At 70.5% G+C, this 50,034-nt stretch carries 52 protein-coding genes; 45 read left to right on the forward strand and 7 right to left on the reverse strand.

What is annotated here, in order from left to right:
- Positions 1-460: 460 nt before the first annotated feature.
- The 32 genes from AB0903_RS27290 (at position 461) to AB0903_RS27445 (ending at position 23,702) form a co-directional block, all read left to right on the forward strand.
- Positions 461-706, forward strand: coding sequence for a MerR family transcriptional regulator (locus tag AB0903_RS27290; protein ID WP_366707200.1), 246 nt, complete (start codon positions 461-463; stop codon positions 704-706).
- Positions 707-873: 167 nt separating this feature from the next.
- Complete coding sequence (locus AB0903_RS27295) at positions 874-1,224, forward strand: hypothetical protein (RefSeq protein WP_366707202.1); 351 nt, start codon at positions 874-876, stop codon at positions 1,222-1,224.
- Positions 1,225-1,316: 92 nt separating this feature from the next.
- Positions 1,317-1,733, forward strand: a complete 417-nt coding sequence (locus AB0903_RS27300) for a holin (RefSeq protein WP_366707204.1) — start codon at positions 1,317-1,319, stop codon at positions 1,731-1,733.
- Between the two features lie 157 nt (positions 1,734-1,890).
- A complete protein-coding gene (locus AB0903_RS27305; protein ID WP_366707206.1) occupies positions 1,891-2,373 on the forward strand; it encodes a phage terminase small subunit P27 family in 483 nt (160 codons plus the stop codon).
- Positions 2,374-2,388: 15 nt separating this feature from the next.
- Positions 2,389-4,200, forward strand: coding sequence for a terminase TerL endonuclease subunit (locus tag AB0903_RS27310; protein WP_366707208.1), 1,812 nt, complete (start codon positions 2,389-2,391; stop codon positions 4,198-4,200).
- Positions 4,201-4,219: 19 nt separating this feature from the next.
- A complete protein-coding gene (locus AB0903_RS27315) occupies positions 4,220-4,408 on the forward strand; it encodes a hypothetical protein (RefSeq protein ID WP_366707210.1) in 189 nt (62 codons plus the stop codon).
- A gap of 12 nt (positions 4,409-4,420) precedes the next feature.
- The gene (locus AB0903_RS27320; RefSeq protein WP_366707212.1) at positions 4,421-6,457 is read left to right on the forward strand and encodes a phage portal protein; all 2,037 of its coding nucleotides are present in this window, start codon (positions 4,421-4,423) and stop codon (positions 6,455-6,457) included.
- A gap of 258 nt (positions 6,458-6,715) precedes the next feature.
- The gene (locus AB0903_RS27325; RefSeq protein WP_366707214.1) at positions 6,716-7,468 is read left to right on the forward strand and encodes a hypothetical protein; all 753 of its coding nucleotides are present in this window, start codon (positions 6,716-6,718) and stop codon (positions 7,466-7,468) included.
- Between the two features lie 54 nt (positions 7,469-7,522).
- Positions 7,523-8,770: a phage major capsid protein gene (locus AB0903_RS27330; protein ID WP_366707215.1), complete on the forward strand. Its 1,248-nt coding sequence runs from the start codon at positions 7,523-7,525 to the stop codon at positions 8,768-8,770.
- 57 nt (positions 8,771-8,827) lie between these two features.
- Complete coding sequence (locus AB0903_RS27335; protein WP_366707217.1) at positions 8,828-9,220, forward strand: hypothetical protein; 393 nt, start codon at positions 8,828-8,830, stop codon at positions 9,218-9,220.
- Positions 9,220-9,573, forward strand: a complete 354-nt coding sequence (locus tag AB0903_RS27340; protein ID WP_366707219.1) for a hypothetical protein — start codon at positions 9,220-9,222, stop codon at positions 9,571-9,573. Before AB0903_RS27335 ends, AB0903_RS27340 begins: the two co-directional genes overlap by 1 nt.
- Before the next feature lie 15 nt (positions 9,574-9,588).
- The gene (locus AB0903_RS27345; protein ID WP_366707221.1) at positions 9,589-10,188 is read left to right on the forward strand and encodes a hypothetical protein; all 600 of its coding nucleotides are present in this window, start codon (positions 9,589-9,591) and stop codon (positions 10,186-10,188) included.
- Complete coding sequence (locus tag AB0903_RS27350) at positions 10,185-10,529, forward strand: head-tail adaptor protein (RefSeq protein WP_366707223.1); 345 nt, start codon at positions 10,185-10,187, stop codon at positions 10,527-10,529. Before AB0903_RS27345 ends, AB0903_RS27350 begins: the two co-directional genes overlap by 4 nt.
- The gene (locus tag AB0903_RS27355; protein WP_366707225.1) at positions 10,522-10,860 is read left to right on the forward strand and encodes a hypothetical protein; all 339 of its coding nucleotides are present in this window, start codon (positions 10,522-10,524) and stop codon (positions 10,858-10,860) included. Before AB0903_RS27350 ends, AB0903_RS27355 begins: the two co-directional genes overlap by 8 nt.
- Positions 10,857-11,030 (forward strand): hypothetical protein, encoded by a 174-nt coding sequence (locus tag AB0903_RS27360; protein ID WP_366707227.1) that lies wholly within the window; start codon positions 10,857-10,859, stop codon positions 11,028-11,030. Before AB0903_RS27355 ends, AB0903_RS27360 begins: the two co-directional genes overlap by 4 nt.
- A gap of 211 nt (positions 11,031-11,241) precedes the next feature.
- Positions 11,242-11,616, forward strand: coding sequence for an HK97-gp10 family putative phage morphogenesis protein (locus tag AB0903_RS27365; protein WP_366707229.1), 375 nt, complete (start codon positions 11,242-11,244; stop codon positions 11,614-11,616).
- Positions 11,613-12,041 (forward strand): DUF3168 domain-containing protein, encoded by a 429-nt coding sequence (locus tag AB0903_RS27370; RefSeq protein ID WP_366707231.1) that lies wholly within the window; start codon positions 11,613-11,615, stop codon positions 12,039-12,041. The genes AB0903_RS27365 and AB0903_RS27370 overlap by 4 nt, the downstream gene beginning before the upstream one ends.
- Positions 12,042-12,065: 24 nt before the next feature.
- Positions 12,066-12,497 (forward strand): phage tail tube protein, encoded by a 432-nt coding sequence (locus AB0903_RS27375; RefSeq protein WP_366707233.1) that lies wholly within the window; start codon positions 12,066-12,068, stop codon positions 12,495-12,497.
- Between the two features lie 19 nt (positions 12,498-12,516).
- A complete protein-coding gene (locus AB0903_RS27380) occupies positions 12,517-12,927 on the forward strand; it encodes a hypothetical protein (protein WP_366707235.1) in 411 nt (136 codons plus the stop codon).
- A 14-nt stretch (positions 12,928-12,941) separates the two neighbouring features.
- A complete protein-coding gene (locus AB0903_RS27385) occupies positions 12,942-13,235 on the forward strand; it encodes a DUF4035 domain-containing protein (protein WP_366707237.1) in 294 nt (97 codons plus the stop codon).
- A complete protein-coding gene (locus AB0903_RS27390) occupies positions 13,213-14,805 on the forward strand; it encodes a hypothetical protein (protein WP_366707239.1) in 1,593 nt (530 codons plus the stop codon). The genes AB0903_RS27385 and AB0903_RS27390 overlap by 23 nt, the downstream gene beginning before the upstream one ends.
- 8 nt (positions 14,806-14,813) lie before the next feature.
- Complete coding sequence (locus tag AB0903_RS27395; RefSeq protein WP_366707241.1) at positions 14,814-18,191, forward strand: hypothetical protein; 3,378 nt, start codon at positions 14,814-14,816, stop codon at positions 18,189-18,191.
- Positions 18,192-18,201: 10 nt separating this feature from the next.
- Positions 18,202-18,711 (forward strand): hypothetical protein, encoded by a 510-nt coding sequence (locus AB0903_RS27400; RefSeq protein WP_366707243.1) that lies wholly within the window; start codon positions 18,202-18,204, stop codon positions 18,709-18,711.
- A 64-nt stretch (positions 18,712-18,775) separates the two neighbouring features.
- Complete coding sequence (locus tag AB0903_RS27405) at positions 18,776-19,864, forward strand: peptidoglycan-binding protein (RefSeq protein ID WP_366707245.1); 1,089 nt, start codon at positions 18,776-18,778, stop codon at positions 19,862-19,864.
- A 2-nt stretch (positions 19,865-19,866) separates the two neighbouring features.
- Positions 19,867-20,238 (forward strand): hypothetical protein, encoded by a 372-nt coding sequence (locus tag AB0903_RS27410; protein ID WP_366707247.1) that lies wholly within the window; start codon positions 19,867-19,869, stop codon positions 20,236-20,238.
- Positions 20,235-20,447: a hypothetical protein gene (locus AB0903_RS27415; protein WP_366707249.1), complete on the forward strand. Its 213-nt coding sequence runs from the start codon at positions 20,235-20,237 to the stop codon at positions 20,445-20,447. Before AB0903_RS27410 ends, AB0903_RS27415 begins: the two co-directional genes overlap by 4 nt.
- A 40-nt stretch (positions 20,448-20,487) precedes the next feature.
- On the forward strand, positions 20,488-20,742 hold the full coding sequence (locus AB0903_RS27420; RefSeq protein ID WP_366707251.1) for a hypothetical protein: 255 nt from the start codon (positions 20,488-20,490) through the stop codon (positions 20,740-20,742).
- A 181-nt stretch (positions 20,743-20,923) separates the two neighbouring features.
- Positions 20,924-21,124 carry a hypothetical protein gene (locus AB0903_RS27425; protein WP_366707253.1) on the forward strand — a complete coding sequence of 67 codons (201 nt, stop codon included), beginning with the start codon at positions 20,924-20,926 and terminating at the stop codon, positions 21,122-21,124.
- A 1-nt stretch (position 21,125) separates the two neighbouring features.
- On the forward strand, positions 21,126-21,662 hold the full coding sequence (locus AB0903_RS27430) for a DUF6879 family protein (RefSeq protein ID WP_366707255.1): 537 nt from the start codon (positions 21,126-21,128) through the stop codon (positions 21,660-21,662).
- On the forward strand, positions 21,659-22,519 hold the full coding sequence (locus AB0903_RS27435) for a helix-turn-helix transcriptional regulator (protein WP_366707257.1): 861 nt from the start codon (positions 21,659-21,661) through the stop codon (positions 22,517-22,519). The genes AB0903_RS27430 and AB0903_RS27435 overlap by 4 nt, the downstream gene beginning before the upstream one ends.
- Positions 22,520-22,872: 353 nt before the next feature.
- The gene (locus tag AB0903_RS27440; RefSeq protein ID WP_366707259.1) at positions 22,873-23,259 is read left to right on the forward strand and encodes a DUF6415 family natural product biosynthesis protein; all 387 of its coding nucleotides are present in this window, start codon (positions 22,873-22,875) and stop codon (positions 23,257-23,259) included.
- A 101-nt stretch (positions 23,260-23,360) separates the two neighbouring features.
- Entirely contained in the window at positions 23,361-23,702 is a 342-nt protein-coding gene (locus tag AB0903_RS27445) for a DUF397 domain-containing protein (protein WP_366707261.1), read from the forward strand.
- 219 nt (positions 23,703-23,921) lie between these two features.
- Here AB0903_RS27445 and AB0903_RS27450 read toward each other — a convergent pair whose 3' ends face one another.
- On the reverse strand, positions 23,922-24,203 hold the full coding sequence (locus AB0903_RS27450; protein ID WP_366707263.1) for a helix-turn-helix transcriptional regulator: 282 nt from the start codon (positions 24,201-24,203) through the stop codon (positions 23,922-23,924).
- A gap of 327 nt (positions 24,204-24,530) precedes the next feature.
- Between AB0903_RS27450 and AB0903_RS27455 the strand changes: the two genes are divergently transcribed.
- Entirely contained in the window at positions 24,531-25,217 is a 687-nt protein-coding gene (locus AB0903_RS27455; RefSeq protein ID WP_366707265.1) for a hypothetical protein, read from the forward strand.
- Here the strand turns inward: AB0903_RS27455 and AB0903_RS27460 are convergent.
- A complete protein-coding gene (locus tag AB0903_RS27460) occupies positions 25,206-26,693 on the reverse strand; it encodes a recombinase family protein (RefSeq protein WP_366707266.1) in 1,488 nt (495 codons plus the stop codon). The genes AB0903_RS27455 and AB0903_RS27460 overlap by 12 nt on opposite strands.
- Positions 26,694-27,005: 312 nt before the next feature.
- Here AB0903_RS27460 and AB0903_RS27465 point away from each other — a divergent pair, with 312 nt between their 5' ends.
- From AB0903_RS27465 to AB0903_RS27480, 4 genes are all read left to right on the forward strand, one after another.
- Complete coding sequence (locus AB0903_RS27465) at positions 27,006-27,794, forward strand: DUF4142 domain-containing protein (RefSeq protein WP_366707268.1); 789 nt, start codon at positions 27,006-27,008, stop codon at positions 27,792-27,794.
- Positions 27,795-28,043: 249 nt separating this feature from the next.
- On the forward strand, positions 28,044-29,588 hold the full coding sequence (locus AB0903_RS27470) for a DUF692 domain-containing protein (protein ID WP_366707270.1): 1,545 nt from the start codon (positions 28,044-28,046) through the stop codon (positions 29,586-29,588).
- Positions 29,585-30,565 (forward strand): TIGR04222 domain-containing membrane protein, encoded by a 981-nt coding sequence (locus AB0903_RS27475; protein ID WP_366707272.1) that lies wholly within the window; start codon positions 29,585-29,587, stop codon positions 30,563-30,565. The genes AB0903_RS27470 and AB0903_RS27475 overlap by 4 nt, the downstream gene beginning before the upstream one ends.
- A gap of 125 nt (positions 30,566-30,690) precedes the next feature.
- Positions 30,691-32,292 (forward strand): alpha/beta hydrolase, encoded by a 1,602-nt coding sequence (locus AB0903_RS27480; protein WP_366707274.1) that lies wholly within the window; start codon positions 30,691-30,693, stop codon positions 32,290-32,292.
- Positions 32,293-32,463: 171 nt separating this feature from the next.
- On the opposite strand, the gene hemQ is transcribed toward AB0903_RS27480, so the two are convergent.
- Both hemQ and hemG read right to left on the reverse strand, forming a co-directional pair.
- Positions 32,464-33,177: a hydrogen peroxide-dependent heme synthase gene (gene hemQ, locus AB0903_RS27485; protein ID WP_366707276.1), complete on the reverse strand. Its 714-nt coding sequence runs from the start codon at positions 33,175-33,177 to the stop codon at positions 32,464-32,466.
- 4 nt (positions 33,178-33,181) lie between these two features.
- Positions 33,182-34,609, reverse strand: a complete 1,428-nt coding sequence (hemG, locus tag AB0903_RS27490; RefSeq protein ID WP_366707278.1) for a protoporphyrinogen oxidase — start codon at positions 34,607-34,609, stop codon at positions 33,182-33,184.
- Between the two features lie 130 nt (positions 34,610-34,739).
- Here hemG and AB0903_RS27495 point away from each other — a divergent pair, with 130 nt between their 5' ends.
- Positions 34,740-35,669 carry a DUF4349 domain-containing protein gene (locus AB0903_RS27495; protein WP_366707280.1) on the forward strand — a complete coding sequence of 310 codons (930 nt, stop codon included), beginning with the start codon at positions 34,740-34,742 and terminating at the stop codon, positions 35,667-35,669.
- A gap of 28 nt (positions 35,670-35,697) precedes the next feature.
- Positions 35,698-37,080, forward strand: a complete 1,383-nt coding sequence (locus tag AB0903_RS27500) for an FAD-dependent oxidoreductase (protein ID WP_366707282.1) — start codon at positions 35,698-35,700, stop codon at positions 37,078-37,080.
- A 280-nt stretch (positions 37,081-37,360) separates the two neighbouring features.
- Here the strand turns inward: AB0903_RS27500 and hemE are convergent, their stop codons facing one another.
- Entirely contained in the window at positions 37,361-38,425 is a 1,065-nt protein-coding gene (hemE, locus tag AB0903_RS27505; protein WP_366707284.1) for a uroporphyrinogen decarboxylase, read from the reverse strand.
- Positions 38,426-38,517: 92 nt separating this feature from the next.
- Between hemE and AB0903_RS27510 the strand changes: the two genes are divergently transcribed.
- The 6 genes from AB0903_RS27510 to AB0903_RS27535 all read left to right on the forward strand — a co-directional run bounded on the left by AB0903_RS27510 (position 38,518) and on the right by AB0903_RS27535 (position 46,741).
- Entirely contained in the window at positions 38,518-39,201 is a 684-nt protein-coding gene (locus AB0903_RS27510; RefSeq protein ID WP_366707286.1) for a DUF3000 domain-containing protein, read from the forward strand.
- 243 nt (positions 39,202-39,444) lie between these two features.
- Positions 39,445-40,107, forward strand: coding sequence for a response regulator transcription factor (locus AB0903_RS27515; RefSeq protein WP_005310513.1), 663 nt, complete (start codon positions 39,445-39,447; stop codon positions 40,105-40,107).
- Between the two features lie 752 nt (positions 40,108-40,859).
- Complete coding sequence (locus tag AB0903_RS27520) at positions 40,860-42,143, forward strand: HRDC domain-containing protein (RefSeq protein ID WP_366707288.1); 1,284 nt, start codon at positions 40,860-40,862, stop codon at positions 42,141-42,143.
- 149 nt (positions 42,144-42,292) lie between these two features.
- Positions 42,293-43,519 (forward strand): acetyl-CoA C-acyltransferase, encoded by a 1,227-nt coding sequence (locus AB0903_RS27525; RefSeq protein ID WP_366707290.1) that lies wholly within the window; start codon positions 42,293-42,295, stop codon positions 43,517-43,519.
- Positions 43,516-45,645: a 3-hydroxyacyl-CoA dehydrogenase NAD-binding domain-containing protein gene (locus AB0903_RS27530; RefSeq protein WP_366707292.1), complete on the forward strand. Its 2,130-nt coding sequence runs from the start codon at positions 43,516-43,518 to the stop codon at positions 45,643-45,645. The genes AB0903_RS27525 and AB0903_RS27530 overlap by 4 nt, the downstream gene beginning before the upstream one ends.
- Positions 45,646-45,817: 172 nt before the next feature.
- Entirely contained in the window at positions 45,818-46,741 is a 924-nt protein-coding gene (locus AB0903_RS27535) for an endonuclease/exonuclease/phosphatase family protein (protein WP_366707297.1), read from the forward strand.
- Positions 46,742-46,755: 14 nt separating this feature from the next.
- On the opposite strand, the gene AB0903_RS27540 is transcribed toward AB0903_RS27535, so the two are convergent.
- Both AB0903_RS27540 and AB0903_RS27545 read right to left on the reverse strand, forming a co-directional pair.
- Positions 46,756-48,180 carry a hypothetical protein gene (locus AB0903_RS27540; protein ID WP_366707294.1) on the reverse strand — a complete coding sequence of 475 codons (1,425 nt, stop codon included), beginning with the start codon at positions 48,178-48,180 and terminating at the stop codon, positions 46,756-46,758.
- A gap of 9 nt (positions 48,181-48,189) precedes the next feature.
- Positions 48,190-50,034: stealth family protein (locus AB0903_RS27545; RefSeq protein WP_366707296.1), on the reverse strand; the 1,845-nt coding region annotated here is incomplete at its 5' end.

Below are 50,034 nucleotides of genomic sequence, written 5' to 3' on the forward strand. Positions count from 1 at the left end.
GAACCATCGAGGGCAACCGCATGAAAGCCATGCCCGGAGTCTCTGGGTCTCTGGACCTTACGACGGCCCGTCCAACCCACGAACAAGGTAGGACCACATGACCCACGCCGAGTACGACCAGCACGCCGCCGACTTCCTGCGCACCGTCCAGGCGGAACGCGCCGACCACACGGGCACGACAACCGCCGCCTGAGCCACTGTCGTACCCCTGTGCCACACTGCTCCCCGGCACTCGACTGGTCCCGGTCGACGCTTCACAACCGGCCTGCCTCGCCACTGTCGAGGCAGGCCGGCCGCGTTCCTGCTGGACAAGATCGGCCGTTAGCGTGAACATGGAGCCAGTAGCACACCTGTGCCCATAGCTACCCTGCGCCGTAATCGCCGGGAGTCGCGCCCCGGCACCGCAGCCCCGGACCACCCAGGCCCGGGGCTGCGGTACGTCACGAACGGGGGGGTGCACGTGGCCGAGCAGCTCTACAACGGCACCCAGGCCGCCGAACTCGCCACCACCTGGCGCCGCATACGCAGCGCCGACGCCGCCGCCGTCACCCGCCCCGCCATCTGCAACTGGCGCACCCGCGGCCACCTCCCCGTCGCCGGCCTCGACGAACACGGCCGCCCCCTCTACCGCCTCGCCGACCTCGCCCACGCCGAAAAAGCCACCCGCCCCCGCGCACTGCGCCTCGTCGGCATCACCACCCCATAGCCCCCGCTGCCCGGCGATGGGATCGGAGAGATCTCCTCGTGCGGGGGTAACCGCCCTCCGTGAGTGCTAGCGGCGTCCGGGCAGCGGGACCGAACACTCCGTCACAGACCCATCACAAGAGCCCCATACGCGCCCGTAGGCACGCGGGCCACCACCAGCCTGGCCGGATGCGATTCCGACACACCACCGCGCTCACCGCGGCCGCACTCCTCACCCTCACCGCCTGCAGCAGCGGCGACGGCAAGCCCCTCGACACGAGCGCCGCAGTCATGTGCGAGGACTTCGTCAAGCAGCGCCTCAAGTCCCCCGGCACCGCCGAGTTTCCCGGCGTCATGGACAGCGAGTACGCCAAGACCACCGTCCTGAGCGACACCAAGCCCTGGAAGTACAAGGTCGTCGGTGTGGTCGACAGCCAGAACGGGTTCGGGGCCACCGTCCGCAGCAACTACAGCTGCACCGTGTCCACCAAGGACAACGACACCTGGACCCTCGACGACATGGACCTCACCCAACGCTGACCCATCAGACCACTCCCGGGGACGGAGTGGTGGGGAGAAAGCCGCCCGGGGAACCCACGCCCCGGGCGGTACCCCACCCACAGGAGGTGACCATGCCCTCCCGCGCGCCACGCCCCTGCACCACAGGAAGCTGCTCAGGCACGCCCGTGCAGGGCAGCGCCAAGTGCGCCGACTGCCTGGCCCGCTCACGCCGTGACCGCCCTTCAGCGACAGCCCAGGGCTACGACGCCGAGCACCGCGACCGCTTCCGCACGGGCGTCCTCGAGCGTGACCCCGCCTGCGTGTGCACCGAGCAGGGCCACAGCCACGGCTCGCCGTGCGGCGCGCGCAGCGAACAGGCCGACCACTACCCGCTGTCCAAGCGCGAGCTCCGCCGCCGCGGCCTGGACGAGCACCACCCCAACTACGGCCGCGGCCTCTGCGCCTCGTGCCACGCCAGGTCGACCGGGAAGCAGCAGCCGGCCGGCTGGGCAGCCGCACCCCGCGAGCCGGACGTCCCGCCGTTCTGACGGAGCGTGACGACGGTGACGGGGGGAGGGGGCCTCAAATTTCTGGCCCCGGGGACCCTCGGAACGCGGGGGGGAGCCCCCTCTCGCGCTGACGAAACTCCGGAACCGCCGTACCAGCGCGGCCGCCGTAACCGTGTGTGACCGACCGGGGGTGATCATGAGCAGGCCAGGGCGACCCAGCAAGCCGACGAACCTGAAGGTCCTGCACGGCGACCGCAAGGACCGGATCAACAACGACGAGCCGCAGCCCGACGCCGGCGAGATCCTCCCGCCCGGCTGGCTCAGCGACGACGCCCTCGAGGTGTGGGAGCAGTTCGCCGGCGACCTCGAGGCCAAGCGGGTGCTGACGCCGTGGGACACCGAGGCGTTCGCCAACTGGTGCGACGCCGTGGCCCGCCGCCGCGACGCCGCCGCGCACGTCGACGAGGAGGGCGCTGTCGTCGAGCTGCCGGTGTTCAACAAGAACGGCGAGGAGACCGGCCATCGCCGCGCGAAGAACCCGTGGCTCCTGGCGCTCGACGCCGCGGACGCCCAGGTCCAGCGCTACGGCGCCCGCTTCGGTCTCACGCCCAGCGACCGTGCGCAGCTGAAGATCCCCAACCAGGGCGAGGGGAAGGGCGCGGAGCGGCTGCTGTCCTGACGCGGGGAGGGCGCCATGGCTGCTCGGACCACCACCCGGCCCACCACCCGCAAGCCAGCCAAGGCCCGGCCCGCGCGGCGTACGCGCACCGTCCGCGTCGACCACCACAAGCGGTGGCGGCCCGCCAGCCGGCGCGGCGGCGTGTGCGGCTACACCCTCGACGGCAAGACGTGCACCCGGCGCGGCGCGCACTACTGCGAGCCCCGCGCGGACAAGGTCGTCGCGTTCTTCGCCGAGCTGCTCATCCACCCCGCCGGCGCGCTGGCCAACACCCGCTTCGAGCTCGCGCCGTGGCAGGAACACGAGATCATCCGCCCCCTGTTCGGGGAAGTGATCTGGTCGCAGCAGTGGGGGCGGTACGTCCGCCGCTACACCCGCGCCACGGTCGTCATGGGCCGCAAGAACGGCAAGTCCGCGCTGCTGTCCGGGATCGCTCTCTACATGCTGTGCGCGGACGGCGAGGAGTCCGCCGAGGTGTACGGCGCGGCCGCGAACACCCGCCAGGCGGGCAAGGTGTTCGAGCCCGCCACCAAGATGGTGAAGAAGTCGCCGGTGCTCGCCGAGCGGCTGACGCACATCAAGAACCAGCGGCGCCTGGTCGATGAGAAGACCGGCAGCCACTACGAGGTCATCCCGGCCGACGCCGATGTCGAGCTGGGCCACAACCCCCACGCGTTCATCCTCGACGAGGTCCTGTCACAGCCGGACGACTCGCTGTGGACGGCCATGCGCACGGCCGCGGGCGCCCGCGTGCAGCCGCTGATGCTGGCCATCACCACCGAGACCAAGGACGGCGCGTCGTTCGGCGCGGACTTCATCGACGAGGCCGACCGCGTCCTCGAGGACCCGGCCCGGGCGCCGCACCACTTCGTGTTCGTGCGCAAGACGCCGCGCACGGTCGACGAGCTCGAGCGGCTGTGGCGGCTGTTCCCCGCCCGCCCCGAGCTGCCCGTCTCGCTGGACCCGTGGGACGAGCGGAACTGGGCCTGGGCCAACCCCGCACTCGGGAACTTCCTGTCCATCGCGTCGCTGCGGGAAGAGGCCGAGGAAGCCAGCAAGAGCGCCGCGGCCGAGAACGGGTTCCGCCAGTTCCGGCTGAACCAGCGCGTCAGCCAGGTGACGCGCTGGATCTCGATGGACCTGTGGAACGCGTGCACGCGGGAGATCGCCCCTACACCGGACTGGGTCCGGGACCGGCTGAAGGGCGAGCGCTGCTGGGGCGGACTCGACCTGTCCAGCAAGTTGGACCTGACCGCGTTCACGCTGCTGTTCCCTGACGGCTCCGTGCTGTGGCGGTTCTGGGTACCGGAGTCCATCACCCCCGTCCTCAGCGACCACACCAACGGACGGTTCGAGGAGTGGGTGCGGGACGGCTGGGTCACCGAGACCGACGGCGACACGATCGACTACGACCGGATCTACGACGACATCGAGGCCGACCACAACGCCTTCAAGATCGTCAACATCGGCTACGACAAATGGTCGGGTGAGCCCGTACGGCAGGCGATCACCAAGCGCACGCGGCTGAAGATGATCGAGTCGGACACCACGTACCTGCGCATGACCGCGCCCATGAGCGAGCTCATGCGCCGCCTGAAGGCTTCCGAGCTCGCGCACTTCGGCAACCCCGTCGCGCGGTGGATGGCCGACTGCGTCGAGAAGAAGAGCCCCCGCGACGACCCGGACCGGCTGCGGCCGGTCAAGCCCGACCGCGACAAGACCGGCAAGCGCATCGACGGCATCCCCTCGCTGCTGTTCGCCGTCGACGGCGCGATGCGCGGCATGCCCAAGCCCAGTGTGTACGAGAGCCAGGGCATGGCCCTGTGACCCCAATCGGAGGTGACGGGTGGACCGGTGGGACGTCCTCGCGCTGCTCGGGATCGTGTTCCTCGGCTCAGGGCTGTGGCTGATCGCCCCGTGGCTCGGCCTGACCGTCGTGGGCGGCGCGCTCCTCGTCGTCGGCCTGGGCGGTTCCGTCTACGCGGAGAAGGCGGCCGCCCGCCAAGAACTCATCGACGCGAAGAGGGGCAGGTGACGCGCGATGGGCATGCTGCGCTCCGCAGTCCGCACGGTCGCCCGGGCCTCAGCCGGCCCGCTGTCCGGGATCGCCACCCCGGAGAAGTGGGTCGTCGACTGGTTCACCGGCAACATGGCCAACTCTGCCGGCGTCCGCGTCGACTACGACACGGCCATGATGTACGCGCCGTTCTTCGCCGGCGTCCGCGTCATCGCCGAGGACCTCGGCCTGCTCCCCCTGTTCCTCTACGAGCGGATGCGACGCGGCAAGCAGCGCGCCACCGGCCACCCGCTGTACCCGCTGCTGCACGACGCCCCCAACGACATGATGGGCGCAATGGCCTTCAAGGAGGCCCTGCAGGGCCACGCCATCACCTGGGGCCGCGGCGTCGCCTACGTCGTCACCCACGAACGCACCGGGGTCGTCGAGGAACTGTGGCCGCTGCGCCCGGACCGGGTGCGGATCAAGGTCCGGCAGATGGGCAAGGGCCGCGCCGAGCGGTGGGTGCAGTACCGCGACGACGAGAACGGCATCTACGCCAACCTCGCCCCGGGCGAATTCCTGTGCATCAACGGCCTCGGCGACGACGGCGTCACCGGCTACTCCGTCGTCGAGCTCGCCGCGAACTCCATCGGCCTGGGCCTGGCCACCGAGCACTACGGCGCCAAGACGTTCTCCAACGGCAGCGCGCCGGCCGGCGCGCTGACCCACCCGGAGAACCTGTCCCCCGAGGCGCGCAAGCGCATGGCGGACGACTGGGAGAACATCCACCGCGGCATCGACCGCGCACACCGCGTCGCGATCCTCGAGGAAGGCGTCACCTGGCAGGCCGTCGGCCTGCCCAACGACGCCAACCAGTTCCTCGAGACGCGCAAGCTCCAGGTCACCGACATGGCCCGCTGGCTCCGCCTGCCCCCGCACAAGATCGGCGACCTCGACCGGGCCACCTTCAGCAACATCGAAGAGCAGCAGATCGACTACATCAGCTCGGCGCTCAGCGCGTGGCTGACCCGCTGGGAACAGGCCATCCTCACCCAGCTGCTGCTGCCCGAGGAGCGGGCCCGCTACTTCCCCGAGCACCTGGTCGACGCGCTCCTGCGCGGCAACACCGCAGCCCGCTACGCCGCGTACGCGATCGGCCGCCAGTGGGGCTGGCTGTCCGCCAACGACGTCCGCGAGCGAGAGAACATGAACCCCGTCTCCGGCGGCGACGCCTACCTCGTCCCCCTCAACATGGTCCCCGCCGACGGGGGCCAGGCCGTCGAGGAGGACGACTCCCGCGCGGCGGTGCGCCGGTATGCCCGGATGCTGCGCGGCCGCGGCATCAACGCCCGCGAGCGGATCGCCGAGGCGTGGGCGCCGAAGATCGAGGAGGCGGATCAGGAGATCGCCGACCTCGAGCGGGAGAAGGTCGGCGCCCTGGTCGACGAGCACCTCGACACCGGCGACCGCGGCCGCCGGTCGACGTCCGCCTTCCTCGCCGCCCTGTCGGTGCTGTACGCGGAGGACGGGCCGATCGCCGCGGCGATGACCGCGCTGTGGCTGCCGATCATGACCGCGTTCGCCGCCGATGTCGCCGAGGACGCCGCCGAAGAGGTCGGCCACGAGGACGACGTCGACCTGTCGACATGGGCACACGCGTACACGCTGTCCCACATCGCCTACCGGCTCGCCTCGAGCTTCGGACAGCTCCGCAACAAGACCGAAGCCGCGGACACCCAGGAGGACGCCGCGGCCGCCGTCGTCCGGCGGCTCGTCAAGTGGCAGGAGGAACGGGCCGCGCAGACCGCCCGTTGGGAGTCCAGTCAGCTACCGAACGCCGCGGCGCGCGAGACGTGGAAAGAGGCCGGCGTACGGAAGCTGAAGTGGGTCGCGCAGGGTTCGAAGAACTGCCCGTACTGCACGAAGCTCGACGGCCGGACAGTCGGCATCGAGACCCCGTTCATCGCCAAGGGCGACGAGGTCGAAGGCGACGACGGCGAAGCCCTCAAGGCCAAGCGGAACACCTTCCACCCGCCCGTACACGCGGGCTGCGACTGCCAGGTGGTGCCCGTTGTCAGCGACTGAAGCGACTGGCCCTTCCGAGGAGTTCCTGCGCGGCTGGCGTGAGGGCTACGGCGCCGGCCGCGACGACGAGGCCGCCGGCGGCCCACTGCGCAACGGGGTGGATGGCTGCTGGTGCTGCGGGAGCCGCTTCGTCGACGCGAGCGGCTGGTGTGACACCTGCCTCGGCCGCAGCCATCACCTCGAGCCGTGGCCGCCGCAACGCCCACGGCAAGCGCAGTCGCCGCGTGACCGGCAGATACGAAACCCCGGGAGGGACCGATGAAGGGCCAGCGGCACTACCTGCGCGGCTACGTCCAGCGCGCCGACGACGACGGCCAGGGCGACGACGCGGCGGGCAAGCCGCTGACGATCGTCGCCGCCACCGAGGGCCGCAAGGGCGACGGCCTGAACCTCACCATGAAGGGCGCCGAGCTCGGCCGCTTCCATGCCAACCCCGTCGTCGGCTACGGGCACTCCTACTGGGGCCGTGACGGGCTACCGATCGGCCGCTCCGACAAGACCTGGATCGACGGCGACGCCCTGAAGATGGACGTCGTCTTCGACCAGGACGACGACTTCGCCCGCAAGGTCGAACGCAAGTACCGCAACAAGATCATGAACGCGTTCTCCATCGGCTTCGACGTCTGGAACATCGCCGACGACGGCACCCCCGAGGGCTGGGAGCTGTTCGAGGTGTCCGCAGTGCCGCTGCCGATGGACCCCAACGCGATCGTCGAGTCCGGCCGCGACGACCAGCTGGCCCTCGTCCGCCACCTCGCCGGCGACCGGCCGGACGCCGAGACCTTCGCCCAGGCCGTCATGGACCACCTCGCCACCCTGCAGACCGGCGGGCACGGGCGCGCGGGCGCGGTGCTGTCGAAGAAGAACAAGCAGCTCGTGCAGAACGCGGCCACCGCGCTGCAGGAGCTCCTCGACGCCGCCGGCGGAACCGACGACGACGGCACGGACGACGAGGCCCGCGCGCGCCACGAGGCGCGGCTGCTGCGCCTGGCCGGCCTGCACCGCAACTGACTTCCGCCCCCGCACCGCGGGCGGCACCACCCACACCCAGGAGGGGACGGAGAGATGACGGCTCTGAAGATCCGTGAGCTGAAGGCCCAGCGCAGCAAGCTGAGCCACGAGGCCACGGCGATCATGCAGACGGCCACCGACGCCAGCCGCGCGATGACGCCGGAAGAGGAGACCAAGTTCGACGCGGTGATGGCGGAGCGGGACCAGCTCGACTCCACGATCGAGCGCGCCGAGCGGCTCCTGGACGACGACCGCCAGGGCGTCGACGACATCCCGGACGACGGCCGCCCGGACACCCGCAACAGCGAGGCCCAGACGGCCGCGTGGAACGCCTACCTGCGCAACGGCCGCGCCGGGCTGAGCGCGGACCACGCGCGCGCCCTGAACGCGGGCAACGACCCCGAGGGCGGATTCCTCGTCGCCCCGGAGCAGTTCGTCAACCAGCTACTCGCCGACGTCGACGACATGATGCCGATCCGCGGGCTGGCCACCGTGCAGCGCCTCACCATGGCCGAGTCCCTCGGCGTGCCGACCCGGGACGCCGACCTCGACGACGCCGAGTGGACGTCCGAGGTCGGCACCGGAAGCCAGGACGACGCCCTCAGGTTCGGCAAGCGGGAGCTGCGCCCGCACCCCCTCGCCAAGCGGGTCAAGATCTCCCGCACCCTGCTGCGCAAGGGCACGATGTCGCCCGAGGCGATCGTGCGCGAGCGGATGGCGTACCGGCACGGCACCGCGCAGGAGAACGCGTTCATGACGGGCGACGGCAACCAGAAGCCGCTCGGTCTGTTCACCGTCGGCAACGCGGACCTCGGCGGCATCACCACCAGCCGGGACGTGGACGTGCCCACCGACGGCACGAACTTCGTGCACAACAGCACGGACGGGTTCGCGGCGGACGCCCTGATCGACGCCAAGTACACCCTGAAGAGCCAGTACCACCGGCGCGCGCGGTGGCTGTTCCACCGGCTGGTCCTCGCAGAGGTCCGCAAGATCAAGGACGCCAACGACCAGTACATCTGGAAGGCCGGCCTCGGCGACGCCCAGGACACCATCCTCGAGATCCCCTACGTCCTGTCGGAGTTCGCGCCGTCGACGATGGCGGACAACGACTACATCGGGATGCTCGGGGACTTCTCCTTCTACTGGGTCGTCGACGCCCTGCAGTTCGAGATCCAGCGCCTGATCGAGCTGTACGCAGAGACCAACCAGGTCGGGTTCATCGGCCGGATGGAGTCCGACGCGATGCCCGTGCTGGAGGAGCCGTTCGTCCGGCTGCAGTCCAACGACACCGTCGCCTGATCCTGGCCCGTTCTGACCGAACCGATCGGCCCCCGGGGCCGGGAAGGACCCCATCCCATGCGTAATGACATCAAGAACCATCTGACTGTGGAGCAGTCGCTCGCCCCGGCGAGCCGAACGGCCGCGGTCGACGGCACGGGGGTGGACCTGGCGGGCTTCGATGCCGCCATGGTCGTCATCGACGCCGGTGCCTCCGGCGGCACGACCCCGTCGTTCACCTTCGAGGTGGAGGACTCGGACGACGACTCGACGTACGCCGCGGTGGCAGCCGCCGACCTGGACGGCACCGAGCCGGTCATCACCGGCGCGAACGACGAGGCGGTCTACACGCTCGGCTACCACGGCATCAAGCGGTACCTGCGGGTCGCGATCACCGCGGTTTCGGGCACGAGCCCCACGCTGCTCTGCTCGGCCAGCGTGGTGCGCGGGAAGGGCCGGGTGAAGCCGTAATGCGTGTCGAGTTCACCCGCACCGTCGCCAACCCCTCGCTGAGCGCACGGGCCGGAGAGATCAAGGACGTGCCCGAGGCCGAGGCTGTGAAGCGGATCGAGGCCGGCCACGCCGTCGCCGTCGACCAGCCCAGGACGCGGCTGCGTGACCGGCTCCCGGGCCTGCGCAAGCAGCAGGCCAAGGCCGAGTCCAAGGCGCCGGAGGAGGACAAGCCGCTGGACAAGCTTACGGTCGAGCAGCTCCGGGCCTACGCCGAGGAGCAGGACATCTCGCTGCCGGAGAAGGCCAGGAAGGACGAGCTCCTCAAGGTCATCGGCGAGGCCCTCGAGGAGCGCGAGGGCACGGAGCAGTGAGGGGGGTGAGGTGCCGTGGCGTACGCCACCGCCGATGAGCTGCGGCTGTTCCTGCGGCACCTGGGCGCGTTCACCGACGACGAGACCGCGACGGCCGAGCTCCTCATCGACCTCGCCGCAGGCGAGATCGACGACGTCACCGGGCAGCCGCTGGAGCAGTCCACGAACACCGAGACCCTGGACTCGCCCACCCGGCAGGCCCCGTGGCCCCAGGCCCCGGGGACCGGCTCGCACACGCTGATCCTGCCGCGCTGGCCGGTCACCGACGTCACCTCCGTCACCCTGCTCAATGACGACGAGGATGACGAGGTCCTCGAGGTCGGCAAGGACCACGACTTCACGTGGTCCGCGGCCGGCACTCTCACCCGCGTCAACGGCTGGTGGCCCACCCACGACCAGTCCGTCCAGGTCGTCTACACGGCCGGCTACGCCACCATCCCCGCCGGGGTGAAACGCATCGTGCTGCGGATGGCGGCCGCAGCCTGGGGCAACCCGACGCTCCTCGCGTCGGAGTCCCTCGGCGACCACTCCCGCAGCTTCTCCGCGGAGGCGCTCGGCATGGTCCTGTCGGAGAAGGACAAGAAGACCCTCGGCCTGTACCGGGCCCGCACATGATCGGGCACTGGCTGAACCGGGAGCTTCAGGTGTGGCGGCCGCAGACCGAGCCGGACGGCGCCGGCGGCCAGACCACGACCCACGTGCAGCAGCCCGACGACGTGCGGGCCAAGGTCGACCAGCCCAGCACGGCGGAGCGGGTGCTCGCGGCGCAGGCCGAGAGCCGCCACACCCACAGCGTCTACCTCCTGCCGGACGCGGACGTGCGGCGCGGGGACGAGCTGCGCGACGCCGGCAGCGGCGAGGTGTGGCGGGTGCTGTCCGTGCTCAGCCCGTCCAGCACCCGCTACCGCAAGGCCGAGACCCAACTCATTCAGGCAGAAGGAGAGAACGATGGCTGATCTGACTGTCGTCGACGTCCCCGTCGACGACGGCGTGGCCGACGTGGCCGGCGCAGCAGTCGCCGCGGGCGCGGGAGGGGACACCGTCCCCGTCGGCCCGCACCATTTCCTGTACGTCAACAACGCGGACGCCAGCCCGCACACCGCCACGGTGGCGACGCCCGGCACGGTCAAGGGCCACGCCATCGGGGACGCCGCACTCGTGGTGGCCGCGGGGGACCACGGGATCCTGCCGCTCGCGGACGTCTACCGCGGGGCGAACGGCCGCGCCTCGATCACCTACGACGCCGTCACCTCCGTGACCGTCGCCGTGTTCGAGCTCGGCCGGTGATCGCCGAGGAGACGCCGCGGCCGCGGCGGCCGTTCGTGGCCAGCGAAGCGCACGAATGCAAGGAACACGCCGAGAACCCGGAACTGCCCGCCGATCAGCGGCTGGTGTGGGCACAGCTGGCGGTCGCCGCCGAGCTCCGCATCATCCGCAAGCATCTCCGGAAGGGATGACGGCTCGTGGCGATTCCCGGCCTGATCCAGATCATCCGCAGGGGCGGCTTCGCCCACGTGTTCGTCGACGGCGAGGAGTTCCCCTACGCCCTGCCGCGGGACACCGACGTGGTGGTGGCGGTCAACCCCGACGACAGGCCCACGGTGACGCTCACCCTCACGGCGCACCGGATCGAAGTGATCAACGACATCGAGATGGGAGGTGGGGACGATGGCGCGGTCGGGGGCAACGGTGCGGATCAGCGGGATCGAGCGGCTGAAAGGCCGGCTCGAGGACCTGCCGGAGGAAATCCGCGAGGCGCTGGCGAGAGCGGTGAAGGAATCCGCGGAGGCCGTCCAGAGTGACACCAAGCGCGATGTGCGCATCGACGAGCGGGGCCTGATCGACAACGTCGACATCCGCTACGACGAGGACGGCCTGATCGCCACCGTGGGCTGGTTCGAGGACGAGCACTACTACGCCCGCTACCACGAGTTCGGCACCCGCCGCTTTCCCGCGCAGCCCGCGCTCCACCCGGCGCTCGAGGCCGAGCGGTCCCGCTACCGGGCGAGGCTGACCGAAGAGGTCCGGCGGGTGCTGCGGTGAGCACCCCCACCCCTGGCACGGCGATACCGGCCGTGCAGGTCGCGGTGCACGGGGCGTTGACTGGCGACGCCGTGCTGATGGATCTGATCACCGGTGTGTTCGATCACCTGCCGGAGGACCAGGCGTACCCGTACGTCGTGATCGGCGAGGCGACCGAGAGCCCGGACAACGCGCACGACCGGCACGGCAACCAGACCACGGTCACGCTGCACGTGTGGTCGCAGTATCGCGGCTACACCCAGGCCCTGACGATCGCCGCCCGGATCATCCAGGTCCTGGACCACACGGCGCTGAGCATCGCGGGCCACCGCCACGTCGTCACCCGCTACGAATCCAGTCAGACCCTGACCGACCCCGAACCCCCCGGGGACATCCGGCACGTGCCGATGCGGTTCCGGATCGTCAGCGAAGTCGACCCCGCATAACCGACTGAAGAACGAGGAGGAACCATGGCTGGCACTGATGCCTTCGGCACGCAGCTGAAGCGGGACACCACCGGCGCGGGCGTGTTCGCGACGGTCGCGAACGTCTCCGACATCTCGGGGCCGGACCGCTCCCGGGAGGCGCTCGAGGTCACCGCCCACGACTCGCCGGACCAGTACCGGGAGTTCGTCAAGGGCCTCAAGGACGGCGGGGAGGTCGCGATCACGATCAACTACAACCCCGGTGAGACCACGCACGAGGACCTCGACTCCGACTTCGAGGAAGACGACCTGCGCGACTACCAGGTGGTGATCCTCCCCGGTGAGGCTGATGAGCACACCTGGGATTTCTCCGGCCTGATCACCGGTATCAGCGACGCCTTCCCGCACGACGACAAGATGGAACGCGAGGTCACCTTCAAGATCTCCGGCAAGCCGGTCCTGACCGCGACGGGCTGAGGACGAGGAAGAGCGCATCATGAAACTGATGACGAAGGCCCAGATCAACGCGGCGGTGGACCGCAAGTGGGAAGACCTTCACGTTCCCGAGTGGGGCGAGGACGCCTATGTGCGGATCATGGAGCTCACCGCTGCGGACCGCGGCTACATCGAGGCCGGCTCCGTCGTCGCGCAGGGGCAGAACCCCACGCTGAAGGTGGAGTCGCTCAAGACGTACCGCGAGAAGCTCGTGGCGTTCGGCCTGGTCGACGAGAACTTCGAGCGGCTGTACTCCAACAAGGAGATCGCGGACCTGGGCAAGAAGTCCGGCAAGGTCATCCAGCGTCTGGCCGCCAAGGTCCAGGAACTGTCGGGCATGGGCCAGGGCGCGGTGAAGGAAGCCGAGGGAAACTCCGACGCCGCCCCGGGCGACTCTTCCGATTCCGACTAGCGGAGCACCTCGGGATGACCGTGGCCGACCTGGATTCCCGGCTGTCCTCGTACGAGCTGACCGAGTGGATGGCGTTCGAGAAAATCACCGGTCCCCTCGGCAGACGGAGACACGACATTCAGGCGGCCACTATCGCGGCCACCATTGCGAATTCCAGTCGGGGCAAGAAGGGCAAGAAGTTCAAGATGGCGGACTTCCTGATCCCCTACGGCGAAGAGCGGAAGAGCCCGCAGCAGATGCTCGAAGCGATCAAGGGCATCAACCGGGCGATGGGGGGTGAAGAGCGTGGCGGCCGACCTGACCGTTGAAATCGATGCCGACATGGGCAACACCGCGTCCACGATCGGCGACGCCACCACCAGTCTCGACGACCTCGGGGACAGCGCCGCCGCTGCGAGCTCCGATCTCGGCAACGCGGAGGGCGAGGCCCAGGGGCTCGGCAGCCGGATGGACGCGATGGGCGCCGGCGCGCTCGGGGCGTCGGCAGCACTGGCCGATGTCGGCGCCATCGCGCAGACCGCGTCCGACCTGTGGAACATCGGCGAGCGCCGGGCGGACGACCTGTCCCGTGCACAGAACGCGATCACCCAGGCCTCGCTCGACATGGAGCAGGCGACGCTGGACGCAGCTCAGGCGCAGATCGACATCAACCAGGCTCAGCAGGACGGCGTCCAGTCCGGCATCGACCTGGAGCAGGCTCTGCTCGACCAGAAGGTCGCTCAGGAGGACTACAACGACGCGGTCGAGGAATTCGGTGCGGATTCCCTGGAGGCCCAGCAGGCGTCCATCGACCTGAAGCAGGCCGATGCCGACGCCAAGCAGGCCAAGCTGGACGCCACGCAGGCAACGGAGGATCTGAAGCAGGCGCAGACCGACGGCAAGCAGGCTGCCCTTGACGGCAAGGAGGCGCAGCTGGACCTCAACGAGGCCCAGCGCAACGTCGTCGGTCCGTCCGTGATGAGCTCATGGCTCGGCGTCGCCTCGTCGGTGGCGTCGGTCCTGTTCGGTCTGGTCGGCACGTTCGCGCTCCTCGGCGGCGGCATGCTCGCGACCGCTGGGACCGCTGTGGCGACGGCAGCAACGACTGCGTTCGCCTGGATCAGTTCGTGGATCACGATGGCCGCCGCAGCCACGATGAACGCTCTGAGGATGGCCGCTGCCTGGCTGATCGCCATGGGTCCGATCGGTCTGATCATCGCCGCCGTGGTCGGACTTGTCGCCCTGATCATCGCCAACTGGGACACGATCAAGGCGTGGACGATCAAAATCTTCCATGCCGTCTGGAGCTGGCTGAAGGGTCTCTGGGACGACATCGTCGGCATGATCGGCGCGGCCATCGGATTCGTCAAGCGCATCTTCTTCGACTTCTCGCCGCTCGGGATCATCATCAAGAACTGGGGAGCGATCACCGGCTGGATCAAGCGGCAGTGGGACAACATCTCGGGCCTGGTGTCCCGCGCGGTCGGCCGGATCGGCGGATTCTTCTCCGGCATGTGGGGCGGAATCACCCAAGGGCTGAAATCCGCCCTGAACGGCGCCATCGGACTGATCAACAGCGGCATCGGCGGAATCAACACGCTCATTTCCGGAGCCAACCGGGTCCCGGGAATCAGCATCCCGTTCATTCCGTATATTCCATTTCTCGCAGAGGGCGGCATCACCACCGGACCCACCCTCGCCATGATCGGTGAAGGCGCCGAGCAGGAAGCCGTGCTCCCGCTCAGCAAGCTCCAAAGCCTGCTGAACTCGACCGGCGGCAACGGATACCAGCACATCGTCCTGGACGTCACCGGCGGCGAAGACGCGTTCGTCGACTTCTTCAAGTCCGTGGTCCGCAACGTGGGCAACGGCAGCGTCATCGAACTCGCAGAGGGGTGAGGTGAATCGTGGTCAGTCTTCCGCCCGGCGTCACCGCCGAGATCAAAGTCGACGGCGCCTGGCAGGCGCTGCCCGTGCGCACGGGCACGCCGGTGACGCTCTCGCGTGGCGCGTCGTCCGAGGGCAGCAGGACCCAGCCGGGCAAGGCCGGCCTGTCCGTCGACAACCGGGACGGCGAGTACAGCCCGCACAACCCGAACAGTTCGCTCTTCGGGAAGATCGGCCGCAACACCCGCTTCCGGGTCGGCGTCCACGCGGGCACTCCGGACCTGGCCGTGACCGCCGCCGGGGACCGCGCCACCACCCCCGATGCCGCGTCGCTGGACATCACCGGCGACATCGACGTCCGGGTGGAGGTGTCGCTGGACGACTGGAATCCCACCGAGGCCGTGGAGCTCGCGGGCAAGTACGACTTCGGCGCCGACGAGCGGTCGTGGCTGCTGTTCGTCGGCGGCACCAACCGGGAACTGATCCTGCGCTGGTCCGCGGACGGCGTCGCTAACCATCAGTTCGGGTCCACCGAGCCGATCCCCGTGCCGCAGTCGGGGCGCATCGCTCTGCGCTCCACGCTGGACGTCGACAACGGGGCAGGCGGGCGATCGGTAACGCACTACACCGCGCCCAGCATCGACGGGCCGTGGACGCAGCTGGGCACCGCCAGCAGCGGGGGCAGTGTCTCCTCGATCCACTCCGGTACCGCGCCGCTGGACGTCGGCGACGTCGAAGGATCCGGCGCGGGCGTGCTCTTCCCTCCGGCCGGCCGCATCTACGCCTTCCAGCTGTACGACGGCATCGACGGCACCCCGGTCGCGGACGTCGACTTCACCGCACAGACGCTGGGTGACACGGAGTTCACGGATGATGCGGGCCTGACCTGGACCCTCGAAGGCGCCGCAGAGATCACCGACCGCAAGAACCGGATGACCGGCGAGATCCCCGCCTGGCCGCCGCGGCGTGACCTGTCCGGCCGGAATGTTCGCACGAACATCAGCCCCGCGGGGATCCTGCGCCGTCTCGGGCAAGGCAACACGCCACTCCAGTCCGTGTTGCGGCGGGAGATGACCGCCCCCGGGCGGACCGCGGCCATCGCGTACTGGCCCTGCGAGGACGGCGAGAGCGCCACCTCGATCGCCTCCGCGCTCGGCAGCACACCCATGGCCGTCACCGGTGAACCCGAGCTGGCCTCCTTCGACGGCTTCGCCTGCTCCGACCTCATCCCGGTACTGACCTCCGGCTCCTCCCTCTCCGGCGTCGTGCCCTCCCACACCGCGACCGGCGAAACACAGGTCCGCTGGCTCATGCACGTCGATGCCGGCGGAGGCCCCGACGGGGAGCGGCTGCTCAGCGTGTCGACCAGCGGGACCGCAGCCCGCTGGGACATCACCTACCACGCCGGCGGCGCCCTGCAGCTGACCGCGTACGACGGCGACGGCGCTCTCCTCGAGGACACCGGCAACGTGGCCTTCGCCGTGGACGGCGAGCTGCTGCGCGTGGGCCTGGAGCTCACCCAGGACGGCGCCGACATCGACTACACCCTGGTCACCCTGGAAGTCGACGCCCCGGCGGGCACTGCCTTCTCCGGCACGGTCACCGGTGAAACCTTCGGCCGCGTCGGCAGCGTCCTCTTCGCCCCGGACAAGACCGTGACCGACGTCGCCGTCGGCCACCTCGCGGTCTACGACACGATCACCACCATCTTCGACCTGAAAAACCAGCTCGACGCCCACAACGGAGAAGCGGCCGGCCGGCGGATCGAGCGGCTGTGCGAGGAGAACGAGATCCCGTTCAGCGTCGGCGACCCCGACGGCCTGGACGACACGCAGCCCATGGGCCGCCAGCGCATCGCGACACTCATGAAACTGCTGCAGGACTGCGCCGCCGCCGACCGCGGGTTCCTCCTCGAGCAGCGCGACACCCTGGGCCTGACCTACCGGGGCCGCACGACGCTGTACAACCAGGAGCCGGTCTTCACCCTCAATTTCGCCGACGGGGTGGTCGGCGCGCCGTTCGAGATGACGGACGACGACAAGCTCACCGAGAACGACGTCACCGTCAAGCGGGAAGGCGGCTCCGAAGCCAGGGCCGTCCTGGAGTCCGGGGCGCTGTCCGTCCAGGATCCGCCGGACGGGGTGGGCCGCGGCTACGACGTGCAGCACACCCTGAACCTCGAGAAGGACCAGCAGGCCGAGCCGATGGCGTTCTGGCTGCTGCACCTGGGAACGTTCGAGGGCCTGCGCTACACCAAGGTCACCGTCGACCTGGCCAACGAGCGGGTCTTCGCGATGATCGACGACATCCTCCGCGCCGACGTGGGCGACAAGATCCGGCTCACCAACCTGCCGGACGACCTGCCGCCCGACGACGTGGACCTGATCATCCGCGGCCAGTCGGAGCAGATCGGCGAGGACGTGTGGCGCATCACGTTCAACTGCGCCCCCGGCGAGCCCTACACCGTGGCCACGGTCGCCGCGGACGACCCGGCGGACGACGGCGCGGCGGTCCGCGCCGACACCGACGGCAGCGAGCTCGCCGAGGCCGCCGTCGCCGCCGGCACGGAGTTCATCGTCCACACACCCGAAAGCAGGTGGGTCACCAGCGGCGGATTGGACCCCACGGACGACGACGATCTGCCCTTCGATGTGCGCCTCGGCGGGGAGGCCGTCACCGCGACGGCGATCACTCCGCTGGCGTGGGACGCCTTCGGCCGCGTCGAGACGGACACGTGGGGGGACGCCGACTCCGGGCACACCTGGGCCGCGGCCGGCGGCGTCGCGTCCGACCGGAGCGTGGACGGCTCGAGCGGGGTCATCACCCTGCAGGCCGACCCGGGCACGATCCGCTTCCAGCAGATCATCGAGACCGTCGCCGACTGCCAGATCCTCGTCAGCATCACCCCGGACCAGCTGGCCACCGGCGCGGCCTTCCTGCCCGCGGTGCTGCTGCGGGCGTCCGGCGACTACTACCGCTGCCGCCTGGTCCTGGGCACCGACGGCTCCGTCAGCATGCAGGTGACGCGCGTCGTCACCCAGGTCGGTGATACCGCCACCACCCCCTACACCTACAGCGCCGGCACCAAGCTGTGGCTGCGGGTCCGCATCGACGGGCAGCGCGTCCGCGGCAGGGTCTGGCCGGACGGCGGGAGCGAGCCCGGGGCGTGGCTGATCGACGAAACGGTGGAGACCGATCCGATCGACTCCGGCGCCGTCGGCCTGACCGGATCGGCGTTCGCCACCAACTCGAACACCAACCCCGCCTTCGCCTACGACGACTTCGAGGTGATCACCCCGCAGCGGTGGACCGTCACCCGCTCCGTCAACGGCATCGAGAAGTCGCAGAGCGCGGGTGCGGACATCCGCCTCGCGCAGCCCGCCATCACCGCCCTGTAGGAGGGACCGCATGCCTGACACTATCCCCGCCGGGCAGCGCATCACCGCGGAAAGGTGGAACAGCCGCGCGCCCGTGCTCAAGAACTACACGGCGATCAACGCGAACACCAGCACGACGACCACCACCGAGGTCACGGCGATCACCACGCCGAGCCTCACGTTCGAGACTGGCCGGGCCTACCGGATCACGTACAAGGGGCTGGTCAACTCCAGTGTCTCGGGCGACACCGTGCGGCTGCGGGTGCACCTGACGGACAACGCCGGCATCACCTGCATCGACTCCATGAACTCCGGTGTGGCCCCCATCAACGGCAACGGCGGAAACGGTCTTTTCAACTTCGACAACATCGTCACGAACACGACGGGCGCGGACATCACCGAGCCGCTGATCGGCACCTACAACCGGCAGTCCGGATCAGGCAACGTGCTGATCGCTGCCAGCGCTACGCACGCCGCCTACCTCGAAGTGTGGGACGTCGGACCCGCCTCCGACTTCCCCGGCGCCACCGCCCTCAGCTGACCCGCCCGACCGCCGCCCCGCGCCTGCCGGCCGGGGCGTTCGCCATGCCCGAAGGAGGGCCGTCATGAAGCTCGTCCGCCGCTCCGCATGGGGCGCGCCCGCCTCCTCCCCGGCCGCCCCGCTGCCCCGCGCCCGCGGAGTGAAGGTCCATTGGCTCGGCGGCCCGTACGCCGTAGGAGTGCACTCCGGGTGCGCTGCGAAGGTCCGCGCCATCCGCGCCGCGCACCTGGCCCATGCGACCGAGAACTACATCGACATCGCCTACAACGCGATCGCCTGCCCCCACGGTCACGTCTTCGAGGGCCGCGGCGCCGGCCGCCGCTCCGGGGCGAACGGCAACCTGACGCTCAACACCGGGCATTATGCGGTGCTCGCCCTGCACGGCACGACGACCGGCCCACCGGGAGACATGCTGCTGCACGCCCTCGCCGACGCGATCGGATGGCTGCAGGCCGAAGGCGCCGGCGACGAGGTCCTCGGCCACCGCGACGGCCACAACACCCAGTGCCCCGGCGACGACCTGTATGCCTGGGTACGCGCGGGTGCACCGCGGCCCGGCGGCGAGCTGCCGCAGGGCGGCCACGGGGCACGCGTCCCGCTGCCGCCGCCGCGCTACCAGGTCACGATCGACGGCCTGGCGTACGGGCACGGCGCCCGGGGCGAGCACGTCACCGCCGTCGGCCGCGCGCTCGTCGCGGCCGGCCACGGCGACCACTACCGCGTGGGGCCCGGGCCGACCTGGTCGGACGCGGACACCCTCAACTACGCCTCCTGGCAACGGTCGCTCGGCTACAGCGGCGCGGACGCGGACGGAGTGCCCGGGAAGTCGTCCCTGCGCCTCCTCCTCGGCGACCTGCCCACCAGCCGGCCCGTAGTGGACCTGTCCCGGCTGGTCACGGCCGCCAGGAGCGACCCCGCCCACCTCGGCAGGCCGATCACCTACCCCGCCGTGCGGGTGGTCGAGAACGCCCTCGTCGCCGAAGGGCTCCTCAACACCCGCTACGCCGACGGGCACTACGGCACCGCCACCGTCGACGCCTACGCGGGCTGGCAGCGCCGCTGCGGCTACCGCGGCCAGGACGCGGACGGCATCCCCGGCAAGGACTCGCTGCGCCGCCTCGGCGCGCGGCACGGCTTCGACGTGAAGGACTGATCATGCAGAACCTGTTCGTCTCCTACATGCGCACCCTCGTCCCCTACGGCGTCGCCCTGGTCCTCACCGCCACAGGCTGGCTCGGGATCCCGGTGGACAGCACCGCGGCGGCCGGCGCCGTCTCCCTCGGCCTGGGCGCCCTGTACTACGCGGTGTTCCGCGCGCTCGAGGAGCTCGCCGAGCGGATGGCCTGGCAGCCCCTGCAACTGGCCGCCGGGTTCCTGCTGGGGTGGGCGCGGCCGCCGGCGTATGAGAAGCCGCCCGTGATGGCGATCCGGATGAAGCTCGACAGGTCCGTCATGCAGGAGGACATCGACGAGTTCGTGCGCCGCCTCGGCAGCAAGCTCGACAACGACGACCGGGGCCGACCGTGACCACGCCGCCGGGCCACGGAGTGGTCATCACCGCGACGCAGATGTACCAGGAGCTACGGCGCCACAACGACCTGCTGGTCAAGCTGTGCGAGAAGCTCGACCGCGGCCGCTACGAAGAACGGATCACCGCCCTGGAACACCGCGTCTGGTGGCTCTCCGGCGCCGCCACCGTCGCCGGAGCCGCCCTCGGCCGGCTACTACCGCTGTAGAACCGCACCGGCACCGGATGGCCGCCACTACTCTGCCCGGATGCAGACGTACGAGATCACGTACAGGGTCCTGCCCGCGGGTGTCGGGCCGGACGACTACGAGCCTGCCGACCTCGAGCAGCGCACCGGCCAGTTCCAGTTACCCGACCCAGGCCCCGAGGACCACTGCGAGGTCAACGGCCAGCAGCACACGTACGGACCGTCGGTACCGGCCCTGCAGGCCGAGGTGGCCAAGACGCTACAGCCCGGCGAAACACCGATCATCAACCTACCGAAGCTGCGGAAGATCAACTGATCCGGCGCTCAGCGCCCTCGAGCCGCACCAGATAGCGCGCACGGTCACAGCATGAACACCGCCCTCTGCTCTCCCCCTCGGGGAGAGCAGAGGGCGCGTTTCTCATGTCCGGAACGCGCCCTTGCCCTCCCTGCGACCTACTGCTGCAATTTCGAGAAATGTCAGTGAGAGGGGAAGCGTCATGAAGCTACGCTTTATCGGCACCACCTCGGGCGGAGGGAACTGCCCGACGCTGTACGAGACCGACCGCGGCACCATCGTCGTCCAGGGCTACCGCGTGACCGACGAGGAAGCCCTCACCCAGCTCCGGGACGTCCTCGAAGGTGAGACATTCGTCGAGGTCCCCCGGGAGCTGCTCACCCGTTTCGCGCCGAAGGAGTGACGTGCCCGACCTGATCACCGGCAAGGCGTTCGGCCGCCTCTTCGAGGACTTCGAGCACACGGCCTGGCGGTTGGAGACCCGCACGGCCTACACCGTCGATGAGGAGCAGGAGCCGTTCGCCCGCCATCGGCGGGGTGAGAATCCCGGCACCGACTGGTTCCAGCCGTGGCTGGACACGATGCGGTTCGGTATCGAGCGGGGTAAGCGCATCGAGCGGGTGCGTGTGGTGCCTGAAGTGCTCACTGACTACCTGGAGTTCGAGCTCTGGCTGTGCCAGTTCAACGTCCAGGTCGGCGAGGACATCCGGTATCTGGCGCAGGACCAGGCGGACAAACTTGGGCTCCCTCGGTACGACTACTGGCTCTTCGACTCCTGCCGTCTCGGCCGAATGCACTTCACCGAGGACGGCGTCCCCCTCGGCACTGAGATGATCAACGACCCGGCCGAGGTCGTCAGACACAGTTACCTGCGTGACGCTGCCTGGCATCACGCCATCCCGTATGCCGACTATGTCGCCAGGCGGACCGCTGCCCTGTGACAAAGATCCACGAAGCGCGTGAAGCGCTTGGCCAGCGCCTCCGTGAGCTCCGCCGTGAAGCAGCACTCAACGGCAAGGGGCTGGCGGAGGCGTTGGGCTGGCCGGCCAGCAAGGTCAGCAAGATTGAACTCGGGCGCCAGAACCCATCCGAGGCGGACGTCGCCGCGTGGGCCGCCGCTTGCGGTGCCACGGATGCCGCTCCGGGACTTGTCGCGGCTCTTCGGAACCTCGAGACCCAGTACGCGGACTGGCGCCGCCAGCTCCGCAATGGGACCAAGCTGCGGCAGCAGGCATTGGCTGAGGTCGACGCTGCTACTCGCGTGATCCGAGCCTTTGAGAACACGTGGGTGCCCGGTCTGCTGCAGACCCCGGAGTACGCGCGCTGCCGCCTCGCCGAGGTGGTGGATCTGTACGGCATCACCAATGACATCGACGCGGGCGTCCAGGCCCGCATGGAACGGCAGAACGCCCTCTACCAGCCGGGGCGTCGCTTCCACTTCGTCATCACCGAGGCGGTGCTGCGGTACGGCACGGCACCGCGTGACGTCATGGCCGGCCAGATCGACCGTCTGGTGAGCGCCTCGTCCCTGAGTTCGGTACGCCTGGGCATCGTGCCGTTCGGCATTCGCCTCCCGGTGAGCCCGCTCCACGGCTTCTGGCTGTTCGACGACCAGATCATCATGGTGGAGACGTTCGCCGCAGAGATGCGCCTGACCCAGCCTGAGGAACTCCGCCTGTACCGGGCTGTCTTCGATCGGCTGGCAACCATGGCCCGATACGGCGCGGACGCCCGGCAGCTCCTCACTCAAGCCCTCGACGCGCCGTCGCAGCAACCTCCGGGCGAGTTCGAGAAATAGCGAGCAATCCGCTCGGGCTTTCTTTGCAAGCTCCCTACGGTCAGTGACAGGAAAGTCACTGCGACCTGAGGGACGCCCGATGATCTGCATCTATTGCGACCAGGCAGGTGCTGACCGCCTGATAGCGCTCGTGCCTTCCAACAGCGGCCCAGGCTGGGCACGCCATGCACACGCCTCTTGCGCGGATGCCCGCGGAGTCAAGGCCCTCGACGAGCGCCTGCCCGCCACAGAGCGCGACTCGGCCGCATCCAAGAGGGCGGCGTGACGTCTGCCGCCTCCCTGCCGCCCATCGGCACCCCGGCGACCGCTGACACGGCCCCGGGGCACGGCCAACGCTGACAAGGAGCGTTCGCATGCAGCAACGTACCGCCGCACAAGGAGCCAGCGCAGCCCCGGGCCACGACCCGAGACCGGTCGACATCGCCACTATGCGCAACACCGCCCGCCGGGTGCTCAGCCTCGAGAAGCCGCCGACGCGCGATGACCTCGAGATGCTGACCGCTGCGCTTCGCGGGCACGTGCAGCTCCTGGTCCCCGAGATCGATGCCCTCATCCGCGCCCAGCCCGCCGGCGATCTGCACGCCGGGATCGCTCGGGTCGGCATCGAAGAGGCGTCGCGCAGGCTGACCACGCCGCTCGGCTTCGGCCCGGATGCCGCCTACCGGTGCGCCCGGAAGCTCGCCCTGTCCGTCTGCTCGCTGTGCGACCACTACGAGCACCTGCGCCCGCCGGCCAGTTGAGCTCGACACCCCATGATCGCCCGCCCCGGGTCGACTCCAGGCAGGACCGTGCCCGGGGCGGGCTGCAAGGACAGACACGTCCCACGAGAGAGGACACCACGATGGGCACCATCAGCAACGGCATCAGCAGCAAGGCGTACGAGAACGTCAACGCGCCCGGGCTGGACTGGCGCAAGTCGAGCCGGACCGACCTGGACCCGATCCTCAAGGACTGCGTGATCGTCGCCGAGGCGCCGGCCGCTCAGGGCCACCCGCACTTCAGCATCCCGGACGGCACCCGCATGCTCGCCTTCTCGGACGACAAGGACGACAACAGCCCCGTACTCCTCTACAGCCGCGCGGAGTTCACCAAGTTCGCCGAGGGCATCAAGGCCGGCGAGTTCGACGACCTCATGGCCACCGACGCGGAGATGGAGCAGGCTGCCGCAGTCGTGGCCGCCTGACCATGGACGCCGCCCAGGTCACGCAGGCATTCGCGCACGTGCAGAGCCAGTTCGGCCGGACGCCGTGCCGCGAGTGCCACAGCACGCAGACCGTCGCCCTGGTCTACCTGGGAGCCGTCGTCGTCTCGTGCGAGGCCTGCGGAGGAGCGACCCCTGTGGGCCGCCTCGTCCACACTGAGCGTCCGAGCGGCCGGTCCTGACCCCGTCCTCGGCCGCCCACTACGGCCCCGCTCGCTCCTCGTCCCCCGTCGTGGAGCGAGCGGGGCTCACTCGTACGAGGTCCGCCAGTCGCACGCCGACCGCGTCGGCGATCTGCAGCAGCAGCCCGAGCCCGGGATCGCTGGTGCCCGCCTCGATCCGGTGGATCGTCTTGCGGTCCGCGCCGACCAGCTCGCCGAGGCGCTCCTGGCTCAGGCGTGCGTGCAGCCGCGCCTCACGGATGCGCTCGCCGATCATCTGGCGGCGTACGAGTACCCAGGCGGGCGGCGGGTCAGAGGGCACCCAGCCACGCTCTGTTGATCATGAGTAGATGTCTGTACCTGGCCAGGTACTTTTACGGAAGCCGGAACCGGCCCGTCCACCTCACCTGGGATGACGCGGTTTCACCTAGAAATCCCTGGTCAGATAGGCAACCCTAAGCCATTCGAAAGTTCATTCGAATTACTGTCTGTGCTCTTGAAAATACGTTTCGGCCACGTAAGGTACGTACTTCAAGTCACGCGTGGCATATGCCTGCGCCCCCTTGGCGTGCCCCCACGGCATCCTTGCATGATCGGGAGGTCTGATGTCTGAGCTGATGTCCGGCGTCGCCCTGGGGGTGAGTACGGCGTGAAGGAGGCTGGTTCGACGAGCCTCGGCGACCGTCTGGACGCGATCGAGCAGGCCCTGCAGGTAGCACGCCAGGAGAGCCGGCCCGAGCGGCGGGAGCAGCTCCTGAACGTAGTGGGCCGGGCGGCTCAGGCCGCGCGCACCGAGCACCAGGCCGCCGAGGAGGCGCAGCGCAAGCGCCCCGCGTTCCGGGTGATCCAGGGTGGGGCCGTCGCCGCCACGCTCGCCGGAGTCGGCGCAGGGATGCGGAGCTACTGGCTGCAGCACAGGCCCACGACCGTCGCCCTGGCGGGTGCCGCGGTGAGCGTCAGTGCGCTGTTGTACTTCGCTCTGGACGGCGGCCCGCGAAAGCATCCCAGCGGCGAAGAGCTCGTCCCCTCACCTGCGGTGACGGTGGCTCATACCGAACAGGCCGAGCGGGACCGCACCCCCGAGCCGTGGCCGGCGACTTCGCCCACGCCGCCCGTCGGCGAGCCGACCGCCCCTGTCGTGCCCGTCGACGAGGCCGAGCCAACCGGCCGCGAGATACCAGCAGCAGAGTCCAGCAAGCCTGCCGGCTCGGACAGCCCCACTGCCGAGCCACCACGCCCAGGCCGCGGAACCGGCCCCGCGGTCCCGCCCGGGCTGGACCGCGACGGCGAAGGAATGCGGCCCCACAGCGGCGCGCACGCCTCCCTACGCGGCTAGCGGCCGGCGCTCCAGACGGACGGTCTCCGGGTCGAACCCGGGGCCTCTGCGGTCCGTCGGAAGGATCGCCACCCTGAACAGGTCGCGCACGACCTCGCTCCGGACGGTGACCGGCTCGGCCTTCCACTGCTCCCAGGTGTAGCCGACCATCCGCGCGAGCCGGCGCTGCTGCGCGGTGGCGGCGAGCTTGAGACGCAGCTCCGCGATCTCTGTGTCGAACGAGGCGAGACCGGTCAGCGCCATGCTGATGTCGATGTCCGGGTTCCTGGCGAGGTTGTCGAGCTGCTCCTTCGTCTGGCGCTTGCGCCGCTCGAGTTCGGTGATCTGCGCGCTGACGCTCTTGCCCTCGTCGCCGCCCTGGGCGTGCAGCTCGGTGATGAACCGCGGGTCGTTCAGCAGGCTGAGCACCTTGCCGTCGACGAACGCGTCGACGTGGTCGGTCTTCCGGGAGACCTTCTTGCAGACGGGGCAGTAGTACTGGGTGTACCGGGTGCGGCGCTGCGGCTTGTCCTTGCCGCCGACGGGTCGGCCGCGCATCGTCGCGCCGCAGCCGCCGCAGTCCGCGACCGTCGAGAGCATGTACTTCCGTTCCCGCCCGGGGTAGGGGTTCTCCTTCGCGTTCCGCTCGTACTGGGCCTTGATGTCCTGCCACGTCTCGGGACTGATGATCGGCTTCCACGCTGCCTTCTTCAGCACCCCGTCGTGCAGGAGGAGACCGGCGATCCGCGGGCTGAGGACGTAGTCCCGCCACGTCTTGGCGGTCCACGGGTTCCCGGCGGTCGTCGTGCACTTGGTGTTCAGCCACCGGATGACGCCGATCTGGGACAGGCCGGCCAGCTGGCGTTCGACGCCTTCGGCCGCGTACGCGGCTTCCTCGGGGACGTGCTGGGTGAGGTCATAGATCGGGACCTCCACCGTCTCGCCGGTCTTCGCGTCCGTCTTCTTGCGGGTGCCGGTCTGCACACCGAAGCCGAAGGGCCGGTGCCCGCCGACTTGGCTGAGCCCCTTGGCGGCCCGGACGGTGAGGCCGTTGCGCACCCGGCGGGAGGTGTTGTCCGACTCCCGGCATGCCTGCGCGACTTCGATGCGCAGGACGAACCGGTCTTCGGGGTTGTCGAGGTTGCGGACGCCGGACACGGAGGCCAGTCGCAGGTCCCTGCTGTCCGCGATGGCCAGGAGCCGCTCGAGGTCGTACGGCTGCCGCATGAGCCGGTCGCCGTGGTAGACGAGGATGCGGTCGATCTCACCGGCCTCGAGAGCCTTCAGCAGCGCCGCCCAGCCCGGCCGCTTCCGGTGACGCTGCCACGCGGAGCGCGAGTTGTCCTTGAAGACGTGGGCTTCCGATATCGCCCACCCGAGCTGCACCGCCCGCTCGCGGCACTGGGTCTCCTGGCGGTCGACCTTCTCGAGCGAACCGTCCGGCGCGTAGCTCAACCGGCAGTAGATACCGGCCCGTTGCGGCAGGGCTTCAGTCATGCCGGTAGTGTATGAGATAGCTGGGGGGCAAGCGAGATCGCTCCCGGCTCGTGCACGGTGGTCGCCGACCATCCCGCGCTGCGGGAGCGGTCCGGCCGTTGAACGGTTCCCCGGTGTACGGGCCGTTGAACGGTTCCCCGGTGTACGGGCCGTTGAACGGTTCGGGCCCCGGTTGCGTACTTCCCGGTACCGCCCAGTAGTTTGACCGGCTAGGTTCGACCGGCGGTCGGCCGCCGGTCGACCGGTGAGCTGACCGGCCACTCAGCAGGGCTATTGGTTGCCGTGTAACGCATCGGCTCTGGAGGCACATTGTTGCGGCGCATCAACGGAACAGCACTCATCATCGCGGCCCTGGTCGTCACGGTCGGCGCACTCGCCTTCCCCGTGTGGTCCTACGCCGACCGTTCCGGCACCGGTCAGGACAATCTCAACGCCTCGAGTGTGGCAACCCAGTGGGGGCCTCTGTCGGCCACCGACCGCGACTTCCTGGTCAAGGTACGGCTGGCCGGCCTGTGGGAGCTGCCCGCCGGACAGCAGGCGATCGAACGCGCGCCCACGGAAGCGATCAAGGCCACCGGCGACCACCTCGTCGTCGGCCACACCGACCTGGACGAGCGGGCACGCAGAGTCGCCGCACAGCTCGGCGTCGAGCTGCCCAACCAGCCCACCGAGCAGCAGCAGGGCTGGCTGCGGGAGCTGTCAGCGGCACAGGGAGAGGAATACGAGCGCAAGTTCGCGCAGATCCTGCGGACCGCGCACGGCAAGGTGTTCGCGCTGATCGCCGAGGTCAGGCACACCACCCGCAACACGCTGATCCGGCAGCTCGCGACGGACGCCAACCAGACGGTGCTCGACCACATCACCATGCTGGAGCAGACCGGCCGAGTCGACTTCGACGCCATCGCCAACGGCGAGGCCGCCACCGCGACGGCCAGCCCGAGCGGCCCGCCGCCGCCGGACGGCAACCTGCCCCCGTCACCGTCGGCGGTCAGGCCGACGGGCGACCAGTCGTTCACGTCCCGGCCGACACCGCAGCCGGGTGCGCCCACGGCGATCAACACCGACCGTCCGGCACCGCAGGACCCCGTCCCGGCGGGGTGAGAGGTCCCGGCGGGCCTTCCCGACCGACCGGGAGGGCCCGCGCCGCGCCGGAGGCCCGCGCGAACCCGGAGGGGTCCTGCCGGCCCGGAGGTCCTGCCGGCCCGGAGGGGTCCTGCCGGCCCGGAGGGGTCCTGCCGGCCCGGAACCTCAAATGAAGCTCTGAAGGTCCCCTCCTCCGGATTCACCTCGCCGTGACGGGGCCATGACCCCAGCACGTCACACGTCGGGCGTGAGCGGAAGAGGGGGACCATGGAACTCGGTATCGGAATCGGCTGGCGACCGGAGATCGCGGAGACCGTGGAGCGGCTGCCGGGACTCGACTGGGTCGAGGTGGTCGCCGAGAACATCTGCCCCGGCCATCTCCCGCCCGCGCTGCTCCGGCTGCGCTCACGCGGCGTCCGCGTCGTCCCGCACGGCGTCTCGCTCGGTCTCGGCGGCGCGGACCGGCCGTCGCAGCGGCGGCTCGCCGATCTGGCCGAGCGGGCCCAGGCACTGGGGGCACCGCTGGTCACCGAACACATCGCGTTCGTACGGGCGGGCGGCGCGCGAACCGCCTCCCCAGCCCTGGAGGCCGGCCATCTGCTGCCCGTCCCCCGCACCCGGGACGCGCTGGGGGTCCTGTGCGAGAACGTACGCATCGCCCAGGACTCGCTGCCGGTGCCGCTGGCGCTGGAGAACATCGCGGCGCTGATCTCCTGGCCCGGCGAGGAGCTCACCGAGGGGCAGTTCCTCGCGGAGCTCGTCGAACGGACCGGCGTTCGGCTGCTGATCGATGTGGCCAACCTCCACACGAATCACGTCAACCGCGGCGAGGATCCGTCCCAGGCGCTGGACGAACTGCCGGTCGAGGCGATCGCCTACGTCCATGTCGCGGGCGGCATCGAACGCGACGGCATCTGGCACGACACGCACGCGCACCCGGTGACGCGTCCGGTCCTGGACGTCCTGTCCGCCCTCCGGGCCAGGGTGAACCCGCCGGGGGTGCTGCTGGAGCGCGACGACGACTTTCCGGCGGGGCCGGAGCTGGAGGGCGAACTGGCGACGATCCGGGCGACGTTGGCAGCGGCGGGTGGTGGCGGGGCCCCGGGCACGCCCGCGGCGGGCCGTTCCCTCACCCCGACCCTTACCGAACCGGGGGCTCCTCCCCCTCGGCCTGGCGGCCCGGGGGCATCCCGGCCGGGCCCCCGCGCCTCGATGACCGGCGAGGCCGACCCGTCAGCACGTCCGGCGATGGCCCGTCCGGCGATTGAGGACCCAGCGCGAAGCGCGGCACGGGGTCAAGGGCCCGTCCCGGTCACGGGAGTGGGCGAAGTGGGGGGACGGTCCCGCGCAGCGGCCCACCACGCGGCCGCACCCGCCACCACCGCCCCCCGCGAAGCCGCCCGCGAGCGCCTCGCACTCGCCCAGGCCGCCCTGCTGTCCGCGCTCGTCGCGGGCACCCCCGCGCCCGAGGGCTTCGACGCACGCCGCCTCCGCGTGCAGAGCCGCGCGCTCGCCGCCAAGCGGGCGGACGTCGTCGCGAAGGTCGCGCCCGAGCTGCCGGAGATCCTCGGCGAGGGCTACCGTTCGGCGTTCCTCGCGTACACCGGGAACCGCCCCATGCACGCCGGCTACCGGCGTGACGCCCTCGAATTCGCCGAGCACCTGCTCGCCGCCGACCGCGTCCCGGACGGCGAGGCCCGCCGCAGGCTGACGCTCTGGTGGCAGGAGCGCGCAGCCCCCCGGCCCCCGCGCAGGACGACCCGGCTGATGCGGGCGGCGCGTGCCGCGCTCGCGGGGAGGAGAGCGGCATGACACTGCTCGCTTGGGCCGTGTATCTCGCCGTCGGCGTTTCGTCGGTCCTGCTGATCGTCCGGGTCTCCGCGGCCCGCCCCGCCGCCCGGACCGCCGGGGCGCAGGTGCACGACGTCTACGAGGCTGCCTTCCTCGCGGGCGGCCCGGCCCGGGTCGTCGACACCGCGCTTGCCGCGCTGCACGCGGACGGGCGGCTCGCCGTCGGCGGGCCCGGGATCGTGTCCGTGCTGCGGCCGACCGCTCGGGACCCGGTGGAGCGCGCGGTCTTCGCCGAGCTGGCGTCCGCGCCGAACGGCGCGTGGGACACGGTGCGACGCCGGGCGATGCTTGGTTCGGCCGTGCAGGAGGTGGGCGACGTGCTCGCCACGCGCGGCCTGATGGTGCCGCCCTCACCACCCGGTGTCACACGACTCGTCTCCTGGGGCCTGGCCCAGACCGTGCTCTGTGTGATCGGAGTACCGGCCTCGATCATCGTCACGGTCATCGAGTCCGTGAGTGACCCGTTCGTCGATCACAGTACGCCGTTCGTCTTCCTGGTCTTCCCGGCCCTGGCGGCCGGTGCCGTGATCGGCGGTCTGCTGGCGGGCCGCGCGCGGCGGCGCGTCACACGGGCCGGGCTCAGGGCCCTGCGCTCGTACCGGGCCGAACGTCCGCGGCCACAGACGCCTGCCGACGCGGTCGCCCTGAACGGGTGGCGCGGGGTGCCGGACCCGGTGCTGCGGGCGGCGCTGACCGCCTCGGCCCGGTCCCGTACGGCGCCGGCGGGCCACGGCGGCTCGTCGTCGGAGAGCTTCCACCTCGTCGGTGAGCCCGTGTGGTGCGCCGGTTCCGCCCCCGGCTCAGGGGGGTGCGGCAGCTCCGGCGGCGGTTCGGGCTGTGGCGGGTCCGGAGGGTCGGGTTCCAGCTGCGGCGGCGGCTCATCCGGTTCCAGCTGCGGCGGCGGCTCCTCGGGCTCCAGCTGCGGCGGCGGCTCCTGACGGGCGGGCATCGGGGTGAATGACGCCGACACCGCCGATCGGTGCTTTACTTCGCGCACCGCCTCTGCGAGAGATCCCCTTCGTCCCATGGCCGTCGCCGGCCGCCCGCGCACGAAGGGAACGCGATGCGCACATCCGCGAAGTACGGGGCCGTGGCGGGCCTCGGTTCCTTGGTCCTCACCTCGATCGCCGTCGCCCCCGCGGGCGGAACGACCACGACCGATGCCGAGTCCCGCGGCACCGTGGTGGCAGCCGAGCGCGCCGCCGCGGCCGGTATCGATTTCGGCCGCTGCCCCGCCGTCGAGAAGCTGCCCGACCCGGTCCGGTGCGGCACTGTCAAGGTCCCGCTCGACTACGCCGACCCGTCGGGGCGTCAGATCGAACTGACCGTCAGCCGCGTGGCGGCGCACGGCAAGAGGTCCGAGCGGCAGGGCGCCTTCATCTACAACCCGGGCGGCCCCGGCGCCTCCAGCATGACGTTCCCGCTGGCGGCCGAGCTGCCCGAGTGGAAGCGGATCGCCGAGGCGTACGACATCGTGGGCTACGCGCCCCGCGGCGTCGGCCGGTCCGCGCCGCTGTCGTGCCAGAACCCGCAGGACTTCCTCAAGGCGCCCACACAGGCCCCGACCCACCCGTCCCTCTCGTACAAGAAGGAGCGCATCGCGCAGGCCCGTGCGTACGCCGAAGGCTGCGCGGAGCGCAACGGCGCGGCACTGCGCCACTACACGTCGCTGAACAACGCCCGCGACCTCGACGTCCTGCGGGCGGCACTGGGCGAACGGAAACTGACCTTCATGGGCGCCTCGTACGGCACCTACTTCGGCGCCCTGTACGCGACGATGTTCCCGTCACATGTGCGCCGTATGGTCTTCGACTCCGCGGTCGACCCGGACCCGGAGCAGATCTGGTACCGCAACAACCTGGACCAGTCGGAGGCGTTCGAGAGCAGGTGGGCCGACTTCCGCGCCTGGGTGGCCCAGCACCACGAGACCTACGGGCTCGGCCCGACGGCCGAGGACGTGGCCCACAGCTACGAGAAGGCGCGCGCCCGGCTCGCGGCGGAGCCCGCGGGCGGCACGGTCGGCCCCGGCCAGCTGCACGCGGCCTTCCTCGGAACCGGCTACTACGACGGCTACTGGCCGCTGCGGGCCACCGCGCTGTCGGAGTATCTGAAGGGCAACCCCGAGCCACTGATCACCCAGGCGGCGCCGGACAAGAAGAGCGCGAAGGCCGCGGAGAACGGCACCGCCGTCTACACGGCGGTCGAGTGCAACGACGCCCCGTGGCCGGAGGACTGGCTGACCTGGGACCTCGACAACTCGCTGCTGGCACGGCGCGCGCCGTTCGAGACGTGGGACAACGTCTGGATGAACCTGCCGTGCGCCTTCTGGCCCGCGCCGCGGCAGCAGCCGCTGGACGTGCGCACCGCACCCGGTGAGCTGCCGGCCACGCTGATCCTGGCCGCCGAACGGGACGCGGCCACTCCGTACGCGGGGGCGCTGGAGCTCCAGCGGCGGCTGGCGGGCTCGGTGCTGATCACGGAGGAGGACGCGGGCACGCACGGTATCGGCGGCGGCAGCAACGCCTGCGTCAATGACCATCTGGAGGACTACCTGCTGCGGGGAGAGACGCCGGTGCGGCGCGCATCATGCGCGCCGCACCCGGAGCCGGACCCGGTGTCGCTGGACCGGCGGGCGGAGCAGCGGAAGCTGCCGCACACCGTCTGATCTTCCGGGTCACATGGACGGCTGGGTGTCCGCCCTGGTGGGGCGGAAACCCGGCCGTCAGGTTTTTCGAGGCCCGGGTGAGGTTACGCGAACGTCGCCCGCACTTTCCGGGCCCGGGCGAGGTACGCGAACCCGCCCGTCCGGTTTCCGGGACCCGGGACCCGGGGAAGGTTACGCGAGCCCGGCCACCAGGTCCGCCACGTCCTTGCGGCGGCCGGTGTAGAACGGCACCTCTTCGCGGACGTGCATCCGGGCCTCGGAGGCGCGCAGGTGACGCATCAGGTCGACGATGCGGTACAGCTCGTCCGCCTCGAAGGCCAGGAGCCACTCGTAGTCGCCGAGCGAGAACGACGCGACCGTGTTGGCGCGCACGTCCGGGTAGCCGCGGGCCATCTTGCCGTGGTCGGCGAGCATCCGGCGGCGGTCCTCGTCGGGCAGCAGGTACCAGTCGTAGGAGCGCACGAAGGGGTAGACGGAGACGTAGTTGCGGGGCGTCTCGTCGGCCAGGAACGCCGGGATGTGCGACTTGTTGAACTCGGCGGGCCGGTGCAGCGCCATGTTCGACCAGACCGGCTCGAGGGAGCGGCCGAGACGGGTGCGGCGGAAGCGATTGTACGCGTCCTGCAGTTCGTCAGCGGTCTCCGCGTGCCACCAGATCATGACGTCGGCGTCGGCGCGCAGCCCGGAGACGTCGTACGTGCCGCGCACGGTGACGTCCTTGGCGGCGAGCTGGTCGAACAGCTCCTGGACCTCCTCGGCGTAACCGGAGCGGTCTTCGGGCAGCACGTCGCGCAGCTTGAAGACGGACCACAGCGTGTACCGGATGACCTCGTTGAGGTCCTTGGCCTTCTTGCCCGCGTTCGGAATCTTTTCTGGCGCACTCATACGGCTATTGTCCCGCCTCGTGTTCCGTGCCCCGCGCCAGGGTCGGCGTGGCGAGGATCTCGTCGGCCGCGCGCTGCCCGCTCGCGATGCAGGCGGGGATGCCGACCCCGTCGTACACGGCGCCGCAGACCCGCAGGCCGGGCACCTTGGCGACCTCGTCGCGGATGCGGGCGACCCGGGCGAGGTGTCCGACGGGGTACTGGGGCAGGCCGCCGGTCCAGCGGGTGACCTCGGCGGCCACGGGTTGCGCGGTGAGGCCGACCGCGGCGCCGAGGTCGGCCAGGGAGAGGTCGACCAGCTCGGCGTCCTCGCGTTCGAGGGCCTGCTCCTCGCCGTAGCGGCCGACGGAGGTGCGCAGCACGAAAAGGTCGCCCGCGCTCCGGTCGACCCAGCCCCACTTGTTGGACGAGAACGTGGACGCCTTGATCGTGCGGCCGTCCACGGGCGGGACGAGGAACCCGCTGCCGGCCGGCATCCCGGCCGTGTCGGCGCGCCGGAACGCCATGGTGACCAGCGCCATCGAGGCGTACTCGACGTGCCCGAGCCCGGTCGCCGCGGCCGGGCACTCACCGGCGAGGAGCGCCGAGGCGGACCAGGCGGGCGTCGCGAGCACGACGGCGTCGGCGTCGAACGTGTCCCGGTCGGTGCGGACCCGCCAGCCGGCGGCGGTACGGGCCAGGCCGAGGACGGGTGCCTCGGTGCGGATGTCGCCGCCCTGCGCGCGTACGGCGCCGGCGACGGCGCCCGGCAGCGTGCCGATGCCGCCGTCGAGGCCCATGAAGACCGGCCCGCCGTGCTGCTGCGCGGCGGCTTCGGCCTGGACGGCGCGGACGCCGTCGAGCAGCGAACCGTGGGTCCTGGCCGCCTCGAACAGCCGGGGCACGGCCGCGCGCATGGAGATGCGGTACGCGTCGCCCGCGTACACCCCGCCGAGCAGCGGTTCCACGAGCCGGTCGACGACCTCCCGGCCGAGGCGCTCGGCGACGTACGCGCCGACGGCCACGTCGTCGCCGATCTCGGCCGGCGGGAGGTCCTTCTCGTGCTCGATACGGGACAGGCCCTCCGGTGAGAGCAGCCCGGCCAGGGCCGACGCGTCGCCCGGGACGCCCATCACATGGCCCTTCGGCATCGGCCGCAGGGCGTCGCGGGTCCACACCGCGGAGGCCGCCGTGGCCGGTGGCTCGAGGCGGTCGCCGAGGCCGACCGCCCGGGCGAGGCCGGTGCCCTCCGGGCGGCGGGCGAGCATCGACTCGGCGCCCAGGTCGACGCGTACGCCCTCGATCTCCCCCGACAGCAGCTTGCCCCCGACCCGGTCGGTGGCCTCGAGGAGGGTGACGCGCACGCCGGAGGCGAGCAGCCGGTGCGCGGCGGCGAGACCGGCGATGCCGCCCCCGGCGACCACGACATGGCGCGCAGGTGTGTCCACGTTCATGGCCCAACTCTCTCAAACCCCGTTCCGAGTCCTGACCGTGACCGCTTCGGGACCGGAATCCGGCAACCCGCGGCGGGGGCTCGTACGTCGAACCTGCGACTTGTCGCCACACATCCCCCGGGGGGCCGGTATGGGTTCACGACGTACATGCGCGGTGCTGCTTCTCACCGCCTCGCTCGCCCTTGCGGGGTGCGGCGCGGGCGGTTCGGACTCCGGCGACGAGGCTCGGAGCGCGGCGAAACCCGCCGCGCAGGAGGAGCGGGACGGGGCTGCGGGCTCCGGCTACGCGGCGGACGAGGCCGCCGGGCAGCCGGCGGAGGGCAGGGCCCCTGCGAAGCCGGCCGCGGCGCCGCAGGCCCACGTCATCCGGACCGCCACGCTGGAGGTGGAGGTGGAGAACGCCACGAAGGCGCTCGCCGCCGCCCGCACGACGGCGCTGGCCGCCGGCGGTCATGTGGAGAACGAGACCACGGAACGGATCGACGACACCCACGTCACCTCCCACGTCGTTCTCCGCGTCCCGCAGGAGCGGTACGACTCCGTGCTGACTGAACTGGCGGGCGTGGGAAAGCTGTTGGCCCGCAAGGCCGACGCCAAGGACGTCACCGACCAGGTGGTGGACGTGGAGAGCCGCATCGCGACGCAGCGGGCGAGCGTGGCGAGGGTGCGGGAGCTGATGGAGCGGGCGACGAAGCTGGCCGACGTCGTCACCCTGGAGGGGCAGTTGAGCAGCCGTCAGGCGGACCTGGAGTCGCTGCTGGCGCAGCAGGCCGCGCTGAAGGACCGCACCTCGATGGCGACGATCACGCTGACGCTGTCGGAGCGGGAGCGGCCGGAGTCCGGGAAGGACGACGACCCGGGTTTCCTGGACGCGCTCGGCGGGGGCTGGGACGCGCTGACGGCGACGCTGCGCTGGACCGCGGTGGTCATCGGCGCGGTGGCGCCGTTCGCGGCCGTGGCGGCGGTGTTGTACGCGGTGTGGCGGTGGCTGGTGCGGCCCCGGCTGCCCCGGCGGCCGGTCCCTGCCACGGCGGCCGCTCCCCGGGCGGTGGAGGACTGAACAGCCTCTTCCCCGTAGCGTGTTCCCCATGACGACGACCGAGCGCCTGGTGATCATCGGGGGCGACGCGGCGGGCATGTCCGCCGCGTCGCAGGCACGCAGGATGAAGGGCCCGGACGAGCTGGAGATCGTCGCGTTCGAACGCGGCCACTTCAGCTCGTTCTCCGCGTGCGGCATTCCGTACTGGGTGAGCGGCGACGTCGGCACACGCGAGGAGCTGATCGCGCGCACGCCGCAGGAGCACCGCGAGCGCGCCATCGATCTGCGGATGCGCACCGAGGTGACGGAGATCGACGTCCCGGGCGGCCGGGTGCGCTCGCGCGACCTGGAAACCGGCGAGGAAGCCTGGACCGGCTACGACAAGCTGGTGATCGCCACCGGCGCCCGGCCGGTCCGCCCCGCACTGCCCGGCATCGACGCGCCCGGCGTGCACGGTGTCCAGACCCTCGACGACGGCCAGGCCCTGCTGGACACCCTCGACCGCACCGACGGGCGCCGCGCGGTCGTCGTCGGCGCCGGATACATCGGCGTCGAGATGGCGGAGGCCCTCCTGAAGCACGGCTACGAGGTCACGGTCGTCGACCGCGGCGAGCAGCCGATGGCCACCCTCGACCCGGACATGGGCCGGCTGGTCCACGACGCCATGTCGGGCATGGGCATCACGACGGTCCCCGGCACGGCCGTCACCGCGATCGTGACCGGTGCCGACGGCCGGGTCCGTGCGGTCGCGACCGACGACGCCGAGTACCCGGCGGACGTGGTCGTCCTCGGCATCGGCGTCGCGCCGGAGACCGCCCTCGCCCGCGCGGCCGGCCTGCCGCTGGGCAGCCACGGGGGCCTGCTCACCGATCTGGCGATGCGGGTCCGCGGCCATGACGACATCTGGGCGGGTGGCGACTGCGTCGAGGTCCTCGACCTCGTCTCCGGCCGCGAACGCCACATCGCGCTCGGCACCCACGCCAACAAGCACGGCCAGATCATCGGCGCGAACGCGGGCGGCGGCTACGGCACGTTCCCCGGCGTGGTCGGCACCGCCGTCAGCAAGGTCTGCGAACTGGAGATCGCCCGCACGGGCCTGCGCGAGAAGGACGCCCGGGCAGTGGGCCTGCAGTACGTGACCGCGACGATCGAGTCGACGAGCCGGGCCGGCTACTTCCCCGGCGCTGCCCCGATGACGGTCAAGATGCTGGCGGAGCGCCGTACGGGCCGGCTGCTGGGCGTGCAGATCGTGGGCCGGGAGGGCGCGGCGAAACGCGTGGACATCGCGGCGGTGGCCTTGACGGCCGGCATGACGGTCGAACAGCTGACGGCCCTGGACCTCGGCTACGCCCCGCCCTTCTCCCCCGTCTGGGACCCGGTCCAGGTGGCTGCCCGCAAGGCGACGTCGGCGGTGCGGGCAGCGGGCGCGTAACGCCTGCGGCAAGGCTCCCGCTCTGCGCGATCAGCCGGCAGGGCCGTTCAAGCCCCGTCGGCACCCGAGCCGCGGGGAAGCACGGCCTCGCCGACGTTCGAGGCGCAGGGTCCGGGGCGGAGCCCGGGAACGGGTCCGGGCGGAGACCGGTTTCGGGAAGGGGCGGGTAGGGGAGAAGGCGCCGCGCAGCGGCCCCTCCCTGCGCCGCACCTACCGCGCCGCGCCTCCCTGCGCCGCGCCTACCGCGCCGCCCCTACCACGCCGCACCTACCGCGCCGCGCTACCGCGCCGTCTGCTCGTGCACGTCCGCCACCAGCCGCGTCAGCGCGTCCGGCTCCGTCGTCGGCAGCACCCCGTGCCCCAGGTTGAAGATGTGGCCCTCGAGACCCGCCGCCGCGTCCAGCACCTCACGGGTCTTCGCACGCACCGCCTCCGGCGTGGAGAACAGCACCGCCGGGTCCAGGTTGCCCTGGAGCGCCTTGCCGGGACCGACTCGGCGCACGGCCTCGTCCAGCGGGACGCGCCAGTCGACACCGACCACGTCCGCGCCCGCCTCGCCCATGAGGCCCAGCAGCTCCCCCGTACCGACGCCGAAGTGGATGCGCGGGACGCCGTAGGACGCGACGGACTCGAAGACCTTCACCGACGCGGGCATCACCGAGCGCCGGTAGTCGGCGGGGGCCAGCGCACCCACCCACGAGTCGAAGAGCTGCACCGCCGACGCGCCCGCCTCGATCTGGACCTTCAGGAAGGCGGAGGTGATCTCCGCGAGGCGGTCCAGCAGGTCGGCCCACAGCTGCGGGTCGCCGTACATCAGGGCCTTGGTGTTCTCGTGGTTGCGCGACGGGCCGCCCTCGACGAGGTAGCTCGCCAGCGTGAACGGCGCCCCGGCGAACCCGATGAGCGGGGTCGCTCCGAGCTCGCCCGTCAGAATGCCCATCGCCTCGGTGACGTACGAGACGTCGTCGGGCGTGAGGTCGCGCAGCCGCGCGAGGTCGGCGCGCGTCCGGATCGGCTCGGCGACGACCGGGCCGACGCCGGGCTTGATGTCGAGATCGATGCCGATCGCCTTGAGCGGCACGACGATGTCGCTGAAGTAGATCGCGGCGTCGACCTTGTGCCGCCGTACCGGCTGAAGGGTGATCTCCGCGACGAGATCGGGCCGCATGCACGACTCGAGCATCGGGATGCCCTCGCGGACTTTCAGGTACTCGGGCAGTGAGCGCCCCGCCTGCCGCATGAACCAGACCGGCGTGTGAGGCACCGGCTCCCGGCGGCACGCCTTCAGGAAGGCGGAGTCGTACGTCTTCGTCTGCTTGCCCGCGGGGCTGTGGTTGGCGCTCACGCGTTGAATCTTCGCATGTGCGCGGGAAGTGCCTGCCCCGGCATGGGTGTCCCTCCCTGCGCAAAGCTCCCGTTCCGCCTACTCTTCCCCGCATGGCTGCGGCTCAGGGACACTTTTCCGATCATTCCAACGGCGCTGACGACAAGGAGAGCGTGGGACCGGGTGCCGAATCGAGCGCCGTCCCGCGTGCGTTCCGCCAGGCGGTCGAGTCGCTGCGGTCGGCCCGGCTACGACCGGAGATCGAGATCGATCCGACGCGGCCCCCGCAGCGGCTCGCGCCGCACGCGTACGCGCTGGAGGCGGCGGTCGTCGACGGCGAGGACGATCTCGCGGACGGGCGCCTCGTACTGCTGCACGAGCCGGCCGGCCATGACGCGTGGCAGGGCACCTTCCGGCTGGTGACACTGGTGCGCGCGGAGCTGGAGCCGGAAATGGCCGCCGACCCCCTCCTGCCGGAGGTGTGCTGGTCGTGGCTGACGGGCGCGCTGGAGGCACGCGGGCTGTCGTACGGGGAGCCGAGCGGCACCGTCACCCGCGCGGGGTCTCACTATTTCGGTGGACTTGCCGAGCGCCGTCCGGCGACGCAGATCGAGATCCGCGCGTCGTGGACCCCCAGGGAGGGCCCGGGCGGTGTGCCGGACACCGCCGCACATCTGGTGGCCTGGTGCGATCTGCTCTGCCAGGTGGCCGGACTGCCTCCGTCGCCGGCCGGTCCGGCGGACAACGCGACGGGCGTGGTGACACTGCCGCAGCGCCGCGGCCCGCAGCAGCCCTGAATCGGGGCGCGACCGGGGCACGGGAGACTGGCACGCGGCCGTACCCAGGAACGACGCCTGGAGCGGTCGCTCGTAGGATGATCGATCGCCTGTCCGAATTGCCCCGATTGTTACTCACCAAATCGTGATCATTCTCTAAAGGCGGACGGGTTGGCTGCCGAAGAGGTCAATGACCCAACTGCACGGTTCGCCCCCGGCTTCATCCCCGAGCCGGCCCCGTCCCGCACCTTTCCAGGAGGCCTGGTGTCCGTTCTTCTCGAGCAGCCCGCAAGCCTGGTCGCCTACCGCCCGAACAAGCCGACGGCCATGGTCGTCGTGGCCGACCCGCGCGTCCGTTCCACCGTCACCCGCCACCTGTGGGCGCTCGGGGTCCGTGACGTCATCGAAGCGTCGTCCATCGCGGAGGCCCGTCCCCGCGTCGGCAACCCGCGCGACATCTGCGTTGCCGACGTCCACCTGCCCGACGGTTCCGGGCTGACCCTGCTCTCCGAGACCCGCGCGGCAGGCTGGCCCAACGGGCTGGCGCTGTCGGCCGCCGACGACATCGGCGCCGTCCGCAACGCCCTGGCCGGCGGCGTCAAGGGTTACGTCGTCACCGGCACCCGTACCAACATCGGCCACCCGACCCGCCCCGGCGCCGCCCCCATCGGCGCCGCGGCCAACCGTATGCACCGCCGCCCCCCGGGTGCCCCGAGCCACCCGGGCGGCTACCGGGAACTGTCCGGCCGCGAGGTGGAGGTACTGCGCCTCGTCGCGGAAGGCCAGTCCAACAAGGCGATCGGCGTCTCCATGGGCCTGTCCGCGCTGACCGTCAAGAGCCACCTGGCCCGTATCGCACGCAAGCTGGGCACGGGCGACCGCGCGGGAATGGTGGCGGTCGCCCTGCGCACCGGCATCATCCACTGAACCGCTCCGCTTCCCCCGGCGCCCGTCGACGGAACGTTCCGTCGACGGGCGCGTGCCGTTCAGAGACACCCTCGGCGGTGCCGGAGCGGTCATGACTGCACGAGGACCGCGGGCCCTCTTGCGTGCTGCCCACGGGGGATCCAGGCGGACCGTTACGCCGTTGCCGAAGATCGAGTCGTGCAGCTCCATTTCGACACGTCGTGCTGGTCGATGTGATCGACTGTCAGGCCGGACAGTCCCCCTGGCCCAGTCCGAAGGCCGCCGGACACGCCGGAGCACACTCCCTCACGCTCTGCGCGCCCTCGATGCACGCCGGCACGACCGCGCCGCTGGACGCCCGCGCCTCCGGCCGCCGCCGTCGAGCCGGCAGCTTCGCACGTCGAACCGAGCGCGCGCACGAGGCCCCAGGTGGCCGGCTCCGCAGCACACCGCGCCACCAAGGCCCCGAGCCCCGGCCAGAGCCACCGAGGCCGCGACGGTGCTCGGGTACCCCGAGATTCCGGTCACCCCGTCCTGCAACGCCACCTCCGGCGTCCCCCACCGCGGGGCGTCGACCGGGGCGTCGGGCAGCCCTCCTGCCCGTGGGCGCCGCCGCGATCTCGACCAAGGCAGGCGGCGGCACGCCCGCGGGGCACCCGGGAGCAGCAATCGCAGCCCGCCATGAGATGTACGGAGCACCGTTTTCCCAGGTCAGGCGATTCTTCGTACGAAGGTGCAGGTCAGGCCGCCGTGAGGCCGGATACCCTTGACACGTGACCGACGCCCGAGAGACAGCAGAGACAGCACTGCTCACCACCGGGGGCGCTCCCTCGGACGACGACGTCCCTGCCGCAGGGGTGCCGATCCCCTTGCTGGAGCCCAGGGAGGGCATCCCGCCGGTGGTCGCCGACGAGGAGGCCCTCGCCGAGGTGATCGCCGCCTTCGCGGCCGGCACCGGGCCCGTGGCCGTCGACGCCGAGCGGGCGTCCGGCTACCGGTACGGACAGCGCGCCTACCTCGTCCAGCTGCGCCGTCAGGGCGCCGGCACCGCGCTCGTCGATCCCGTCGGCTGCCCCGACCTGTCGGCGCTGGGCGACGCGCTCGCAGACGCCGAATGGATCCTTCACGCCGCCACCCAGGATCTGCCGTGTCTGCGTGAAATAGGCATGGTCCCCGGTCGGCTGTTCGACACGGAGCTGGCCGGACGGATCGGCGGCCATCCGCGGGTCGGGCTCGGCGCGATGGTCGAGAGCGTCCTCGGGTACGCCCTGGAGAAGGGACACTCTGCCGTCGACTGGTCCACCCGCCCCCTGCCGGAGCCCTGGCTGCGGTACGCGGCGCTCGACGTGGAGCTGCTGGTCGACCTGCGCGACGCGCTGGAGAAGGATCTCGACCGGCAGGGCAAGCTGGAGTGGGCCCGCCAGGAGTTCGACGCGATCGCGTCCGCACCGCCGCCGCCCCCGCGCCGTGACCCCTGGCGTCGCACGTCCGGGATGCACAAGGTGCGCCGCCGCCGCCAGATGGCGGTCGTCCGGGAGATGTGGACGGTCCGCGACCGGGTCGCCCAGCGGCGTGACGTGTCGCCCGGCAAGGTGCTCGGCGACGCCGCGATCATCGAGGCCGCGCTCGCGCTGCCCGCGAACGTGCACGCGCTGACCGCGCTGCCCGGGTTCGGGAACCGGATGGGCAGGCGCCAGCTCGAGCAGTGGCAGGCCGCGGTCGAGCGGGCCAAGGCCCTCCCGGACGCCGAACTGCCCCAGCCGGGCCAGCCGCTGAACGGCCCCCCTCCGCCGCGCTCGTGGGCGGACAAGGACCCGGACGCCGCGGCCCGTCTGTCCGCCGCGCGGGCAGGTGTCTCCGCGCTGGCGGAGGAGCTGAACCTGCCGCAGGAGAACCTGATCACGCCGGACACGGTGCGGCGCATCTGCTGGGAGCCGCCGTCCGACGTGACGGTGGCCTCCGTCTCGGACGCCCTGACCGAGTTGACCGCCCGCCCCTGGCAGGTGGAACTGGTCGCGCCCGTGCTGGCACAGGCGCTGACCGCCGAAGGACCGTGACCGAGCGGGGGCCCTGACGTGTGACGTTCACCGCTCCGGCGTCCGGGGGTGTGCAGCTTGGTTACCCACAAGTAGCATGGGGCGAGCAAGCGCACGCTCAGGCGTGCGTGCCGCAGCAGTGCAACCCCGCACCCTGGAGGAGAGCCATCGTGCCTCGTACCGTCAGGGACGTCGTCTTCGTCGACGGCGTCCGCACCCCGTTCGGCAAGGCGGGCCCGAAGGGCATCTACCACGAGACCCGCGCCGACGATCTCGTCGTGAAGGCCATCCGGGAGCTGCTGCGCCGCAACCCGGCTCTCGACCCGAAGAAGATCGACGAGGTCGCCATCGCCGCGACCACGCAGATCGGTGACCAGGGTCTGACCCTCGGCCGCACCGCCGGCATCCTCGCCGGTCTGCCGCAGTCCGTACCGGGCTACTCGATCGACCGCATGTGCGCCGGCGCGCTCACCGCGGTCACCAGCGTCGCCGGCTCCATCGCCTTCGGCGCGTACGACGCCGTCATCGCCGGTGGTGTCGAGCACATGGGCCGCCACCCGATGGGCGAGGCCGTCGACCCGAACCCGCGCTTCGTCAGCGAGAAGCTCGTCGACGAGTCGGCCCTGTTCATGGGCATGACCGCCGAGAACCTGCACGACCGGTACCCGCAGATCACCAAGCAGCGCGCCGACGAGTACGCCGTGCGTTCGCAGGAGAAGGCCGCCAAGGCGTACGCCGACGGCAAGATCCAGCAGGACCTGGTCCCGGTCTCCGTGCGCCGTACCAGCCCCGAGGCCGGCGAGACCGGCTGGGGTCTGGTCACCGCCGACGAGCCGATGCGCCCGGGCACCACGCTCGAGTCCCTCGCGGGCCTGAAGACGCCGTTCCGCGTCCACGGCCGCGTCACCGCCGGGAACGCCGCGGGCCTGAACGACGGCGCCACCGCCTCGATCATCGCCTCGGAGGAGTTCGCCCGCGAGCACGACCTGCCGGTCAAGATGCGCCTCGTCTCGTACGCCTTCGCCGGTGTCGAGCCCGAGGTGATGGGTTACGGCCCGATCCCCGCGACCGAGAAGGCCCTCGCCAAGGCCGGTCTGTCGATCGAGGACATCAACCTCTTCGAGATCAACGAGGCGTTCGCCGTCCAGGTCCTGGCGTTCCTCGAGCACTACGGCATCGCCGACGACGACGCGCGCGTCAACCAGTACGGCGGCGCCATCGCCTACGGTCACCCGCTCGCCTCCTCCGGTGTGCGTCTGATGACACAGCTGGCCCGCCAGTTCGAGGAGCAGCCCGAGGTCCGCTACGGCCTGACGACCATGTGTGTCGGCTTCGGCATGGGCGCCACGGTCATCTGGGAGAACCCGAACCACAAGGACGCCGGAGGCGACAAGTGACCACCACCACCGAACTCCTGAAGGGCGCGGCCGAGCTGTTCCCCGACGAGGTCGTCACGCAGGCGCACGTACGCCACCTCGACCTCCCCGCCGGTGCCGGACGCTTCGCGCTCATCACGCTGGACAACGGCCTGGACCACACCAAGCCGACCACCTTCGGCCCGCAGTCCCTCGCGAACCTGAACACCGCGATCGACCAGATCGAGGCGGAGGCGGCGAACGGCGACATCGTCGGCGCCGGCATCACCGGCAAGCCGTTCATCTTCGCCGTCGGCGCCGACCTCAAGGGCGTCGAGCTGCTGGGGCAGCACTCCGACGCGCTCGCCATCGGCAAGGGCGGCCACGACGTCTTCAAGCGTCTCTCCGGCCTCGCGGTCCCGACCTTCGCGTACTACAACGGCGCGGCCATGGGCGGCGGCGTCGAGGTCGGTCTGCACTGCTCGTACCGCACCGTCTCCAAGGCGATCCCGGCGTTCTCGCTGCCCGAGGTCTTCCTCGGCCTCGTCCCCGGCTGGGGCGGCTGCGCGATCCTGCCGAACCTGATCGGCGCGGAGCGCGCGGTCTCGGTGGTCATCGAGAACTCGCTCAGCCAGAACAAGCAGCTCAAGGGTGCGCAGGTCTTCGAGCTGGGTATCGCCGACGCGATCTTCGAGGGGGCCGACTTCCTCGAGCAGTCCCTCGTGTGGACGGCGTCCGTGCTCAAGGGCGAGATCGTCGTCGAGCGTGCCGAGGTCGACCGCGGCGAGGCATGGGACCAGGCCGTCGCCAAGGGCCGGTTCATCGCCGACTCCAAGGTGCACGGCGCGGCCCCGGCCGCCTACCGCGCCCTCGACATCATCGAGGCCGCCAAGGACGGCGACCTGCAGAAGGGCTTCGACGCCGAGGACCAGGCCCTGGCCGACCTCATCATGGGCGGCGAACTGCGCAGCGGGATCTACGCCTTCAACCTCGTCCAGAAGCGCGCCAAGCGCCCGGCCGGTGCGCCGGACAAGAGTCTGGCCCGCCCGGTCACCAAGGTCGGCGTCGTCGGTGCCGGTCTGATGGCCTCCCAGCTCGCGCTGCTGTTCCTGCGCCGCCTCGAGGTGCCGGTCGTGCTGACCGACATCGACCAGGAGCGCGTCGACAAGGGTGTGGGCTACGTCCACGCCGAGATCGAGAAGCTGCTCGGCAAGGGCCGCATCAACCAGGACAAGGCCAACCGCCTCAAGGCCCTGGTGACCGGTGTGCTGGACAAGGCCGAGGGCTTCGCGGACGCGGACTTCGTCATCGAGGCCGTGTTCGAGGAGATGGGCGTCAAGCAGAAGGTGTTCGCGGAGGTCGAGGCTGTCGCCCCGGCGCACGCGATCCTCGCCACCAACACCTCCTCGCTGTCGGTCTCCGAGATGGCCTCCAAGCTGAAGCACCCCGAGCGGGTCGTCGGCTTCCACTTCTTCAACCCGGTCGCGGTCCTCCCGCTGCTGGAGATCGTCCGCGGCGAGCAGACGGACGACGCCTCGCTGGCCACCGCGTTCGGTGTCGCGAAGAAGCTGAAGAAGACCGCGGTCCTCACCAAGGACGCCCCGGCGTTCGTCGTGAACCGCATCCTGACCCGCTTCATGGGCGAGATCCAGAACGTCATCGACGAGGGCACCCCGGTCGCCACCGCCGAGAAGGCCATCGAGCCGCTCGGCCTCCCGATGTCGCCGCTGGTCCTCCTGGAACTCGTCGGCCCGGCCATCGGCCTCCACGTCTCCGAGACCCTGAACCGCGCCTTCCCGGAGCGCTTCACGGTCTCCGAGAACCTGGCCGCGGTCGTCAAGGCCGGCAAGCGCGGTTTCTACGTCTACGATTCCGGCAAGCCGGAGCTGGACCCGGAGGTCGCCGCGCTGCTGAAGCAGGGCGACACCGTCCTGACGGAGGAGCAGGTCCGCGACCGCGTCCTGGATGCCGTCGCGCAGGAGATCGGCCTGATGCTCGAGGAGGGTGTCGTGGCCGAGGCCCAGGACATCGACCTCTGCCTGATCACCGGCGCCGGCTGGCCCTTCCACCTGGGCGGCATCACGCCGTACCTGGACCGCGAGGGCGTCTCGGAGCGCGTGAACGGCAAGCGGTTCCTGGCACCGGGCGTGGCGAGCGTCCCGGCGTAACGTCGGTGTGCCACCGGGCGGCGCCCGTCCCCTCACCGGGGGGCCGGCGCCGCCTCGGCTGTTCGGGGCCACATCCGGGCGAGGGTGATCGGCCACGGATAATCAGAGGATGCGACCGGTGACAGCCCACAGACGTCCCCCTGACCGCGCACCGACGGCACGGGTGCTCATCATGCTGTGCGCAGCCGTCGCTGCCCTGCTCGTCAGCTCGCCGTTCTCCCCCGTGACGGGCCCGCCGCAACCGAACGCGGAGTACATCGGCGTCCTCAACTGGAACATCTGTGGGGAGGCGGGCGGCCGGCGTGGAGAGCGGGGCTACTGCCCCCACCGGAACCGGCCTGGCCTGAAGGTCGCCGAAATCCGGAAGATGGTCGACGAGCGCGCCACTGACGTCGTCATGTTGCAGGAGGTCTGCGGCGGGGCGCCGGGCAGCCATCTTGCTCTCCTGGAGACAGCGCTGGGCTCGGGTTGGGAAGTCGTGTGGGCTCGCGGTTCACGACCCGATGGTTCGACTTCCTGTCGGAAGCCCCTGGTCGGCGAACTGGGGGTGGCTGTCGCGGTTCGCGGACGGATCGCTTCGTCCGCGTCCACCAACACCTTGGCGCCGCATCGGACTCCGAGCGGTCGTGAGCGTCTCTCGCCACTGTTGTGCGTGGACGTGGAGACCTGGTCGCATCGGATGTGCACCACACACCTCCTGCCGTCAGGAGACAGGCGTGGCGCAGCTCAGGCGGCGCAGATCGCCGCACGTGTTGCACCAGACGGAAAGCCGTACGTGCTGGCCGGTGACTTCAACCGGAACTCGCACTCGGCAGAGCTTCGCCCCTTGACGGAGAACCTGACCGAGTGTCAGGACCTGACGCGCAAGGGTGGCCGGGCGACGCATCACGCGTGGAACACACGCACCGGGGAACACGAATTCCGGACCCTCGACCATGTCTTCGTGAGCCCGGACGCCGCCGGCTCTCCCGCCGAGTTCGCGTCCTGCCGTGTGGACATGGCGCGGCTGGACACCACACGCAACGTCAAAGAGACATCACCGAACGGATTCTCGGACCATGCCCCCCTGCATGTCGATGTGCGGATCGATCGCTGAGGACGGTGCTCCGCTCACCAGCGACCCGCGAACGGCATGTGGTCGCACTTGTCGGAGCACGGAAGTCGGGACATGGTCGAATGGCGGATCCAGTTTCCTTCCGGCACCCCGTGGACCCGCAACGTGTACGGGGCCGGCTTCGAGTGGATCGCACTGAAGATCGCCACGAACTCCATGGAATATGTCCCCGGCCGCCAGTCGTGCTCGTGGGTCACCTTCCATGAGCCGTCCTTCTGCACCGGGGCAGCGGCAATCAGCCTCTCCCCCTCCATGATCATCACTTGCGTGACACCCGGTACCGCACTACCGGAAAAACGCGGCCGGGGGCCGCTGATCGTGCCTTCACGCGGGCCCAGGACGATCGGCGGCTCGACGGTGTCCCAGACCTCGAAGGACAACCGGCCTACTGCCGAAAGCCCGTGCTCAGAGATACCGACCGCCTCGATCACGTGGTCTCCGGCCGTCCACTTGACCGCCCGGCGCCAGGTCCACTTCCCCTGTTCGTTGACGCGGGTGCCGCCGATGTAGTCACCTCGGGCGAAGAACAACAGGTAGCCGGTGCCCGGTGCGGCGCTGCCCCAGAACTTCTGCATGGCGCTGACCGCCTGGCCGGGCCTCGGCCCTGCGAAGACCGGTGCCTCGGCCACCCGGCTCGAGCTCTCCAGTGCGCGCTCGGGGGACTCCACGGTGAATTCGGTGAGCAGCGGCGGATACGGCGGTGCTACGGCCATCGCCTCCGCATCGACCAAGCCGTAGGGCAGGCCGGGCGCGTTGCTCAGCCCGATCGCCACCATCCTGGCGACCTCACGAGCGCCCGCCTCGTTGAAGTGGGAGGCGTCGATCAGCCCGTCGGGGTGGTTGGGGTGCTCCCCGGCGTCCACCCAGCGGTAGTACTGGCGGGCCCGCTGCGGTCCGAGGTCGCGCAGCATCTGCATGGTCATGGCGTTGAGGTCCACCAAGGGTGTTCCGGTCTCTGCGGCCACCTCCCTGATCAGCTGGGGATAGCCGTCCCTGGTGTCGGCCACCGTTCCGTCCGGTTCGAAGACGCATCGCGCGGCGGGGGTGAGGAGAAAGGGGACGGCGCCCTCGTTGCGTATGCCCTCCAGGTAGAGGTACAGGAACTCACGCAGTTCACGGAAGCTGTGATAGAGGCCGGGCTTGTCGATGCGCTGCTCGACACCACCGAAGTCGACGGCCACCACATCACCCTGCTGGAGCAGATTGAGCAGGCTCAGGAAGCGCTCGGTGTAGTAGCCCCGCGCGGTCATGGCGTCCCGCGCGTAGTTGCGGACCTCGCAGTAGGGGGACAGGTACTCCCCGAGGAACTGTCCCCAGCCGGCGAAGGGTGCTTCCTTTTCCGATCTCGGCGCGGCGACGGAATTGCCGATGATGCACAGTTTCACTACTTCTCCTCTTTCACGATCAGGCCACCGCTTCATGTTGCGCGTCTACAGAGGCCACTCGGGCATGAGAGCGGAGTGGTACCGCTGGTTGCGCGGCGACCCGTACTCGAACTGACTCGCAACGGGGAAGTAGCTCGGAAGGAAGGCGGCGAGGATCGCGTCCTGCTCCTCCTCGGGGACATCTCCGTCGTGGAAGTCGTTCAGGCAGAACACGTCGTGCGGTCGGGCCGTCAGCAGACGGGTGAGCCGGGTGCGGTGCTCCTTCAGCCCGACGTTCACGAAACCGCAGTTGACGCGGCCGGGAATGCTCCGGCCGGTCTGGTACGCGAAGTAGTGGTGCAGCGAGGACGCTATGGACACGTCGGAGTGGCTGCGCAGCCGGCTGGCGGCGGTGCGCGCGAGCACGTCGGGGTAGGTCCTCTCCAGGTCGGCCATGACACTGCGGAGCAGAGGGTAGGGCGCGTGCAGGAATCCGTGCGTCAGCGTCTGACCGAAAGTACCCGCGATCAGCGCCCGGTTGTTCTTGGCGGCGCTGATGTTGAAGTCGTCTTCCTGCTGTGTCGGCAGCATGGGGATCGCCGTGGGCGACAGGAAGTGTTTGGCCTGGCCGTTGCCCTCGAAGAACAGGTTGGGCGGCACGGCACGGCCCATGAAGAAGTCGTCGTTGAAGTAGAGGAAGTGTTCCGAGAGCCCCTCGATGTGGTGGAGCCGGCTCTCGATGGCGTGCGAGTTGAAGGTGGGCAGCGCCCCCTGGTCGCCGAAGATCTCCGCATGGTCGACGACCCGGACCCGGTTGTGGTTGAGGTCCAGCCACGACGGGACCTGCCGGTCGGTGACTATGTAGATATTCCGGATCCACGGCGCGTACATGTCGATGGACCGCAGGGAGTACCGGAGCTCGTCGCGGCTGCGGAAGCGCGCGGCACTCGCGGCCGCGTCCACGGTCTCCAGGCCCAGCCCGGAGAGCACCTGGTTCTTGCGCTCCAGCCAGGCCGTGTCGGACCCGTCGACCCAGGTGTACACGGCGTCGACGGGGAAGTTCACGTCGCCGTTGAGCGGCTGGGCGAAGGGCTCGATCGTCGGGTAGGCACGACCCCCGAGCACGGTCGGCGTGCGCTTCATCGAGTACTGCGAGATCCGGTCGCCGATGAGGGTGCGCGTCGGGGACTTGACGTACTCCTCGTCTTCCGGGTCGGTCTCCCAGAACGAGATGGTGCAGCCGTAGACGGCACCGAGGCGCAGCGTGCGGGACTTGGTGACGACGTTCTGATAGATGCGGACTCCCGTACTCGGGAGGTGGGCCTGCTCCTCGCACATGCCTGCGAGCACTGTGGTGATCGCATCCTGGCGCTCGTTGAGAAGGGCCGCGTACACGGCTTGCTGCCCGTAGGCCGACGCCAGAGCCTTGAGCACGCTCTCCCGGTAGGAACCGTGCACGGCCACCGTCTTACGGAGGTTGGTGTCGCGGGAGACCAGATAGGGGATGCCTGCCGTCTCCAGCGCCTCCGCGGCCAACGCCAGGTTCGCGTGCATCACGTCGAAGGGGGACTCCGCGTCGGAGACCCGGCAGAGCTGCCCCCCGTCACGCACCAGCGCACTGTCGCGCTTGGCGACCTGCTCCTCCAGCTTGCGATGAGAACCGGAACGCGACTGGCTCGGCGGAGCGGGAGCGGCTGCGGTGGCCGCCCCGGTGAGCCCTGTGTAGGCGGCGTGGAGGGCAAGCCGGTCGGCCTTGAGAGCGTCCCGGCGACCGCTTTCCCGGTGTTCGGCCAGCTCTGCGAACAGCTTCTCCCATTGAGCGGTGTGCATCGTGAAGTTGCAGGTCACGGGTCTGGTGTGCGGGCGTCCTTCCGTGCTCGCGCTGGTCGGCGGGCGGTGTCCACGATGAAG

Source organism: Streptomyces sp. NPDC048389 (assembly GCF_040706335.1).
In the GTDB taxonomy this organism is placed as follows: Bacteria; Actinomycetota; Actinomycetes; order Streptomycetales; family Streptomycetaceae; genus Streptomyces.

What these genes read in the sequence shown, in the direction of transcription:
- AB0903_RS27295 (WP_366707202.1), top strand. Translation starts at nt 874, where the DNA reads ATGCGATTCCGACACACCACCGCGCTCACCGCGGCCGCACTCCTCACC.
- AB0903_RS27300 (WP_366707204.1), top strand. Translation starts at nt 1,317, where the DNA reads ATGCCCTCCCGCGCGCCACGCCCCTGCACCACAGGAAGCTGCTCAGGC.
- AB0903_RS27305 (WP_366707206.1), top strand. Translation starts at nt 1,891, where the DNA reads ATGAGCAGGCCAGGGCGACCCAGCAAGCCGACGAACCTGAAGGTCCTG.
- AB0903_RS27310 (WP_366707208.1), top strand. Translation starts at nt 2,389, where the DNA reads ATGGCTGCTCGGACCACCACCCGGCCCACCACCCGCAAGCCAGCCAAG.
- AB0903_RS27320 (WP_366707212.1), top strand. Translation starts at nt 4,421, where the DNA reads ATGCTGCGCTCCGCAGTCCGCACGGTCGCCCGGGCCTCAGCCGGCCCG.
- AB0903_RS27325 (WP_366707214.1), top strand. Translation starts at nt 6,716, where the DNA reads ATGAAGGGCCAGCGGCACTACCTGCGCGGCTACGTCCAGCGCGCCGAC.
- AB0903_RS27330 (WP_366707215.1), top strand. Translation starts at nt 7,523, where the DNA reads ATGACGGCTCTGAAGATCCGTGAGCTGAAGGCCCAGCGCAGCAAGCTG.
- AB0903_RS27335 (WP_366707217.1), top strand. Translation starts at nt 8,828, where the DNA reads ATGCGTAATGACATCAAGAACCATCTGACTGTGGAGCAGTCGCTCGCC.
- AB0903_RS27340 (WP_366707219.1), top strand. Translation starts at nt 9,220, where the DNA reads ATGCGTGTCGAGTTCACCCGCACCGTCGCCAACCCCTCGCTGAGCGCA.
- AB0903_RS27350 (WP_366707223.1), top strand. Translation starts at nt 10,185, where the DNA reads ATGATCGGGCACTGGCTGAACCGGGAGCTTCAGGTGTGGCGGCCGCAG.
- AB0903_RS27355 (WP_366707225.1), top strand. Translation starts at nt 10,522, where the DNA reads ATGGCTGATCTGACTGTCGTCGACGTCCCCGTCGACGACGGCGTGGCC.
- AB0903_RS27365 (WP_366707229.1), top strand. Translation starts at nt 11,242, where the DNA reads ATGGCGCGGTCGGGGGCAACGGTGCGGATCAGCGGGATCGAGCGGCTG.
- AB0903_RS27375 (WP_366707233.1), top strand. Translation starts at nt 12,066, where the DNA reads ATGGCTGGCACTGATGCCTTCGGCACGCAGCTGAAGCGGGACACCACC.
- AB0903_RS27380 (WP_366707235.1), top strand. Translation starts at nt 12,517, where the DNA reads ATGAAACTGATGACGAAGGCCCAGATCAACGCGGCGGTGGACCGCAAG.
- AB0903_RS27385 (WP_366707237.1), top strand. Translation starts at nt 12,942, where the DNA reads ATGACCGTGGCCGACCTGGATTCCCGGCTGTCCTCGTACGAGCTGACC.
- AB0903_RS27400 (WP_366707243.1), top strand. Translation starts at nt 18,202, where the DNA reads ATGCCTGACACTATCCCCGCCGGGCAGCGCATCACCGCGGAAAGGTGG.
- AB0903_RS27405 (WP_366707245.1), top strand. Translation starts at nt 18,776, where the DNA reads ATGAAGCTCGTCCGCCGCTCCGCATGGGGCGCGCCCGCCTCCTCCCCG.
- AB0903_RS27410 (WP_366707247.1), top strand. Translation starts at nt 19,867, where the DNA reads ATGCAGAACCTGTTCGTCTCCTACATGCGCACCCTCGTCCCCTACGGC.
- AB0903_RS27420 (WP_366707251.1), top strand. Translation starts at nt 20,488, where the DNA reads ATGCAGACGTACGAGATCACGTACAGGGTCCTGCCCGCGGGTGTCGGG.
- AB0903_RS27425 (WP_366707253.1), top strand. Translation starts at nt 20,924, where the DNA reads ATGAAGCTACGCTTTATCGGCACCACCTCGGGCGGAGGGAACTGCCCG.
- AB0903_RS27440 (WP_366707259.1), top strand. Translation starts at nt 22,873, where the DNA reads ATGCAGCAACGTACCGCCGCACAAGGAGCCAGCGCAGCCCCGGGCCAC.
- AB0903_RS27445 (WP_366707261.1), top strand. Translation starts at nt 23,361, where the DNA reads ATGGGCACCATCAGCAACGGCATCAGCAGCAAGGCGTACGAGAACGTC.
- AB0903_RS27460 (WP_366707266.1), bottom strand. Translation starts at nt 26,693, where the DNA reads ATGACTGAAGCCCTGCCGCAACGGGCCGGTATCTACTGCCGGTTGAGC.
- AB0903_RS27470 (WP_366707270.1), top strand. Translation starts at nt 28,044, where the DNA reads ATGGAACTCGGTATCGGAATCGGCTGGCGACCGGAGATCGCGGAGACC.
- AB0903_RS27475 (WP_366707272.1), top strand. Translation starts at nt 29,585, where the DNA reads ATGACACTGCTCGCTTGGGCCGTGTATCTCGCCGTCGGCGTTTCGTCG.
- AB0903_RS27480 (WP_366707274.1), top strand. Translation starts at nt 30,691, where the DNA reads ATGCGCACATCCGCGAAGTACGGGGCCGTGGCGGGCCTCGGTTCCTTG.
- hemQ (WP_366707276.1), bottom strand. Translation starts at nt 33,177, where the DNA reads ATGAGTGCGCCAGAAAAGATTCCGAACGCGGGCAAGAAGGCCAAGGAC.
- hemG (WP_366707278.1), bottom strand. Translation starts at nt 34,609, where the DNA reads ATGAACGTGGACACACCTGCGCGCCATGTCGTGGTCGCCGGGGGCGGC.
- AB0903_RS27495 (WP_366707280.1), top strand. Translation starts at nt 34,740, where the DNA reads ATGGGTTCACGACGTACATGCGCGGTGCTGCTTCTCACCGCCTCGCTC.
- AB0903_RS27500 (WP_366707282.1), top strand. Translation starts at nt 35,698, where the DNA reads ATGACGACGACCGAGCGCCTGGTGATCATCGGGGGCGACGCGGCGGGC.
- AB0903_RS27510 (WP_366707286.1), top strand. Translation starts at nt 38,518, where the DNA reads ATGGCTGCGGCTCAGGGACACTTTTCCGATCATTCCAACGGCGCTGAC.
- AB0903_RS27535 (WP_366707297.1), top strand. Translation starts at nt 45,818, where the DNA reads ATGCTGTGCGCAGCCGTCGCTGCCCTGCTCGTCAGCTCGCCGTTCTCC.
- AB0903_RS27540 (WP_366707294.1), bottom strand. Translation starts at nt 48,180, where the DNA reads ATGAAGCGGTGGCCTGATCGTGAAAGAGGAGAAGTAGTGAAACTGTGC.